Genomic DNA, 57671 nt, shown 5'->3' with positions numbered 1-57671 from the left:
CCTTCCAGCACTTTCGCCATTCCCGAACGGACTGCAGACGAAGGTATTCTTACTGAAATTAAAGAAATGAAGCAGTGGATCGAACGGATCGCCCGGCAATCCGCCGAATCAAGGGAGCTGCCGGATCGGCTGGAGCGCCTGCGGGAGCGGCTGATTGAACAGGAAATGGACACGGCGCTGATCGAGGAATGGATTGGGGAGGTGCTGGAGGCCTGGAATCAAGCCGGAAGGCAGTGGCCACAGGAGAAATTCGATGAGGCGGTCAAAGAGCAGGTGCTCCATTTCCTGTCGACACGAATTGGAGGGGGAATCGCCCCGGATACAAAGCTGCTGTACGTCGCCGGTCCGACCGGTGTGGGGAAGACGACCACTTTGGCGAAGCTTGCTGCGGACCAGCTGTTCCGGCATGGCCGGAAGGTCGGGTTGATCACCTCCGACACATACCGCATCTCTGCGGTTGAACAGCTTCGTACGTATGCGTCCATCCTGAATGTGCCTCTGGAGGTTGTTCAGTCCCCGGGGGATCTGCAGCGGGCATTGTCCCGGCTGGAGAGCTGCGATCTGGTGCTGATGGACACCGCGGGAAGGAACTTCCGCAACGAACTGCTTGTTGCCGAACTTCAAAGTCTGCTCGCGCAGACATTGAAGAGCGAGACGTACTTGGTCCTCAGCCTCACATCGAAGAGCAGGGACATGAAGCTTATTACGGAGCATTTCAGCAAATACCGGCTGGATAAGATCATCATTACGAAGCTGGACGAAACGGGAAGCTTTGGACCCGTCTTTAATTTACTGAACGATTACCCGCTTTCGCTTTCCTATATGACCAACGGCCAGAATGTACCCGACGATTTGCTTCTGCCATCCGAAGAGCTGCTGTGCGGTTTGCTGCTTGGAGCGGGTGAACAATGATGGACCAGGCGCAATCGTTACGACAGCTTGTCGCCGGACAGAACCGGGTGATTAACGAAAGTGGAGAACATTCGGCGCGGATTATTACCGTTTGCAGCGGAAAAGGCGGGGTAGGGAAGTCGAATTTCACTCTCAATTTTGCGCTGTCACTCAAGAGTTTAGGCAAAAAAGTTCTTCTCTTCGACGCCGATATCGGTATGGCCAATTTGGATGTGCTGATGGGCGTTACCCCAACATACAATCTTTACCATTTGTTGGGCAGAGAAGCCGGAATTGAGCAGATTATTCAAATCGGTCCCGAACATCTGCCATTTATCGCGGGGGGATCTGGAATGGAGGAACTGTTCTCGCTGTCGGAGAGCGACCTGAATTACTTCACTTCCCAGATTTCCGCGGTCGCCGACGATATGGACTTTATTCTCTTCGATACCGGCGCGGGTCTGTCCAAGGAAACGATGAAATTCATCGCCTCCGCCGACGATTGCCTTGTTGTCACAACGCCCGAGCCGACGGCGATCACCGACGCCTACGCCCTGATGAAAGTGGTGCACAAAAGTCATCCCCATGTCCCGTTCAAGCTGATCGTCAATCAAGCATTTGACACCAGGGAAGCGGATGCGACTAGCGAGAAAATCCGGATGGCCGCCCAGCGGTTCCTGCAGCTGGATATCCCGTTTCTCGGTTATATCACCAGCGACACGCATGTGGTTCAGGCGGTCAAACGCCAGATCCCGTTCACGATGGCGTATCCGAATAGCGTTGCTGCAAAGGATGTTCGCAGATTAACGCTGCAGTACTTGTCCTCCCAGCGGCCTCCTGCCCCGGCGGGACCTCAAGGAATAAAGGGCTTTATCAGCAAGTGGCTTCGACGTAAATAAGAAATGTTCTGAATTCGAGGACAGAGGTGGAAATGACATGAAGCCATATCGAGTTTTGGTTGTAGATGATTCGGCATTTATGCGCAAAATCATTTCCGATTTAATTGAGAAAGATGACCAATTCCAGGTCGCAGGAACGGCGGTAAACGGCCGGGAAGCGGTCGGCAAGGTAAAAGAGCTAAAGCCCGATCTTGTCACCATGGACGTGGAAATGCCGGAGATGAACGGCCTGGAGGCGTTGAGAAGAATTATGCTTGACCATCCCCTTCCGGTTATTATGCTGTCCGGCATAAATGAAGAAGGGATGAAAGAGACGATATTGGCGCTGGAAGGCGGAGCTTTCGATTTTATCCGCAAACCTTCGATTTCCAGCTCTCACGATATCATCAGCGTCGGGGAAGCGTTAAGGGAGCAAATGAAGGAAGCCATGCTGGAACGCGAACGCCGGGAAGCCCGTTCCGCCTCCGCGCTGCTGGCCGCCGAAGCTCCTCCCGTACCGCGGATTCCCGAATCTCCTCCTCTGCTGCCGCCAGTAAAACCCGCGGACAAGCCTGTAGGAGGCAGTGAGACCAAAGCGGAGAGACTGCCGCGGCAAGTAGCGAAGACGCCCCGCGAGACACACTCGCCGGATATCGGAGCACCGGAAGATCTCCAGAGTGAGAACAAGCCTGTCCGGAGCGGGGACCGGTTCAAGGCCGTTCCGCCAGCAGCGAAGCCGCCGGCGGCCGGACTCAGCAAGGCACTCTTGAAGCCAAAGACGGAGACCCCTGCAGGCAATGTTCCAAGGCCCAAGTCTCCCATCTCAGGTACAGCTCCGGACATTCCTTCTGCAGCTGCCAAGGAACGCAAACCGGATGCAAAGGGGCTGGATAAGCTTGTGGCCGTCGGGTGTTCAACAGGCGGTCCCCGTGCGCTGAAGGCACTGCTGGAGAAGATTCCGGCCGATTTTCCCGCACCGATCGTCATAGTGCAGCATATGCCTCCCAACTTCACCAAGTCGCTAGCCCAGCGGCTAAATACATTCAGCCCGCTGGATGTCATGGAGGCGGAGCAAGGAATGATTCTGAAGAAGGGAGCGGCCTATATCGCGCCGGGAGGCTACCATATGAAAGTGACGGAAGCAGCTGGCGGACAGTTTACCATCAGCCTGACGAAAGAGGAGGCGCGAAACGGGCACCGGCCATCGGTAGATACGTTGTTCGAATCCTTGCTCCCGCTCGATTCCCTGGAGCGTCATGCGGTGATCATGACCGGAATGGGAGGCGATGGCGCCAAGATGATGAAGTCCTTATACGACGCCGGCGTCACGTCAACCTTTGCCGAGAGCGAGGAAACCTGCGTTGTTTACGGAATGCCGCGTTCTGCGGTCGAACTGCAGTGCGTCAGTTATATTTTGCCGCTGCAAGACATAGCTCCAAGACTGGTTCAGGTCGTTAAATAGCGAAAAGCGAACGTGAAGGGTAGGTGTCTAGGCATGGACATGAATCAGTATTTATCCATGTTTATTGATGAGTCGAACGATCATCTGCAGTCTTTGAACGAAAATATGATGGCGCTTGAGGCCAGTCCGGACGATCTCAGCATTGTGCAGGTGATCTTCCGCTCCGCACATACGTTAAAAGGCATGGCTGCGACAATGGGATTTGAAGATCTGGCTTCGCTTACGCACCAAATGGAGAATGTCCTCGATCTGGTGCGCAACGAGAAGCTGGTCATGCAGGAATTTATTTTTGATACGCTGTTCAAGAGTCTCGACGCGCTTGAGGCAATGGTTCAGGACATTACCGCCGGCGGCGAAGGCAAGGCCGACGTTTCTTCCATCGTAGCCTCCCTTCAGGCAATCGTTCGCGGCGAAGTACCCTCCGCCGGAGGTGCTGCACCGTCTGCAGCTGCTCCCCAACAAGCGGAAACGCCCGCACTGCTCGATGAATTCCAATTCTCCGTTCTGGAGCAATCGATCCAGGAAGGGAATCAGGTGCTGTTTATTGAAGTTACGCTCCGCAAGGACAGTCAGCTTCGCGCCGTACGGGCTTATATGGTTTTTGAATTGCTTGAGCGTAACGGCGAAGTCGTGAAGACCTTCCCGTCAGTTCAGGATATCGAGCAGGAAAAATTTGAATACAGTTTTTCGCTTTATTACATAACCCAGAAAACGGCTGAAGAAATGCAATCCCTGATCATGGGTGTGTCCGAGATCGAGAGCGTAACGTCGCTCGCGCTGGATATGGAATCGCTGAGCCAGCTTGGACAAGCGGCAGTCGCCGCTACGGCCGAGGCAGCACCTCCCGAGATCAAGCAGGAGGACGCTCCGGCTCCGGAAACCCAAGCGAAACCGGCAGCCGCGCCGAAGGAAGAAGCCAAGAAGGCTCCCGCCAAAAGCGGCGGCGCTCCTTCCCGGACGATCCGTGTTGACATCGACCGGCTGGATGTTCTGATGAATCTGCTCAGTGAGCTCCTGATCGACCGCGTAAGGCTGGAGCAGCTCGCTTCCGACATCCAGAGCACCGAGCTGACCGAGACGGTCGAGCATATGAGCCGCGTCAGTGGGGACCTGCAGAATATCGTCATGAAGCTGCGCATGGTGCCGGTGGATACGGTGTTCAACCGCTTCCCGCGCATGATCCGGGATTTGGCCAAGTCACTCGACAAAAAAGTGGATCTCATTATTACAGGCGCTGAGACGGAGCTTGACCGGACCGTCGTCGATGAAATCGGCGATCCCCTTGTTCACCTGCTTCGCAATGCATTGGACCATGGAATCGAACCGGTGTCCGACCGGATTGCGGCCGGCAAATCGGAGACTGGCACCATCCATCTGCGGGCATTCCACAGCGGCAATCATGTCTTCATTGAAATCCAGGACGACGGCGCCGGTATTTCCCGCGAGAAAGTGCTAAAATCCGCTATCAAGAAGGGAATTGTTACTCCGGAGCAGGCGGAGGCAATGAGCGACAACGAAGCCCATCAACTGCTGTTCGCGGCAGGCTTCAGTACAGCCGAGGTCATTTCCGATATTTCGGGTCGCGGGGTCGGACTTGATGTCGTCAAAGCAAAGATCACTTCGCTCGGAGGCAATGTCACCATTTATTCCACTCCCGGCAAAGGGACGAATTTCTCAGTGCAGCTTCCGCTTACTCTGTCCATTATCGCGGCGATGCTGATCCGGCTCGGTTCGGAGAAGTATGCGATTCCGCTGTCTTCCATTGTGGAGACGGGGATAGTGAAACGTTCCCAGATCCGTTCCGTCCACGGGGCCAAGATGGTGGAATTCCGTGGTTCGCATATTCCGGTCGTTTCTCTTGGCGCCATTTTCGATGTGCAAGGGTACGACGAGAGCGAGGAAGAAGAAACGGAAATCGTTGTTATCCGCAAGGGGGACAAGCTAGCAGCGCTCACTGTGCAGGATTTTATCGGCCAGAACGAAATTGTCATCAAGAACCTGGGCAAATACCTGCCGGAAATCCAGGGGATTTCGGGCGGCACAATCCTTGGCGACGGTCAAGTCGCTTTAATTATCGATCCCAACGCATTTATCAAATAAGAGAGACCATACAGGGAGGTTTATTCCATGGCTGAAGATATTAAGGTAATTGTCTTTAAATTGGGCACCGAGGAGTACGGCATTGAAGTGGATAAAGTCCAAACGATCGAGCGCCTGATGCCCATTACGCGGGTGCCGAAGACGTACGCTTTTATCAAAGGCGTTATCAATCTGCGCGGAGTGGTCATTCCCGTTATCGATCTTCGCGGAAGATTCGGTCTGGAAGAAGCTGAGCATACCGATCAGACCCGCGTTATTATCGTGGTCGTTAACGAGATGGAAGTCGGCTTTATCGTGGATTCGGCCAATGATGTTATCGATTTGAACAGAGACATCATCGATACTCCTCCCGAAGTGGTAGGCGGGATCAAAGCCAAGTATCTGGATGGGGTGGCCAAAATCGGAGAGGACCGTCTGCTGATTATGCTCAATTTGTCAGAGGTCCTCAATAAAAGTGAAATCGTGCAGCTGGAAAGCTTAGAGGGCTAACATCGTGGAACTGTTCAAGCACCAGAAAGATTTCAAAATGGATGTGCTCAAGGAAGTCGGAAACATCGGAGCCGGGAACGCCGCCACCGCGTTATCCCAGCTGCTGAACAAACCGATCGATATGGCCGTTCCCAAAGTTCAACTGCTCGGATTCGAGGAGATTGCGGAAAAAGTGGGCGGCACCGAAGAGCTTGTCTACGCGGTGTTTCTGCGGGTAGAAGGCGAAGCGCCGGGGAATCTCTTTTTCATCCTGACGCCGGATGCGGCCAGAAGCTTGCTCGGGCGCGTTGCGGGCATATCCGAGGTTTCGGGTGACGAACTAAGCGAGCTTGAAATGTCCGCACTGAATGAGATCGGTAATATTTTGGCGGGCTCCTATCTTTCGTCTTTGGCCGATTTCACCTCATTATCCATGTATCCGACAGTTCCTGCATTGGCCATGGATATGGCTGGTGCGATATTAAGCTACGGTCTGCTGCAGTTCGGGCAAATGGGTGATGACGCGCTGCTCATCGATACCACCTTCCTGGAAGGAAAGGATGAGATCGAAGGCCAGTTCTTTTTAATTCCCGATCCGGAGTCATTTCCCAAGATATTTAAATCCCTTGGAGTGCCGTTTGATGATGTGTGAGGAACAGAGCTTAATCAAAGTAGGAATGGCCGACCTGAATGTGGGAAGTCAGAACAATGTGATCCGAACGACGGGTCTGGGGTCATGCGTCGGCCTTACGCTGTACGATCCCGGCAAAAAGCTTGCGGGTATGGCTCATGTCATGCTGCCTTCCTCGGAAATCGCCCGTGAGGGGAAACTCAATATCGCCAAATTCGCGGATACGGCCATTCCCGAGCTTTTGTCCCGCCTGCTGGAACTTGGTGCTGCTCGCAGCCGATTAATCGCGAAGATGGCCGGCGGCTCCCAGATGTTCGCTTTTGCCGGCGGAAATGACACGATGAGAATCGGTCCGCGGAATGTGGAATCCTGCAAGCTGGCTCTGGAGAAGCTGAGCATCCCGCTGGTTGCCGAAGATACGGGCGGCAGTTACGGGCGTACAATCGAGATCGCTTGCAGCACCGGATTGCTGAACATCCGCAGTGTGCAAAAAGGCGTTAAGGAATTATAATTATGATCGGAACGATTTGGATGAACTTGATTCTCGGGTTGGTCGGCTTTGTCTTCACCTTTTTGTTTTCATTGCGGAACAACCTGCCGTCAACGAGCCTGTTTCGCGGATTGACCGGATTTATTCTCTGGTTTGTGCTTGCCTTTGCCCTGAGATGGGTATTGGGTTTTATTGTTAAACAAACCGCAAATCCGGACAAGTCTTCCGGTGCTCCGGGGGATACCAACGAGACGTTGGGCGCCAAGGTGGATCTTTCAACTCCGGACGAAGATGAGGAATTGAAGGATTTACTCAAGCCTAGTCCAGGGCAAGGGAACCAAGGAAATGGAGAATTCAAGCCTCTTCAGCCTCCCCAATTGGTCTCCAAGAAAGATCCTGAAGAATTGGCCAAAGCCGTTCGTCACCTAAAAAAAGAATAAGCGAGTGAAGTGGGAAATGATTTGTGGAATTCGATGAACCCGGCCCGAATACTCGCCGATTACACTTTGGGAGGGGTGAAAGCCGTTGAACGAGCATAAAGCTTCTCATTTGGAACATCAAGACCTTTGGGAACAGTGGAAGGAACAGGGAGATCCGGAGGCCAAAAAAAGGCTGATCGAAAAATATCTGCCGATCGTCGATTATGTCTCCGGCCGTCTGGCCGTGGGTTTGCCCAAAAATGTTTCGAAGGAAGATTTGGCGAGCAGTGGGGTTATGGGCCTAATCGATGCCGTTGAGAAGTTTGATTATAAACGGGGATTGCAATTTCAAACCTACGCCTCCTGGCGGGTCCGCGGCGCAATTCTTGATTCTCTCCGCCAAGGTGACTGGGTGCCACGTTCGGTCCGTGAAAAGGCGAAAAAGATTGAGGATGCCTATCAGCATCTGGAACAAAAGTATTTAAGATCTGTAAGCGACGAGGAAATGAGCAAATATTTAGACATAACCGAGCGGGAGTTCCAGGGCATGCTGCAGGATGTGGCCGTAATGACGCTGTGTTCATTGGAGGATCCGATTCGGGAAGAAGATTCAGAGACCCGAATGTCAATGCTGGTAGATGACAAAGCCAAGAACCCGGACCGTAAAGTGAATGAGTTCTATTTGCGTGAAACGCTTACCAAGGGCATAGAAAAATTGACTGTGAAAGAACGGACCGTCGTGTCCCTGTTATATTATGAAGACCTATCTTTGAGCGAAATTGCTGAGGTAATGTCGTTGTCCCCTTCCCGCATATCGCAGCTTCATTCCAAGGCGATCCTGAGGCTGCGGGGGACGCTTGAGAAGAATCGGGATCTACTGATGCAAAATGATTAGCCGGAAGTGGCGTTAGGAGGGGGATAATGGTCGTCCAATCTGCACTGAGCGATTACATGAGTATCAGCTTCTCGGAGAATAAGGAAGTCGCTTACCTTGAGTTTTTTCGGCGGGAGGAAGGATTTTCTTGTTCAGTCGACGAGTTAGCCGGGTTTTTACAAAAAAATAATGTCCGCTATGGCGTACAATGGGATGTTGTTACCCGTATCGCCAATAATCCGGAGCAGTACAACCACCTTTCGGGGAAGGTTGCCGTCGCTTCAGGAATAGCACCTGTAGACGGTCTGGACGGGCGCGTTGAATTAAGTGTTAAGATGGACTACGACGAGCGCCGCCCACTCGAAAAAGACGACGGAAAGGTCGATTTCAAGGAATTGGTGCGGTTAAGCAATGTGCGCAAGGGCGAACTGATCGCTACATTGGTCCCCCCCGAGGCGGGACAGCCCGGCATAGCCGTCACCGGTGATCCGATCCCCTGCAAGATGGGAAAAGCCGCCTTCTTCAAAGTCGGCAAGAACGTCGTGTTGGATCAAGAGCAAACCTCGATGTATGCCGCGATTGACGGATTAGTATCCCTGACGGACAAAGGGAAAATCAACGTTTTTCCTGTATATGAAGTGAACGGCGATGTGGATTACAACACCGGCAACATTGATTTTGTCGGCACGGTCGTTATCCGCGGCAATGTGCTGACCGGATTTTCCGTGAAATCCTCCGGTGATATCCGGGTGATTGGCGGTGTGGAAGGCGCGGAGCTGATCGCCGGAGGCTCCATTGAAATTACCGGAGGCATTATCGGCTATAACAAGGGGCTAGTCAGCGCTGGAGCCAATGTGAAGGTATCCTTTATACAGGACGGAAACGTCACGGCTGCCGAGAATGTCATTGTTTTGCAGAGTATTATGCATTCCAATGTCCGCGCCGGCAGGAACGTAGAATGCAACGGACCGAAGGGATTGATTGTTGGCGGAACAGTGCAGGCCGGGGAAAAGGTCGTCGCCCGAACGATCGGGAATACAATGTCTACGGCGACGGCAATTGAGGTTGGGGTGCTGCCCGAGCTTAGAAACGAGCTCAACGACCTGCGGCAGGGACTACGTCATTCCTCAGAGACCGCCGATAAGACGGCGAAGGCGCTTCATTTGCTGGATCAGCTCGCAGGCAGCGGCGTCCTGTCCCCGGACAAGGTTGCCCTGCGCATCAAGCTTAACGCAACGAAGCAGTCTCAGCAAAGAGAGGAAGCTCAAATCAAGGAGCGCATGCTTGAGATTGAAAAGATGCTCGAGGATACAGACAAGGCGAGGGTCACGGTTGTCAAAACCATTTACGGCGGTTCCAAAGTTGTGATCGGCAGATATACAAAATTTATAAAAGATACAGCGGAACGGATCACCTACTGCTATTCCGAAGGCGAGATAGCCGCTGTGCCAAACGTTTGAACAAGCCGATTGGCTTTCCCGCCGGACGATGCCCCCTTGCCAGAAGGAGATTGCCGTGAGCCTGAAGCCAGTAGAACTGCAAATTGCACTGCCCCGAACAACCGAAGCCGGCAAGCTGCAGCAAGAACTACAGCACCGCCCTGCACAACAGCAGCAAGAATTGGCCGGTCAGAATATCAAGGATACGCGTGAGCAGGCTCAGCGCAGCGCGGAGGTGGACGAGACGTCAGAATCTGCCGTAAGGGAAGACGGGCGTCGTGGGGGGTCCTCCGGCAGCGGCCTGTCGCAGGAACGGAAGAACAGCCAAGAGCGTAAAGCGGAGCACCCGTTTAAGGGACACCGTTTGGATGTAACGCTTTAGAATATTTTAGAATGAAATAAAGGAGACCGGATACGTGCAACCATGGGCGTACATTGTACTGCTTGGCGGAATAGCTCTCGGCTATGCGTTGTTTCTCCCGGCGCGCGCCCGCAGAATCGACGGCGCAGGAGAGAGGCAAGGCCTGAAAGAGGTAGAGGCGGCGCTCGAACTATATATGGCGGATGTCGAACGGGAGAACCGCGAACTGCTGGAGCTGCTTGGGTCGATCAAGGCCCAGTCCCAGAGCAATCAGGCTGCCCTTCAGGAACAGCTTGCCGAATTGAAGGGCCAGCTTGACGCGCTTCAGCACAGAACCTCTCAGCTTGAGAGCCGTGTTGCGGCAAATGAAAACGGGCTGCTCCAGATGGCTATTTCAGGCGGCGCTGCGGGTAGCGCGAAAGGGGCGGACAGCCCGGGAGAAGGGAATGACAAGCCGGCGGATGAGATCAAAGCCAAACCGGTCAGCACGATCAAGCTTCGCTATCCGCAGTTGTTTGAACTGGACAGCCAGGGGAAATCCATTGATATCATTGCCAAAAAAACCGGAATGCAGCGGGGAGAAATTCAATTGATTCTGCAGCTCGCCAAACAGGAGGAATCGGTGTGATCAAGAATCGTTCCTTTATGATCGGGCTTGGATTCGGGCTAGCGGGCGGCGCGCTTCTCCTCCAGCTTATGATTTCGGCGGGAATGGCTACGCCTACAAAGGCGCAGATCGTCAGGGAAGCCTCCAAGCTGAACCTGAAAGTTACCGGGGCGGATGACAAGCTGCTAACCGAAAAGGAGTGGAAGAAGCTGTCGGAGCAAAATGAAGCGGGAACCTCCGAAGGAGGCGCCTCGGCTTCAAGCTCTCAGACGCCAACCAACCCGTCCGCTTCGCCGCCAGCCAAGGCGGCATCCCCTTCGGCGCCTTCTACGCCATTGCAGCCTGGCGCCACGGGGGTACAGAAGCCGTCCGATTCCGCTGCGGCTGTACCGCCGTCCTCGCCTTCCGCAGCCAAACCGGTTAGCTCCGGTATTGTACTGCGGATTCCGAGCGGGATTACCCTTACCGAAGTCGCGGATCTATTGGCCGGATCGGGTGTAATCAAGGATATGGACCTCTTTATTATTGAAGCGAAGAGCCGTAGAGTTCAGACCAAGATTCAATCCGGGCTATACCGCTTTACCCCCGGTCAAAGCAACGATGCGATTATTGGCCAACTGATTACGGTGAGAGACTAAACGCATCCCGCCTCATTTTTAACGGGGGAAGTTTCTTTATATAACCGCCGGTTCGTACTGCACGCAAAATAACGCGTTTTATGACAAAAATCGTACGTCAGACGTTGCATCACATGTAGTCTTATGATATATTAAATGACGGTGTTAAAACACACGCTGGTTGATTACAGCAAGCGGTGCTTTCTTCTGAAGAAAGTCTTGCTGCAAGATGACTCCGGCGGAGGGACACACAATAAAACCAAACCTAGGAGGTGTGTGAAGATGGCAGTAATCTCCATGAAGCAGCTTCTCGAAGCTGGGGTACACTTCGGTCACCAGACTCGTCGTTGGAACCCGAAAATGGATCGTTATATCTTCACTGAAAGAAACGGAATCTACATCATCGACCTGCAAAAGACGGTCAAGAAAGTTGAAGAAGCTTACAACTTTGTAAAGAGCGTAGCAGGCGACAACGGTACGATCCTGTTCGTTGGTACAAAAAAACAAGCTCAAGACTCTGTAAAAGAAGAAGCTGAACGTTCGGGTATGTTCTACATCAACCAACGTTGGCTCGGCGGCACGCTGACGAACTTCCAAACGATTCAAAAGCGTATTGACCGTCTGAAAAAACTGGAAGCTTGGGAAGAGGACGGCACATTCACCGTTCTGCCTAAGAAAGAAGTTATCATTCTCCGCAAAGAGAAAGATCGTCTTGAAAAGTTCCTGGGCGGCATCAAGAACATGAAGGGTCTGCCAAGCGCGCTGTTCATCATCGATCCTCGCAAAGAGCGCATCGCTGTTGCCGAAGCACGCAAATTGGGCATCCCAATCGTTGCTATCGTCGACACGAACTGCGATCCGGACGAAATCGACTACGTAATTCCGGGCAATGACGACGCTATTCGCGCCGTTAAGCTGCTGACTGGTAAAATGGCTGACGCCGTAGTTGAAGCTCACCAAGGCGAAGACACTACGTCCGCTTAAGTTTCTCCGATTGCATATCGAATATGAAATTAAATGAAAAGGGTGGTTGGCAGGTGGATAACCTCTCACTGCCCTTTTTTTAGCAAATGAAGAGATTGTAAGTTTACGGGGTCCCCGCAAAGAACCTGACTATTGTTCCAAAGCCATGGCTGCTCTTTGTGGGGCGTTTTAAATTAAAGGGTTATTCATATTATTTGGAGGGATTAAACAATGGCAGTAGATGCAAAATCCGTAAAAGAGCTTCGTGAAAGAACCGGCGCCGGTATGCTGGATTGCAAAAAAGCACTGGAAGAAGCAGGCGGCGACCTGAACAAAGCGATTGAAATTCTCCGTGAAAAAGGCCTTTCCGCTGCAGCCAACAAAGCTGGACGCGCAGCAACCGAAGGTGTTGTTGAGTCCTACATTCATGCCGGCGGCCGCATCGGCGTTCTCGTAGAAATCAACTGCGAAACCGACTTCGTCGGCAAAACTGACCAATTCAAAGATTTCGCGCGCGATATCGCAATGCAAATCGCTGCTGCCGCTCCTCGTTTCGTGCGCCGCGAAGAAGTTCCTGCGGAAGAAATCGAGAAGGAAAAGGAAATTCTGAGAGCGCAGGCGCTGAACGAAGGCAAGCCTGAGAAGATCGTTGATAAAATGGTCGAAGGCCGTATCAACAAGTACTACGAAGAGCATGTACTGCTCGAGCAAGCCTTCATCAAAGACCCCGACAAAACGATTTCGAATCTGCTCAACGAAAAAATCAGCACCATCGGCGAGAACATCTCCATCCGCCGTTTTGTCCGTTACGAGCTGGGCGAAGGACTTGAGAAAAAAGTCGACAACTTCGTTGAAGAAGTAATGGCACAAGTGAAGCAATAATCGGCGTTCGCGGTCAGGGCCGCAGAACTCTAATATAAGTATGGGATTTTCAAGAGCGGAACACGTTACACGGTGTTCCGTCTTTTGCAAGCGGAAGAAGCCGGGAAGAGCTCCATAAGGGAGCCTAGTCCGGCATCCGGCCGCATAGCTACACCGATTTATCCTTGCCGTGCATCGGCGCGATAGCAAGATCAACCTGGGGCCCGTAAAGGCACCATTGCAAAGTGAGGTATACAATTTGGAACAGCCGGTATTTAAAAGGGTAGTCCTGAAGGTCAGCGGCGAATCACTGGCGGGACAAAACGGTTACGGGATCGATGCGGATACGATCAGCTCTATTGCCGAGCAGATCAAGGAAGTTGTCGAGCTTGGCGTCCAAGTCGCCATCGTATGCGGCGGAGGCAACATCTGGCGCGGCATCGCGGGCAGCGCAAGCGGCATCGACCGTGCGACAGCGGATTATATGGGTATGCTGGCAACGGTCATGAACTCGTTGGCCTTGCAGGACTCGCTGGAGCAAATCGGCGTGCCGACGCGGGTGCAGACGTCGATTTCGATGCAGCAGATCGCAGAGCCGTACATCCGCCGTCGGGCCATCCGCCATCTGGAAAAAGGGCGGGTCGTTATTTTCGCGGCAGGCACGGGCAATCCGTTCTTCTCCACGGATACGACCGCAGCGCTGCGTGCAGCTGAAATCGAAGCGGAAGTTATCCTGATGGCGAAGAACAAAGTCGATGGCGTCTACTCCGCCGATCCGTTCAAAGACAGCACGGCTGAGAAATATGAACAGCTCACCTATCTGGATGTGCTGAACAAAAATCTCGGCGTTATGGATTCCACCGCTTCCTCTCTCTGCATGGATAACAATATACCGCTTATTGTGTTTGCCATTACGGAACAGGGCAATATCAAACGCGTCGTTCTGGGCGAACGCATCGGAACGATTGTTAAAGGGAGTGTAGATTAATGCCGCAATCGGTTAAGAAGAATGCCGAGGAGCGCATGGAGAAAGCCATTTTGGCGCTCAAACGCGATTTGGCGACGCTGCGTGCGGGACGTGCAACCCCTGCGCTGCTCGACCGGGTTCAAGTGGAATATTACGGAGCGCCGACTCCGGTCAATCAGCTTGCCAACATCAACACCCCGGATTCCCGTACACTGCTTATCCAGCCGTGGGATAAATCCTCGCTTGCCGATATCGAGCGGGCGATTATGAAATCTGATCTCGGGCTTACGCCGGCTAATGACGGCAGCACGATTCGCCTCTCCATTCCTGCGCTTACGGAAGAACGCCGCAGCGAGCTGGTGAAGCTTACGAAAAAATTCGGCGAAGAAGCCAAGGTGGCGATCCGCAACATCCGCCGCGACGCCAACGACGAGATCAAGAAGCTGGAGAAAAACGGCATTTCGGAAGACGAATCCCGCGGACATCAAGAGAACATCCAGAAGACCACGGACAAATTCGTTGCCGAAGTCGACAAAGTTCTTTTGGCCAAAGAAAAAGAGATCATGGAAGTATAAAGATAGCGCAGAGATCAAGGCCCCTCCTCCTATGGTGGGGTTTGTCTCTTTCTCGCAGGAAACATGGAGGAAACGTTAATGATCAAACGGGTTCAATCTTGGCTGGGCCGGGAAGAGCGGCAGCAGCCGGTCGACATTTCACCGGACAATATTCCCCGGCATGTGGCAATCATTATGGACGGCAACGGCCGGTGGGCCAAACGGCTTGGACTGCCGCGCATTGTCGGCCATCAGAATGGCATGAAGGCGGTCAAGCGGGCTGCGATTGCCGCCGACGAGCTGGGTATTGAATTCTTGACGATGTACGCCTTCTCGACGGAAAACTGGTCGCGGCCCAAAGAGGAAGTCGACTTTCTGATGCGTTTGCCGCAAGAGTTTTTGGCCATCGAGCTGGACGAACTGATTGAGAAGAACGTCCGTGTGCGAGTGATGGGAGACAGCGAGGCGCTGCCTTCGCATACCCGCAAAGCGATGGAAGAAGCGGTGTTCCGCACCAAGGATAATACCGGTCTTATTCTGAATTTTGCGCTGAACTACGGAGCACGCAAGGAAATTGAGGACTGCATGCGCAGTTTGGGAAGGGATATCGCAGAGGGGCGTTTGACGCCGGAAGAAATTACGTCGGAATTGATTGACAGCCGGCTGCTCTCCGGAGGCCTTCCCGACCCGGATCTGCTTATCCGGACGAGCGGTGAAATGCGTCTCAGCAACTTTATGCTCTGGCAGCTGGCCTACAGCGAATTTTGGTTTACCGATATTTACTGGCCGGATTTCGGCAAGGAGCATCTGCTTCAGGCCGTGGCTGAGTACCAGCGGCGAACCCGCCGCTACGGCGGGCTTAAGTAGCCGATAGGAGTTGAGAACGCTTGAAGCAGCGACTGATAACCGGGGTGACAGCCGGAGCTATATTTTTGGGCCTATGCCTGCTTGGCGGCTGGTGGTTTCATCTTCTGCTGATTGTTATGGCGTTGATCGGCTACTATGAATTCGCCAAAATGATCGGCAGTTCACCCTTGGGAGGAAGTACGATTGCAGGTTATGGCGCTGTGCTTTGCTTTATGATGCCATGGGATCTGTTGGAAATCTCCGCGCCTTGGTCATGGAAGCAAGGAGTATGGCTCCTGATGCTGCTGTTCCTTTTCATTACAGTCTTTACTAAGAATAAAGTGGATATTCGCATAACCGCGCTGCTGTTCATAGGCGCTTTATACATAGGAACCGGATTTTCCTATATGGCGGTTTCCCGTTTCTCGCCGGACGGCCACGGGCTGTTCTGGACCTTTCTACTCCTTTGCTCCATTTGGGGGAGCGATGCAGGGGCCTACTTTGTCGGCCGGGCATGGGGAAAGACGAAGCTCTGGCCGGCCATCAGTCCCAATAAGACCGTCGAAGGCGCGCTGGGCGGTGTGATTATTGCAATTGTAATCGCTATGGTTTTTGCTTTGATAGCGCCGGATTTGCTGACTTTAGGACGGGCTGGGATAATCGGTCTCGCCAGCGCGGTAGTCGGGCAGCTTGGAGATCTTGTCCAATCGGCTTATAAAAGGGTATACGGCATCAAGGATTCGGGATCGCTGCTCCCCGGTCACGGAGGCATTCTTGACCGGTGTGACAGCTGGATTATCGTGTTCCCGTTCGTACATATATTGATGCTGATCCCCTATCACTAATCAGGAAGGCAGGTATATGTCGCTTGAAAAAGATCAGCATTCTCGGCTCGACCGGCTCAATCGGAACGCAGACGCTCGACGTTGTTGCGATGCATCCGGACAGCTTTGAAATTGACGGCCTCGCCGCGGGCGGCAACACGGCGCTTCTGCTGGAGCAGGTCCGCCGTTTCAAACCGCGGCGGGTATCGGTGGCAAGCCAAGAGCTTGCCGATGACATCCGTCCGCAGCTTCCCGCAGGAGTTGAGCTGTACAGCGGGGAAGAAGGCCTTGTGCAGATCGCGGCCGGCGGAGATGCCGATTATTTAGTGACCGCAGTGATGGGGAGCGTCGGTCTTCGCTCAACGCTTGCCGCTATCGAGGCGGGCAGGGACATCGGACTGGCCAACAAAGAAACGCTGGTGACGGCAGGGCATCTTGTCACAGAGCTGGCCCGCCGCAAAGGGGTCAATCTGCTGCCGATCGACAGCGAGCATTCGGCCATCTTTCAATGCCTGAACGGAGAGAACGTAGAAGACATCGCTTCCATTACCTTGACCGCTTCGGGCGGCTCTTTTCGGGATTTGACTAGGGAGCAGCTTCAAGGCGTAACAGTCGAAGATGCACTGCGTCATCCCAATTGGGCGATGGGAGCGAAGATAACGATCGATTCCGCAACAATGGTCAATAAAGGGCTGGAAGTGATTGAAGCTCATTGGCTGTTTGGTTTGCCCTACGAGCAAATTAACGTGCTGCTTCACCCCGAGAGCATTATTCACTCATTTGTAGAGTTTAGAGACAGCAGTATTATCGCCCAGCTCGGCAACCCTGACATGCGTGTGCCGATTCAATATGCGTTAACCTATCCCCGGCGCCTGGAATCGCCGGCGCAAAGATTGTCGCTGGCGCAGGCGGGCCGGCTGACGTTCCGCGAAATGGACTTTGCGCGCTATCCGGCGTTGAAGCTTGCCATTGAATGCGGGAAGGCCGGGGGAACGGCAACGACCGCCTTCAATGCGGCGAACGAAGTCGCCGTTGCCCGTTTTTTGCGGCGGGATATCCCATTTGTGCGCATTGAAGAGATTTTGGAGAAAGTTCTCGAGCGTCATACTCCAGAGAGCCATCCAGACCTGGAGCAGATTGAGGAATGCGACCGGGCGGCGCGCGAGCTCGCGCAGACCCTGTAAGCTGCGTAATAACAATGGCATAAGCCGCCAATACTCCGAAAAATTGGTTTGGAGGGCTGATTCTCTTGTGCCGGATCGGAGAATAATGATAAATTAAGAGGACATACTTCGGTCTTACACCTAAAGGGGGCTGCCAAACTTGGAAATGGTTCAAGTCGTTTTTTTGACGGTGCTCATGTTCTTCGTGCTGGTTACGGTTCATGAATGGGGGCATTATTATTTTGCCAAACGCGCCGGCATTCTGGTAAGAGAGTTCGCCATCGGTTTCGGTCCGAAACTGTTTTCTTATAAACGCAATGAAACCCAGTTTACGCTTCGCCTGCTTCCGTTCGGAGGATACGCGCGGATGGCCGGGGAAGATCCCGAAGTGATCGAAATTACGGCCGGGCAGACCATAGCGGTGCGGCTTGACAGCGGCAATGTCATCAAGAATATTTACCTCGACCAGCTGGATACCCGCAGAAACGTCATTCGCGGAGAGTCGCAGTATGCGGATCTTGAGAACGATCTTCAAATTAAGCTGGATGTGGATGGGGAAGTTACAACTTATTCGGTTCATCCTCAAGCGATGATAATCAAAGGCAGCCAGCAAATCCAGATCGCCCCCAAGAATCGGCAGTTCGGAAGCAAAACCGTTGGACAGCGTGCGCTTGCGATTGTAGCTGGCCCTGTCATGAACTTTTTACTGGCCTTTATTCTGTTCGGCGTGTTCATTCAGATGGCCGGTATTCCGGTAGAGAACCCGACCTATGTGCTGATCGGCGATGTCTCAGAGGGCATGCCTGCGAAAGAGGCGGGGCTTCAGAAAGGCGATATCGTCTATTCCATTAATGGCGAGAAAATAGGAGCGGATTACAAGAAGATGATCAGTCTGACTTCTGCATCCGAAGGCAAGCCGATGGAATGGACCATTAAACGCGGCGATCAGCTGATCAATGTCACGATGACGCCCCGGGGTATGGAAGGGCAGGAGGGCGGCAAAGTCGGGATTTCGCCGGAGCTTCCGACCCGTCATGCAACGATAGGGGAAACGCTCAGTCTATCGGGCAAAATGATGGTCAACACAACCGAACAGATTTTCATCGGCTTCAAGCAAATTATTAACCAGTTCAATATGGACGATCTCAGCGGGCCTGTCGGTACCTTCAAGCTCACTGGCCAGATTGCCCAGCAGGGTATCGTGTACCTGACCCATTGGACGGCCATACTCAGCCTGTATCTTGGCATTTTTAATCTACTGCCAATTCCGGCGCTTGACGGAAGCCGACTTGTGTTTCTCGGCGTGGAGGCGCTGCGGGGCAAACCGGTTGATCCCAGCCGGGAGGGAATGGTCCATTTCGTGGGCTTTGCGATGCTGTTTCTGCTGATGATCGCCGTTACCTATAACGATATTTTACGCTTGATCAGCGGCTAATTTTGTTTGGGCCCTGTGCGGCAGAGCGCCGCCGCTTCGAGGCCTATTAATGGGAGGAACTCCATTTTATGTCAAAAGATAAGCAGTTTGTTACAGAAATTACGCCGCAGGGCGAAGATTTCTCGCGTTGGTATATTGATGTTATCAAGAAAGCCGATCTGATGGATTACTCCCCGGTGCGCGGCTGTATCGTGTTCAAGCCGGACGGCTATGAAATCTGGGAGCATATCCAGGAAGAGATGAACCGGCGTTTCAAAGAAACGGGACATCGTAATGCCTATTTCCCGCTGTTCATCCCGGAAAGCTTCTTTCAGAAGGAGAAAGAGCATGTCGAAGGCTTCAATCCGGAACTGCCATGGGTAACGGAAGCCGGCGGTGAGAAGCTGGAAGAGCGTCTGGCGATTCGGCCGACCTCCGAAACAATGATTGGACACATGTATTCCAAATGGATTCAGTCGTACCGGGATCTGCCGGTTCTGATCAACCAGTGGGCGAATGTCGTTCGTTGGGAAAAGCGGACGCTTCCTTTCCTGCGCACAAGCGAATTTTTGTGGCAGGAAGGGCATACAGCGCATGAGAATGAGACCGAAGCGCGCGAGGAAACCATGCAGATGCTTGAAGTTTATCGGGATTTCGTCGAAGGCTATCTGGCAATTCCGGTTATTACCGGCCAGAAGACGCCTTCCGAGCGTTTTGCCGGAGCTGTGGATACGTATTCGATCGAGGCAATGATGAAGGATGGACGCGCCGTTCAGGCGGGAACCTCCCACTATCTGGGCACCAAGTTTGCCGTTGCCTTCGACATTCAGTATCTCAGCCGCGACAACAATCTGGAATATGTGCATACAACATCATGGGGGACAAGCACACGCATGATCGGTTCGATGATTATGGTTCACGGCGACGATCGCGGTCTCGCACTGCCTCCTAAAGTCGCGCCGACTCAGGTCATCATGATTCCTATCGGTCCTCCGAAGACGCGGGAAGCCGTTATTGCACGGACGGACGAGCTGTTCAAGGACCTGAAAACGGCAGGCATCCGCGTGCGGGTTGACGACCGCTCCGATGTAACGCCAGGCTGGAAATTCAACGAGTACGAAATGCGCGGCGTTCCGGTCAGACTGGAGCTTGGACCTCGCGATATGGAGAACGGCGTCTGCGTGCTGGTCTCTCGAATCAGCGGCGAGAAGAAAATCGTTCAGCAGGATCGCCTGGTGGAAGAAGTACAAGCTATGCTGGAGCAGGTTCATAATGAAATGTTCGAGCGGGCGCTCAAATTCCGTGAGGAGCATTTCTATTCCGTAGAAACGCTGGACGAAATGAAGGCGGCCATGGAAGAGAAACGAGGGTTTGCGCTGGCTGGCTGGTGCGGCGACGATGCCTGCGAAGCACAGGTGAAGGAAGAGACTGGGGCAACGAGCCGGAACATTCCTTTTGAACCGGGTGAAACGAAGACGAAGTGTATTTGCTGCGGCGAGCCGGCACAGCATACGGTCGTGTTTGCCAAAGCGTACTAGAAGGACGCAGGATTTTTCAAAATATAGGATAAAACGAATGCAAGCTTTCGGCGATTAGGAGACGGCGGGCGAACAAGCCCGGGCGCTTTTGAACATATAGTCAGGTTAAGCCTCGCGCTTTAGCCATGTCTATATGCCTGCGAGAGACGGACATCCGTCTTTAGAGGACGGCCCCGCCGTTTCCGCTTCCCGGAAGCTTGTTTGTTTGAAAGAGGCAGAGCGATCAAATGACAGCAAAGACCTCGCTTTATCGGGGAATACAAAGGTGGGGAGAAGCATGGCATTCAGCGAGGAGAAAAGAAAACGGTTCGAGCTGCTGATGAAGCAGGGGGAGATTCCGCCGGCTTTGATCGATCCCTATTTTTTGGACGGATATATTGACCGGGTGGAGATCAGCCGCGGCAACCGCGACTGGCGGATTGTCGTTGCGAAGCAGAGTCTGGTTCCGGCACAGGCGTACCGGACGTTCTGCCTGAGAATGCGGGAGCGGCTGCAGCATATCGCCAAGGTCAGCTTTTTGTTCCTGTATGAGGATTCGGTTAGCCGAAGCGATATTTTTCATGAGTATTGGGGACTGTTTCTGGAATGGGTCCACCGGGAGATTCCTTCCGTCAACGGCTGGCTGACGCGTTCGGGGCAAGAGCTTCAGGGCGACACGCTGCTGCTGAACATGAGCGATCAGATGTCACTGGATTTGGCCCGAAAAAAAGGCATCGATGGGGCGATCACCCGTTTTTACGATACGTATTTCGGTATTCCCCTGCGCGTTAAAGTGCAGATTGCGGAAAAAGTAAACCATGCGGAGGCTTTCGAGGAATTCCAGCAGAAGCTCCAGCAGGAGCAGCGGGAAATTATCGAGCAGATGATGACGGCTATTGAGTCCGAATCAGTCTCTGATGATAACGGTGGAGAAGAAACGGTTCCGCTTCAGGTCGGCTATGACATCAAGGATCAGCCCGTGCCGATTGTGGAGATCCAGGATGAAGAGAAGAAGATTACGATTCAAGGTACGATCTTCGGCCTTGATAGCAAGGAGCTGCGCAACGGAAGCACGCTGTTCACGTTCAGTCTGACCGACTTTACGGATTCGCTCCAAATGAAGATGTTTGCCAAGACGAAGGACGATCTGAAAGTGATGGGCCAGCTCGCGAACGGTAAATGGGTAAAAGCGCGCGGACGCGTGGAGTACGACCGTTTCATGCAGACCCCGGAACTGATGATGATTCCATCGGATCTGTCCGAGGTGTCGGCTCCGCCGGCTCGCAAGGATAATGCGCCGCAGAAGCGGGTGGAGTTTCATCTTCACAGCACTATGAGCACGATGGACGCGGTTACACCGGTCGGCGATTATATCAAGACCGCGGCCAAGTGGGGACATCCGGCGATTGCCGTTACCGACCATGGCGGGGTGCAATGCTATCCCGATGCGGCCAAGGCGGCGAAGAAGAACGGCATCAAAATGCTCTACGGCGTGGAAGCGAATGTGGTGAACGATGCGGTGAATGTCGTGGAGAATCCGCAGCCGCTGGAGCTTAAGACCGCGACGTATGTCGTATTTGACATCGAGACCACCGGCCTGTCCATTACCCGGAATAATATTACCGAACTTGCAGCCGTTAAAATGCATGGCGGGCAGGAAATCGACCGGTACTCCACTTTTGTCAACCCGCATGAAAAAATCCCTTACCATATCCAGCAGCTGACCAACATCACGGACGAAATGGTGAAGGATGCGCCTGATCTGGAGCCTGTGCTGCATGATTTCGTGAAGTTTGTCCAGGATTCCGTGCTTGTGGCGCATAATGCCCGGTTTGATATGGGATTTATCCAGGCTTCGCTTGTCAAGCTGGGGCTGCCGCCACTTCCCAATCCTTCGCTAGATACGCTGGAACTGGCACGGCTGCTGCATCCGGGCATGAAGAATCACCGGCTCAACACGCTGGCCGACAAATATAAAGTCTTACTGGAAAGCCATCACCGTGCGGTTGACGATACCGTGGCGCTGGGCGGAATTCTGAACGGACTTCTGGCGGATGCCGAGAAGCTGAAGGGGCTGACGATGCTGGACCGTCTGAACGACGAGGTCGGCAAGAATCTGTCCAACACCCGTCCGTTCCACTGCTGCATTTACGCGCTGAACATGACCGGGAAAAAGAATCTATACAAGCTCATTTCCATGTCTCACACCGACCATTTCATGCGTGTGCCCTGCATTCCGAAGTCAAAGCTGGAGGAGCTGAGGGACGGATTGCTTGTCATCTCGGGCTGCGAGCGGGGCGAATTCTTCGAAACGGTGCTGAACAAAACGGATGAGGAAGCGATAGAAGTCGCCCAGTTCTACGATGTGCTGGAAATCCAGCCGCTGACGATGTACATGCATTTAGTCGACAAAGGCTTCGTGGCCAGCCCTGAAGAGCTGCGCGGCGTCGTGCGGCGAATCTGCGAAATCGGGGAGAAGCTGAATAAGCCGGTCATCGCGACAGGCAACGTGCATTATCTGGAACCCCGGGACAAGCTATTTCGCGATATTACGATCCACGGCATTACGGGCTTCAGTCCGCTGAAGGATCAGCGCAAGCCGGACGCTCATTTCCGGACGACGGAGGAGATGCTGCAGGAATTTGATTTTCTGGGCGAGGAAAAAGCGATGGAGGTCGTTGTGACCAATACGGTGGAGCTGGCGGAACGTTTTGAGCCGCTTGAGCTGTTCCCGGACAAGCTGTTCACGCCGATTATCGACGGGGCGGACGAGGAAATCCGTGAAACCTGCTACCGGACGGCAAGGTCCATTTATGGAGAGGATTTGCCTGAGGTGGTTGTGGCCCGCCTTGAAAAAGAACTGGAGCCAATCATCAAGTACGGCTTCTCCGCCAACTACCTGATTTCCGAGCGGTTGGTTAAAAAATCGAACCAGGACGGGTACCTCGTCGGCTCCCGGGGTTCGGTCGGCTCCTCAGTCGTTGCAACCTTCCTCGGCATTTCCGAGGTTAACCCGCTCCCGGCGCATTACATTTGCCGCAATTCGGAGTGCCGCCACAGCGAGTGGTTCCTTGACGGCAGCGTGCCGAGCGGATTTGACCTGCCAGACAAGACTTGTCCGAATTGCGGCGAGATGCTGAAGGGTGAAGGGCAGGATATTCCGTTTGAGACGTTCCTCGGCTTCAAGGGCGACAAGGTTCCCGATATCGATCTTAACTTTTCCGGGGAATACCAGCCGCATGCGCATAATTATACGAAGGTGCTGTTCGGTGAAAAAAGCGTCTTCCGGGCGGGCACCATCGGTACCGTCGCGGAGAAGACGGCCTTCGGCTTCGCCAAGAAGTACGAAGAAGATCACCACAAACGCTGGCGCGGTGCCGAGCTTGGCCGCCTGGCGGCAGGATGTACAGGCGTCAAGCGGAACACGGGTCAGCATCCCGGCGGCATCGTCGTCGTGCCGGATTACATCGAGGTGGAAGACATTACGCCGGTGCAGTTTCCGGCCGATGACGTCAATTCGGAGTGGAAGACGACTCACTTTGACTATCACGCCTTTGACGCGAACCTTCTCAAGCTCGATATTCTGGGTCATGACGATCCGACGATGATGCGGATGCTGCAGGATTTGACTGGAGTTGATCCAACGACGATTCCAATGAACGATCCGAAGGTCATGAGCATGTTCAATTCCACTGAATCGCTTGGGGTAACGCCGGAGCAGATCCGGACGCCGGTCGCCACTTATGGGGTTCCGGAAATGGGAACGAAGTTCGTGCGCCAAATGCTGATCGAATCGAAGCCGACAAGCTTTGCCGACTTGCTGCAGATTTCAGGGCTGTCCCACGGAACGGGGGTATGGCTCGGCAACGCCCAGGAACTCATCAAGAATAATACATGCAATATCAAGACGGTAATCGGCTGCCGTGACGATATTATGCTGTATCTGATTTACAAAGCCGGTATGGACGCCGGACTTGCGTTCAAGATCACCGAAAGCGTGCGGAAAGGCAAGGGTCTGAGCCCGGAATGGATTGAGGAAATGAAGAAATGCAAGGTCCCGGCCTGGTATATCGATTCCTGTCTCAAGATCCAGTACATGTTCCCGAAGGCACACGCCGCGGCATACGTTATCTCCGCCGTGCGGACCGCCTACTTCAAGCTGTATCATCCCATCCATTACTATGCGACGTATTTCTCGGTCCGTGCGGAAGACTTTGACATTGAGCTGTGCTGCCAGGGCTACGACGCCATCCTGAAGCAGATCATTGAGATCGAGGCCAAGGGTTTTCAGGCGCTGCCGAAGGAAAAAGCAATGCTGCCGATTCTCGAAATGGCACTCGAAATGACGGCCAGAGGCTTCACGTTCAAGAGCATTGATCTGTACCGCTCCGACGCCACCAGATTTACCGTCGATGGAGACAGTCTGATTCCGCCGTTCTCCGCAATGGCGGGCATTGGCGAGAATGCAGCGAAGAACATCGCGGCGGCCAAAGACGGCGGAGAGTTTCTGTCCATCGAGGATTTCCAGCAGAAATCCAAGGCGAGCAAGACGATCGTCGAGCTGCTTACCGGACTCGGCTGCTTCCGGGGCCTTCCGGAGAGCAATCAGCTATCGTTGTTCTAAAGACTTGAGATGTTCCGCTGCCGGAAAGTGAGATCATTTCGGAGGTCGGTGCCTGTGCGGAGAGTCCGAGCATTTCTGTTTCACATGAGCCTGCGGACCAAGCTGACGCTTTCTTTTATCGCGGTAACCGTCTTGTCGCTGACCGTCATGGCTGTAGGATATACCTTCAAAAGCTCCGATGTCATTCTGAAGAATGCCAGTGAAACTTCGCTGGGGCTTGTGCGGATGGGCAATCAATCGCTCGACAGCAACCTGGCCAGGGTAGAGCAGAGCGCCATTAACATGCATCTGGACGAGGATCTGTTTCAATTTTTCAATACGGAAAACTTACGGCAAAGGGACATCACCGATGACTCGGACCGCAAAATAACGCGGATATTGCAAAAATATTTTCCAAGCTCGGAGGATATGTTTTCGGTTAATCTGGTGACCCGGGAGTACACCTTTGGAGAAACGCCTTCCTTTTGGATTCCGAAGAAGGATTACTCTCTCTCCAGCATTTATAAGATAGGGACCGGATCTTACAGCAGCATAACCTGGATACCCACCTATAATTTGCTGGAGCAGTTTTTTTCAACCGTCCCGTCGGAGAGAGACCAATATGTCTTCACGGGGACACGGTTAATGAATTTTGCGATGGTCCGTAACAACATTCTGATCCAGATGAAGAAGAGCGTGGAGAGGCCGATCTTGGTTGTGAACTTTCAGGAATCTATGTTTAGGCATGCACTTGAGGAAAGCCTGAACGTAGAAGGCTCCTATTACCATATGTTCACTCCGGAAGGGGTTGTCCTGTCCAGCTCGAAGCTGGCCGGTGATTCGGCCGAGATTAGCCGGGAGTGGATTGCCAGCGCCATCAGCAAGAAGAGCGGTACGGAGTACATCACACTTGGCGGGCAGAAGCTGGTCGTCTGCTTCGACACCATGAAGACTACGGGCTGGCTGACGGCGGTGTTTATTCCGTATAAAAATTTGAAGCGGACACTGCCCGATATGCTCGTATACTCGCTGTACTCTATGATGATTATCACCCTGATCTCGGTGGCGATCGCGGCGCTGCTGTCCGGCCGAATTACCATGCCGCTCATCAAGCTGCTGCGGGGCATCAACCGGAGCGGAGACGGCCACTTTAATACCTATATCGAATCGGCGGGAACCAAGGAGCTTAACATTATCATTCACAAGTTCAACCAGATGAATGAAAGCATCTACACGCTGATTGAAGAAAACTACAAAGCAAAGATGAAAGAATTGGAGGCAGAGCTTAAAGCTCTCAATTTCCAGTTCAATCCGCATTTTTTATATAATACCCTGAATATCATCAACTACCTGGCGATTGAAAATAAGCAGTCTCTGATCAGCAAAATGCTGGTTGAGTTGTCGGAAATGCTGGAATATACGGCCAAAAGGCCGGGGAAGGTTATTTTCTCCGAGGATCTGAACTATCTGAAGAATTACGTGTTTATCATGAGCCGCCGTTTTGAGGGTAAATTCGCGGTGACTTATGAAATGGACCCGAAGCAGGAAGGCCACTGGGTGCCCAAGTTTTTTCTGCAGCCGTTTATTGAGAACGCCCTGATTCACGCGCTTGAGGATATGGAGCAGGGGGGACAGATTCATGTGACGGGGCAGATTGACGATACCGGCAGAACATTTACCGTGACCGACAACGGGAAAGGGATGTCCTCCGAGACGATAGCCCGTGTGCTGGAAATCCGTGAGGATTCGGGCGCTGCGGCTTCCATCGGAATCCAGAATGTCAACCATCGAATCAAGCTGCTGTATGGTCCGGCCTTTGGCGTGGACATTCGCTCGGAGTTAAATGTGGGGACGACGGTCATATTACGGCTTCCTCTGGATATGGCAGAGTCCGGCTCGAGGCACTCGGAGTAGTGTCCCAAGCCGGATTTTGTTTGTTTTCATCACGTCACAAATGCTTTCAGTAGAAAAGTCCACCATTCGCCTATTTTTAGAGTAGGAGGAGCATGTATTTCCTTTTATTATGAAAGCGTAATCAAAAACTTCATTTGATAGGACGGTGTCATATGAAAAAGGGGATTCTACTATCACTCTTGGCCGTATCATTACTTGCAGGATGCTCCAGCGGCGGGATCCAAAACGCCAATTCAAGCAGCGGCGGACAGGGAGAAGGCTCGGTGGTTGAGCTCACCATCTGGCGTCCGCAGGCCAGCGAGGTCGAGGACAATGTGTACGTGAAGCGGATAGAAGAGTTTAATCAGGCCAATAAAGGGAAGATCCAAGTCAAGATGGAGGTCATAACCCGAGGCAACTCTTTTGCCTATGAAGATAAAATCAATGCCGCCGTCGCTTCCCACACCCTGCCGGATGTACTAGCCATGGACGGACCTAACATCGCCAACTATGCGGCCTCAGAGATTATTATCCCGCTTGACGAATATTTCTCCAAGGAGGATCTGGACGATTTCGTCCCTTCGATCCTTCAGCAAGGCTCGTACCAGGGCAAATTTTATGCGCCGGGCTTGAACGAGTCCTCCGTCGTCCTTTTTTATAACAAAAAGATTATGGCCGAGCACGGAATAACGCCTCCGGACAAAATCGAAAATGCCTGGACCTGGGACGACTGGTACGACGTGATGAAGAAAACGTCCAAGGACGGCGTGTTCGGAACGAACATGATCAACGATAAAGGGGAATGGATGACCTACGCTTTCGAGCAGCTATGGATTTCCGGCGGCACGGACATTGTCAATAAGGAAGGGACTACAGCCGAAGGATTTGTTAACAGCCCGCAGGGTGTAGAGGCGGCCAAGTTCCTGCAAAAGCTGGCGAATGAGAAGCTGTTCAATATTGATCCGAAGCCGACCGAGTTTGAGGAAGGAAAAGCGGCTACCAAGCTTGGAGGTCCATGGAACATTCCTGGTTTCAAAAACTATCCGGATCTGGATTGGGGCATCACTTATTTCCCTAAAAAACCGGGAGGTACTCAAACTGCTCCTTCCGGCAGCTGGGCAGTAGGGGTATCAGCCGACTCGAAGCATCCGAAGGAAGCGGCGGAGGTCGTAAAATGGCTTACGAACAAAGACAGCTCGACCCAATTGGCGCAGGCGATCAGCATGCCGGCCAGCCGCAAATCGGCGTTTGAGAGCTTGACGGAATATGACGAGCTTCCGCTTCGCATTATCAAGGAGCAGGTTACAGGCGTGTCGCATGCCAGACCGGTTACTCCGGCGTATCCGGTGCTGACGCAGAAATTTGCCGAGGCGTTGACAGATATTATGGTCGGTGCGGATGTCAAGAAGTCCCTGGACAACGTGGCGTCCACTTATGATGAAGAATACAAGCGTAATTTTGCCGAATAGCAGGCAGTGAAATTTGATCCTCGGCAAGGGCGCCTAAGCAGCGTCTTTGCCGCAAGCTTTTTATCAGCTGAGCGAAAGGAAGAATGGAACATGCAAACGGCAATCAATGCGCACAAGCGCGAGCAACTATCAACCTTTAACCGGCAGAGAAGACGGGAAACTCTGGTGGGCTATTCATTTGTCACTCCGGCGGTTCTGCTGCTGATCTTTTTTCTGGTGCTGCCTTTTCTCCTTGCCGTGGCCTTCGGATTTACGAAGTTCAATCTGCTGCGTCCGGATAAAATTCATTTTACCGGCTTGGACAATTACAAGCTTCTCTTTACCGACGGCTTGTTTTATAAATCGCTCTGGAACACTTTGTATTTCACGGTGATCGTCGTGCCGGTTCAATCGGCTGTAGCTTTGATGCTGGCTCTGCTCGTCAACAACAGCCTCAAGCTGCGGAACTTGTTCCGCATTGCCTACTTCAGTCCGGTCGTCACCTCCATGACCGTTATCGCGATTCTCTGGATTTCTCTCTATAACCCGAATGAGGGCTTGATTAACTCGGCGCTTCATTTCTTCGGTATTTCGAACCAGCCTTTCCTGCGCAGCTCCTCACAGGCGATGAATTCGATTATCTTCATGTCGGTATGGCAGGCCGCCGGCTACCAAATGATGATTTTTCTGGCTGGTCTTCAGGGCATCTCCAAAGATTTATACGAAGCCTCCTCGATCGACGGGGCGAACAAGCTTCAGCAGCTCCGCTACATTACCATCCCGAGCCTGTACAATGTGACGGTCTTTGTGCTGACGATAACAACGATTCAGGCTGTGAAGCTGTTCGTCCAGCCCTATATTATGACAAACGGGGGTCCGGAGAACTCGACCCGAACGCTGGCTCTGCTGATCTACCAGCAAGGCTTCCAGTTCCGAAATGCGGGATACGCTTCCGCCATTTCCGTCATCTTCTTCCTGATTGTCGTCTTGATCTCATTTTCGATGAAAAAATTACTCAGAGATAAATAACGGAGGGGGGATGAGGACATGAGAAATACCCGGACTAAGGTGCTGCTGTACGTTCTTAACATCATCATGTCGCTGCTGTTCATTATCCCGCTGCTGTGGATGGTGGTTTCCTCGCTCAAGCCGGAGAACCAGATTTTTGCCGATCTGAGCTCGCTGAAATCCTTGCTGCCGCTGCATATCACCTTGGACAATTACAGAATGGCGTTTGAGCGGATTCCCATGATGAAGTATCTGTTCAACAGCCTTTTTTACGTATCTGTCATTTGCATTAGCGGCCTTGGCGTAAATTCGATTTGCGGTTATGCGCTGGCCAAGCTGCGGTTCAGGGGCAGTGAATTCATGCTTGCATGCATTATCGCTTTGATGATCGTTCCGTTCGAGAGCATTCTGATGCCGTTGTACCTGGTGGTTAACGCACTGCATTGGGTCAATACCTGGTTCGCCCTCATCGTTCCGTTTATTGCGAACTGCTTTAGCATTTTTATGTTCCGCCAGTTTTTTATGGACATTCCGAATGAAATATTGGAATCCGCCTCCATCGACGGATCGGGTCCGCTGAAGACCTTTGCATCGATCGTGGTTCCGCTCTCGGGGCCGGTATTTGCAACCGTGTTCATCCTTGACTTTATCACGCATTGGGGAGATTTCATGTGGCCGATCCTAGTGACGACGGGCGAATCGCTGCGCAATATCCAGCTTGGCATTCAGACCTTCTTCACGCTGCCTCCGATTTTTTACGGGCAAATTATGGCGACGCTGACCTTCACGACCGTTCCAATCATTGCACTGTTCCTGCTGCTGCAAAAATATTATGTACAAGGAATTACCAGTGCTGGAATCAAAGGTTGACCGGTAAGAGCCGCAATGGAGGGCAAGCCGTGCTACAATAGTAATGTATAACTCCCGATCTGATCTTCCCTGGGCTAAAACTAAATTCCATACAGTAGGTGAACGCGGCCATGAACAGAATTATGGTTGTCGATGATGAAGCGATTCAGAGAAGGGTGCTCGGCAAAATGATCCGGGAATACCTCCCTGGATGCGAGGTTGTCGAGGCCAGCAACGGAAAGACCGCGCTGGATATTGTCCAAACTGGTGCTTTTGATGTCATTATTACGGATATCAAAATGCCAATCATGGACGGCTTCGATTTCATTGAGCATATGAAGAAGCTTTCTACTACTACCCGAATCATCATTTTGAGCAGCTACCGTTATTTTGAATATGCCCAGCGGGCTCTTCGATTAGGCGCATTCGATTATGTGCTCAAGCCGGTGAAGGAGGAGAGCATCGGATTACTGTTAGAAAAGTTAAGGGAAAGTATAGAAGAAGAAAAAAGAATCTCGCCCGAAGAGATCAGCAGGGAGCAGTATCACATTAGCATGAATGCGTACTACGGACATTTGCTGGGAGAATGGATACAGAACGGCGTTTCCGCCGCTAAATTTGAGGAGCTTGAGCAGCAGTATTCGCTGGAGCCCAGCGGAGCGGTCATCATAACGCGTATTGAGGACAATACTCCCGGCGAACTGTACCCTGAAGGGCTGGATGATATCCGGGGGGCCATGCCGGGAATGCTCGCGAGCATGCTGAGTTCCGCGAACCGGGTCGTGTCCTTTTTTGCTTCGAATCTCAAACTGACCATGATTTCGGTTATGACGGCGAAGCGTCCTGACGAGGTCATCACCGGGGCCGTGCTCGCGGCTCTGGAGGAATACGGGCAGCGGCTGTCAGGCAAATATCAGCTGTCGTTTGCCATAGGCGTAAGCAATGTGAGCGCCGATCTCTTCCGCGAAGCCTCCGTCTGCTACAAAGAAGCGTTGGACGCAGCCGACTCCCGCTATTTTTTGGGCGGGGACCGGGTCGTTACTCATGGCGCCGTTTCAGGCAGGATTGCTCCCTTGCATTACGACTTCCATAAGGATGAGGACCTGTTCAAAGAATACATCAGAACGGACAAAGCTGATTTACTGCTCAAGCAAACGGATGACTTGTTCCGCCGGTTTCTGGAGAACGGGCTGCCCTATCGGGAGCAATGGCTTAAATCCATCATTCAGCTAGTGCTGCATATCGCTCCGGTGATCAAGGGATTTGTCAGTGATGAGGCCTACACGTCGGTTTTGCGGGAATCCGAGGGCAGCCTTACTGACTGTGCCAGCTTCAAGGAGTGCCAGGAGCAGTTTCTGGAAATCCTGAGAGGGTTCATGAAGATGATGCATAGCAGCCGCGGAAGGAAACATGCCGAGGTCATTGAAAAGTGCGTCAATTATATAGAAGAACATTATACCGGGGATATCTCGCTTGAGCATGCGGCGAGCCTATTGTATTTCAGCCCCAACTACTTAAGTATGATTTTCAAAAGCCATCTTGGAGTTTCCTTTACGAAATATTTGTCGGAGGTCCGGCTGGAGAAGGCGGTACAGCTGCTAGGGGACAGTGACATGAAGGTATATGAAATTGCCGGGAAAGTCGGATTTAAGGATGAAAAATATTTTCACCGTGTGTTTAAAGCGAAATATGGCCTTACTCCCGATGAGTACCGTAAAAAGAATGCCTTGCCGTTATCGCCGTTCTAAAGCGGCCTCAAGGCAGTCAAGTGCCCGCACTTGTCAGTATTCCCATGCTATGGTATAATTTTTTTTGGTAATAATGAGATAAGTCCGTTGTGTAAAGAGTGGGGAAACCCACTCTTTATCTTTGGTATACAGCAAAAAGACAAGTTCGTGGAGGTTAGTTTTATTTGAGCACATCCAAAATTAAAGGTACGGTAGAAGAGATGCTGAAACCCTACCTGGACAACAATGGATTCGAACTGGTTGACGTGGAATACGTGAAGGAAGGCTCCAATTTCTTTTTGCGAGTATTCGTTGACAAAGAAGGCGGAATCGACATCGATGATTGCGGCAATGTCAGTGAGTTCTTAAGCGCCAAGCTGGATGAGAACGATCCGATTCCCGGCGCCTATTTTTTGGAGGTGTCTTCTCCGGGAGCGGAACGGCCGCTCAAAAAAGCCGAAGAGGTAGCCAAAGCGGTCGGCAAGGACGTATTCGTCACGACTTACGAGCCGATTGACGGGCTGAAGGAATTCGAAGGCCGGTTGGTCTCATTTGAGAACGGGGAAATGCTCATCGCCGTCGGTAAAAAGCAGCATGTCGTTCCATATGCCAAAGTAGCCAGCGCGAGGTTGGCCATTATTTTTTAAGTTTTTGAAAGGGGGACCGGATTTTTCATGAGTATGGATTTTATTGAAGCTATGAATGAACTGGAGAGAGAGAAAGGCATCAGCAAGGATGTGCTGTTCGAGGCCATCGAGGCGGCGCTGATCTCCAGCTATAAACGAAATTTCAATGCGGCGCAAAATGTTCGGGTCGACATGAACCGCAGCACGGGAGTAATCAAGGTGTTCGCCCGCAAGCTGATCGTGGAAGAAGTGCTCGATTCGCGCACAGAGATTTCGCTGCCTGCGGCACGGGAGATTAACCCGCATTTTCAACTGGACGATGTCGCCGAGCTTGAAGTTACACCCAGAGATTTCGGACGTATTGCCGCCCAGACGGCCAAGCAGGTTGTTACCCAGCGTATTCGGGAAGCTGAGCGGGGGCTCATATACAACGCGTTTATCGACAAGGAAGAAGATATCGTTACCGGGATCGTGCAGCGGCAGGACCTTCGCAACGTGTACATCGACCTGGGAAAAATCGAGGCTGTGCTTCCGCTTAACGAGCTGATGCCGGGTGAAAAATTCAAGCATGGCGAGCGCATCAAAGCCTACATTACCAAGGTGGAAAATACAACCAAGGGGCCGCAAATTTTGCTCTCCCGCAGCCATCCAGGCCTGCTCAAACGGCTGTTCGAGCTTGAGGTGCCGGAAATTTTCGACGGCGTCGTCGAGATCCGTTCCGTTGCCCGGGAAGCGGGCTTCCGTTCCAAAATCGCGGTATATTCCCGCAATCCGGAAGTTGACCCCGTCGGTTCCTGCGTAGGCCCGAGAGGCATGCGCGTGCAGACAATCGTCACTGAGCTGCGCGGCGAGAAAATCGACATCGTACGTTATTCCGAATCAGTGGAAGAGTATGTGGCCAATGCGCTCAGTCCTTCCAAGGTGATTGAGGTTCAAGTGTTCGAAGCGGAAAAAATGGCGCGTGTCATCGTTCCCGACTATCAGTTATCGCTGGCCATCGGCATCAAAGGGCAGAACGCCCGCCTGGCGGCGAAGCTGACCGGATGGAAGATCGATATCAAGAGCGAAAGCCAGGCGGAGCAGGAATTCGGCAGACCTAAAACGTCCAGCGACGAAATGCATCAGGATTCCGTCTCCATAGATTAATAACGAGGGGCGGTCGGCTAACGATGAAACAGAAAAAAGTGCCGCTGCGCAAATGCGTCGCCAGTCAGGAAATGATGCCCAAGAAAGAGCTTATCCGTATTGTAAGAACGCCCGCGGGCGAGGTCGTGATCGATCTTACCGGGAAGAAGTCGGGACGCGGAGCGTACATTTGCGGAAAGCTGGAATGCTTCAAGCTGGCTCAGAAGACCAAGGCCCTGGACCGGGCGCTGAAGGTACCGGTGAGCCAGGAAATTTACGAGCAGCTCGCCAGGGACTTCATATCCGTCGAAGAGCAGTTCCTGGCGGCAAAGGAAGCTTCGGACGATGAATAAGGCCCTTTCAAATCTGGGCCTGGCCATGCGTGCGGGCAAAGTGGTGACCGGCGAAGAAATTGTGCTGAAAGCGGTCCGTTCAGCAGAGGCGAAGCTGGTTCTTTTGGCGGGGGACGCTTCGGACAATACGCAGAAGAAATTCCGCGACAAATGCGGAACTTACAATATCCCGCTCGTAGTCGAATTCAACCGTGACATCCTGGGCGCTTCCATTGGCAAAGATAGTCGCGTCGTTCTTGCCGTTACGGACAAGGGATTCGCAGAAATGATCTCCAAGCAACTGGGGGATAATGTCGGAGGTGGTATTATTGACTAAACAAGACAGCAAAGATAAACTGCGGGTTTACGAATACGCCAAATCGCTTAACATGAGCAGCAAAGAGATTATCACGATTCTGAAACGTCTGAATGTTCCGGTGAATAATCATATGAGCGTTATGGAAAATGACGCCGTATCGAAGGTGGAACAGTTCTTTAAGGATATCAAGTCAAATGCCGCGGCCAAACGGGAAAGCGGGGGCGGAAGCCGCCCGAACCAGACCGCAACGGCAACGATCGAGGCGCAAAGCTCAAATAAAAATCAAACGGAAAAGCAGGTAGGTATGAACAAACCAAACAACAACTCATCGACAATGTCGTCAAGACCACAAAGCGGGCAGGATTCCCGCAGAAATCAATCCGGCTCTGTGCAGCAGCGTCCTCAGGGCCAAGGCGGAGCGCAGCGTCAAGGAGGACGTCCGCAGGGCCAAGGCGGAGCTCGTCCAGGCGAATCCCGTCCGCAAGGTCAGGGAGGAGCACCTCGTCAGGGTGATTCCCGTCCACAAGGCCAAGGCGGAGCTTCCCGTCCACAGGGCCAAGGCGGTCCGTCCCGTCCAGGTGATTCCCGTCCGCAAGGACAAGGCGGTGGAGGCCAGCGTCAAGGCGGATTCGGCGGCGGAAACCGTCCGCAAAGCCAAGGTGGAGCGCCTCGTCCGCAAAGCCAAGGCGGTACGCCGCGTCCACAAGGACAAGGCAGCGGGGATTCCTTCCGCGGAGACCGGAATTCCAAGAATCGTCAGGGCGGAAACAACAAACGGTTCGAGGATGGAAAAGGCGGCAATTTCCGTAACAACGGACGCGGCGGCAAGAACCAGCGCGGTGGCAGAAACCAGCAGCCGGTTGAGCGTCGCGAGAAGATCGACAATACGCCGAAGAAAATTATCGTCCGCGGCAACATGACCGTCGGAGAAACGGCAAAGCTGCTTCATAAAGACGCTTCGGAAGTCATTAAGAAGCTGATTCTGATGGGCGTTATGGCTACGATCAACCAGGAGCTGGATATCGAAACCATCCAACTGCTTGCCGGTGAATTCGGCGTTGAAGTTGAAGTGAAGATTCCGGTCGAGGAAGACCGTTTCGAAACCGTCGAAGAGAATGACGCTCCGGAAGATCTGCGGGCGCGTCCTCCTGTCGTGACCATCATGGGTCACGTCGACCACGGTAAGACGACGCTGCTTGATGCCATTCGTTCCACGAACGTAACCGGCGGCGAAGCAGGCGGCATCACGCAGCATATCGGCGCTTACCAGGTTGAAATCAACCAAAAGAAGATTACGTTCCTCGATACCCCGGGCCACGAAGCGTTTACGGCCATGCGTGCCCGTGGAGCTCAGGTTACCGATATTACGATTATCGTTGTAGCGGCGGACGACGGCGTCATGCCGCAGACGGTTGAGGCCATTAATCATGCGAAGGCAGCAGGTCTGCCGATCATCGTGGCCGTCAACAAGATCGACAAGCCGGGCGCAGACCCGGACAGAGTGAAGCAGGAGCTGACCAATTATGAGCTCGTCCCCGAAGAGTGGGGCGGCGATACCATTTTCGTCAATGTTTCGGCTAAACAGCGCATCGGTCTCGAAGATCTGCTTGAGATGATTCTGCTTGTCGCGGAAGTTAACGAATACAAGGCGAACCCGGATAAACGGGCGCGCGGTACCGTAATCGAAGCCGAGCTGGACAAGAGCCGCGGACCGGTAGCACGCATTCTCGTTCAGAACGGAACGCTGAAGGTGGGAGACGCCTTCGTGGCGGGCAACTGCTTCGGACGCGTACGGGTTATGGTGAACGACAAGGGACGCCGTCTGAAGGAAGCCGGACCGTCCACGCCGATCGAGATCACCGGTTTGACGGAAGTTCCGCAAGCGGGCGATCCGTTCATAGTGTTCGAGGACGAACGGAAAGCGCGGCAAATCGCCGAGAAGCGGGCGGTTACCCAGCGCCAATCTGAGCTGAACACGAACACCCGCGTAACGCTGGACGATCTGTTCAAGCACATCAAAGAAGGCGAGATCAAGGACCTCAACGTGATTATCAAGGCTGACGTTCAAGGTTCAGTTGAAGCGTTGAAAGGCTCCCTGTCCAAGATTGAAGTGGAAGGTGTGCGCGTTAAGATCATCCACAGCGGTGCCGGCGCAATCACGGAATCCGACATCACGCTGGCAGCAGCTTCCAATGCGATTGTCATCGGCTTTAACGTACGTCCGGATGCACAGACGAAGGCTGCCGCCGAGCAGGAGAAGGTCGATGTGCGTCTGCATAACATCATCTACAACGTGATCGAAGAGATCGAACAGGCCATGAAGGGAATGCTCGATCCGGTATTCAAGGAGAACGTTATTGGCCACGCCGAAGTTCGCAGCGTGTTCAAGATCAGCAAAGTGGGTGCGGTCGCCGGCTGTATGGTCACTGACGGCAAGATTGCGCGCAATGCGCAGACCCGCCTGATCCGCGACGGCATCGTCGTGTTCGAAGGCAAGATCGACTCCCTGAAACGCTTTAAAGACGACGCCAAGGAAGTAGCGCAAGGGTATGAGTGCGGTATTACTTTGGAGAACTACAATGATCTCAAGGAAGGCGACATCATCGAAGCGTTTATCATGGAATCCGTGGAGCGCTGACCCAAAGAGGTGAATGAATATGTCTAAAATTAGAGCCGGACGCGTAGGCGAACAGATCAAGAAAGAACTCAGCCGTCTGATTCAGGGCGAGCTGAAAGACCCTCGGGTCGGGTTCGTTACGGTCACCGGGGTCGATGTTACCAATGACCTTTCACAGGCCAAGGTATACCTCAGCGTCTTCGGTGATGACGAGCAGAAGAACGCCTCGCTTAAGGCGATCGAGAAAGCCAACGGCTTTCTCCGTTCGGAGCTTGGCAAGGCGATCCGTCTTCGGCATACGCCGGAACTGATCTTCAAGTTTGACGAATCCGTCGCCTATGGCAGCCGGATTGAGAAGCTGCTTGGCGAAATCGGCAAGCAGGACGAAAGTCAGGAATAAGCACAAGGAGACGGCGAATGCAGAGCTATGAACAAAGTCTCCGGCAGACACAACAGTTTCTGCTGGACCACGACGATTATCTTGTAGTGTCGCATATTCAGCCGGACGGAGATGCAGTCAGCTCGACCCTAGCGGTGGGCTGGCTTCTCTCATGTCTGGGCAAGAAATACACGATGCTGAATGAAGGGCCGATTCCGACCCGAATGAAATATCTGTGGAAGGCCGAAGAGATAGCCGATATGTCGGTCAACCCTCCAGAACGTACATTCAGCCATGTAATATGCGTCGACTGCGCCGATTTTCAGCGCGTCGGCCAGACGCAGCGGTATTTTGATCCGAACGCGTTGATTGTAAATATCGATCATCATCCGACGAACAACGGCTACGGCACGGTACAACTGATCAAGCCGGACGCAGCGGCCACGGCCGAGATTTTATTTGATCTCCTGAAGCAGTTCGACATCCATTGGGACGCCGATATCGCAACGGCCATTTATACCGGCCTGTTGACCGATACCGGCGGCTTCCGGTATGCCAATACTTCGCCCAAAGTCATGGAGATTGCATCGGAACTGTTATCGCTTGGAGTAAATGGACCGGAGCTGGCAGAGACGCTGCTGGAGGAAATGACACTGCCTCAGCTGAAAATCCTTAGCAGAGCCCTTGAGGGACTCCAATTGACGCCGGAAGGCGACATCGCCTGGGTCTCTATCACGCCTCAGGATATGGTTGACTGCGGCGCTGCCAACGAGGATTTGGAAGGGATCGTTAATTATCCCCGGAATATTCAGGGCGTTGAGGTCGGTATTCTGTTCAAGGTCATTCATGACCAGGCGGTAAAGGCCAGTTTCCGTTCTGCAGGTAAAGTGGATGTAGCCGCCCTGGCCCAAATTTTCGGAGGCGGGGGGCATACCCGCGCAGCCGGAGCCAAGCTGGATTTGCCTTTGGACCAAGCGGTATCGCTTGTTCTTAAGGAGGTCAAGCGGGTACTATGAGCGAGCTCGAAGGTGTTCTTGCGGTGTACAAGCCAGCCGGCTTTACCTCCCATGATGTCGTTGCCAAAGCGCGGCGCCTGCTCGGCATGAAAAGAATCGGACATGCCGGCACGCTGGATCCCCAGGTAACCGGCGTTCTGCCGCTTTGCCTTGGCCGGGCCACGCGCATTGTCGAGTATATTCAGGAACTGCCCAAGGAATATATCGCTACGCTCCGTCTGGGCATGTCCAGCGACACGGAAGACCTGACCGGGACAGTAACGGAGACGGCGGATGAAATACGGGTGACCGAAGAAGAGGTAAGGCGGACGCTGGAATCTTTCAAAGGGATCATTTCACAGACGCCTCCAATGTATTCCGCCGTCAAGGTTGGCGGCAAGCGTCTATACGAGTTGGCCCGCGAGGGCAAAACGGTAGAGCGTAAAAGCCGGGAGGTTGAGATCTACGAGATTGAGATGTTGGGTATGGTCTGGAACGGCCGGTTTCCGGATATCATTTTCCGTGTCCTCTGCTCCAAAGGAACATATATCCGCACGCTCTGCGTCGACATCGGACATGCGCTGTCGCTGCCGGGAGTAATGGTCAAGCTTGAACGCACGATGTCGGCGGGAATCCGGACGGATCGCTGCCTGTCGTTTGAAGAAATCGGCGAGCGTAAGGCGAACGGGACTCTTCAGGAATTCCTTATTCCGGCTGACGAGGCCATCAGCCATTTTCCCGCCCATACCGTGGCGGATGAGAAAAAGGCGGCCGCCCTGCAGGGACAGCGCCTGGCCACCCGGTTCGTTTCGCCCGATGTCCAGGTTAACAGTCCAATTCGTCTATATGACCTGCAAGGAAGTTTTCTCGGCATTTATGAGCGGGAAGAAGGCGGCTTGATCACTCCTGTTAAAGTGTTTGCCCAGGTGTAATGGAAATTATGAGAGAATTCTTCGACGGTACCCTGCAAAGGGCACCAATCGGTGTTTTTCTTAATTAAGTGAAGTGCAGGTGAGATACAGCGTGAGAACCGTAACGTTAACCTATCCGATGAAGCCGGAGACTGCAGCCGAGTGGGATCAGCCCCAGATTGCGGCCTTGGGTCAATTCGACGGCCTGCACAGAGGGCATGTCAGCGTCATCTCCTCCGCTGTGGCTAAGGCCCGCGAAGAAGGCTTGCCGGCAGCGGTCATCACTTTCTATCCCCACCCAAAGGATGTTATGGGGAAAGGGGATTATGAAGGCTATTTGACTCCCCCCCGAGACAAGCGCGAGCTGCTTGCCGGGCTTGGCGTCGATGTATTATTCGTCATCGAATTCAATGAGGAACTCTCTCGGGTAAGCCCGCGGGACTTTGTGGAGCGCATGCTTCTGCCCTTGAACATTTCAGCGGCCGTCGTCGGGTTTGACTTCCGCTTCGGCTATATGGGCGAAGGGGACGCCGATATGCTGCGCCTGCTTGGCAATGGAACCATGCGGGTAGAGACCGTACCGCCGTTCCTGCTGAATGGCGTCAAGGTGAGCAGCTCCGGCATCCGAAAGAGCCTGCAGAACGGTGAAGTTGAGCTGGTGAACTTTTGGTTCGGCCGGCGCTATCACTTGCGGGGAACGGTGGTTCACGGCGAGAAGCGCGGCCGCACCATCGGGTTTCCGACCGCGAATCTGGAGCTGGAGGACCGGTATGTCATACCGGCGAGAGGCGTGTATGCCGTTCGCGCTTTCCATAACGGAAAGGCGTTGCCCGGAGTGATGAATGTGGGCGTGAAGCCGACCTTTCACGAAGGAGTTACCACTCCGACGTTTGAGATTCATATGCTGGATTTTTCCGGCAATATATACGGGGAAGAATTGAAAGTGGAACTGGTCTCTTTTATCCGGCCGGAGCGCAGGTTCGATTCCGTGGAATCGCTGATTTCCCAAATTCGGGAGGATGCCAAGACAGCCGACAAGATTTTGCAGGAATCTTGACCTCTTTGATTTGATCCCTCTTTATCCGCATTTATCGATTATAATGAAGCTTTACCGGATCTTTCCGGTGCCGACGTTTACTTTTGCCTTTTATAGTGCTATACTGATTAACGTTGCTGGATTTCCGGCAGCCGTAACCTTGGCTTGGTCATTCGATTGTCACCGACGGTGACGAGGCCACTGGCGATTATTATGAAGGAGGTGAACAGGATGGCATTGACTCAAGAACGCAAGCAACAACTGATCGACGAGCACAAAACTCATGAATCCGATACCGGATCTCCAGAGGTGCAAATTGCTATCCTCACGGAGAATATCGTTAATCTGACCGACCACTTGCGTACGCACAAGAAGGATCATCATTCCCGCCGCGGATTGCTGAAGATGGTAGGTCAACGCCGTAAACTGCTCGCGTATTTGAAGAACAAAGACGTGCAGCGTTACAGTGCTTTGATCGAGAAACTGGGATTGCGTCGTTAATAATTCATAAGTTTACCCTTAAAGCAGCCTGGTTGTTTACCGTATGTGCTTCCAAGAAGCGTCAACGGGACAGCTGGGTTGCTTTTTGAAAATTAGGGAAAAATTTAGCAGCCAACCGGACCCTGTACATATAACCGACGGCTTTTTTTCCCAAGAGAACGGCCAAGCCGGTACTTGATTCACATTAAATTGAAGATATAGAGGTCCCCGCAAAGAACCTGAGCCAACTCAAAATCCCAGGTCTTCACTTTGTGGGGTTATCTTGTATTGCATAGAGAACGCGCGTATAGCCCCATCATAGGATACGCCGTTTTATTTTGAGTAGATCAGATTGAACCTGCAATAAGGTTGAGCGGGTCTGCTGCCATCCAAGGAGGGACTTTATGTCAAAACATGTAGAAATGCAGCTCGGGGGCAGAACCCTGGTGCTGGAAACAGGCCGCCTCGCCAAGCAGGCGAACGCAGCCGTTATGGTCCGCTACGGTGATACGTCGGTGCTCTGTACGGTGACGGCTTCAAGCGAGCCGAAGGATTTGGACTTTTTTCCGCTCACCGTAAACTATGAGGAACGTTTGTACGCGGTCGGTAAAATTCCAGGAGGCTTCATAAAGCGCGAAGGCAGACCGAGCGAAAAAGCGATTTTGTCCAGCCGTCTGACCGACCGTCCGATTCGTCCGCTGTTCCCGGAAGGCTTCCGTAATGACGTGCAGGTGCTGAACCTCGTAATGAGCGTCGATCAGGATTGCTCGCCAGAAATCGCAGCTATGATCGGAACGTCGGCGGCGCTGAGCATTTCCGATGTGCCGTTCAACGGTCCAATTGGCGGTGTCGTTGTCGGCCGAATTAATGGCCAGTTTGTCGTTAACCCGACGATCGCCCAACAGGAAGAGAGCGACATCTATCTCGTCGTGGCCGGTACGAAAGACGCCATCATGATGGTGGAAGCGGAAGCGAATGAAGTGCCGGAAGAAGTTATGCTGGAAGCGATCATGTTCGGGCATGAAGAGATCCGCGCCATTGTAGCGAAGATTGAAGAACTGGTGCAGATTGCCGGCAAGGAAAAAATGACCGTGAAGCTGCACGCCGTTAACGTGGATGTGAATACCGAAGTACGCGCTTATGCGCAGGAGCGGCTGGTTGAAGCGGTTAAGATTGCCGAGAAGCATGCCCGCCAGGATGCGATCGACGCAGTCAATAACGATACGGTGGAACACTTCACGGAAAAATATATCGAAACGCCGGAGCTGATTGGCGACGTGAAGGAAGTGCTGCACGATATCGTCAAGGAAGAAGTCCGTCGTCTGATTACGCACGACAAGGTTCGTCCGGATGGCCGGAAGCTGAACGAGATTCGTCCGATTGACTGCGATACGTCGCTGCTTCCGCGCACGCACGGCTCGGGACTGTTCACACGCGGCCAGACGCAGGCTCTCAGCGTATGTACGCTCGGCGCGCTCGGCGATGTGCAGATTCTCGACGGCATCGATTTGACCGAAACGAAACGGTTCATGCACCACTATAACTTCCCGCCGTTCAGCGTAGGGGAAGCCCGTCCGCTTAGAGCGCCGGGACGCCGTGAAATCGGTCATGGAGCGCTTGGTGAACGCGCATTGTCCAAGGTAATTCCTAGCGAAACTGAATTCCCGTACACGATCCGCCTCGTATCCGAGGTGCTGGAATCGAACGGTTCGACTTCCCAGGCGAGCATTTGCGCAAGTACCCTGGCGATGATGGATGCGGGCGTTCCGATTAAAGCCCCGGTTGCCGGTGTGGCAATGGGTCTGATTAAAGACGGCGAGCATGTATCCATCCTGACTGACATTCAGGGCATGGAAGACCATCTCGGCGATATGGACTTCAAAGTGGCCGGTACTGCTGAAGGCGTAACTGCCATTCAAATGGATATCAAGATCGACGGCATCGACCGCAAAATCCTGGAGGAAGCGCTTGAACAGGCTAAAGAAGGCCGGCTGTTTATTTTGAGCAAAATGATGGAGGCTATTTCCAAACCGAGAGAGAGCCTTTCCCCTTATGCGCCGAAGATTATCATCATGCAGATCAATCCGGACAAAATCCGCGATGTTATCGGCGCAGGCGGCAAAATCATCAACAAGATCATCGAAGAGACCGGCGTGAAGATCGACATCGAGCAGGACGGCCGCGTATTCATCGCTTCTTCGAATGAAGAGATGATCAAGAAAGCGCGTTCCATCATCGAAGGCATCGTGCGCGAGGTTGAAGTCGGCGAAATTTATGTCGGCACCGTCAAGCGGATTGAGAAATTCGGAGCTTTCGTGGAAATTTTGCCGGGCAAGGATGGTTTGGTGCATATTTCGCAGCTGTCGACTGACCGAGTAGGCAAAGTAGAAGACGTGGTTGCCATCGGTGATACCATCACCGTTAAAGTGACCGAAATCGACCAGCAGGGCCGCGTTAACCTGTCGCGCAAGGCCGTTTTGACCGCGGAAGCCAAAGCGTAAAAGGCCGAGATCCTGACACGTACCGATTCTTATGGATACAAATTTGAAAAGAGGCAGAAGCTTGAATTCTGGCTCTTTTTTTGAGCTGTAACTCCACAGATGTGGAGTTATTTTGAAATATAAGACTTTATAAGCTCGCGCCTATCGTTCGGTCTTATATTTCTACGAGAAACGGATGCCCTCCTCCCGCGAGGATGGCGCAGCCGTTTCTTCTTGCTTAGAGCGGTTTTCTTTCTCATACGCTTGCTCCAAGTGCCAAGGTCATCGCATTCCCTGAGGAGCCCGAAGGCATATTGCAGCGACTTGTCTCATAGGCTGGGACAAAGCGCTGTAAATAGGAATGAGGAGAAGCGCATAGGAGGAAGCCGTGATGAGACTGGAAAAAGCGGCGGTCGTGCTGGCCTGCATGGCTGTAGTGATCGGAATCGGCAGCAGCGCCGGGCCGGTAAAAAATATGCTTCAGCAGCTGCGCACCTCCGGAGGCATGGCCGTTCTGAAGCCGATCGGAGAGCAGCATAGCGAGCTGAGAAGCGTCATTGAAGCGAAAGCGGCCGAAATCAGCAGCCCGCCGGTAGACGCAAGAGTAGACCGGGTATGGAAGGCGATTCCCGGTTATAACGGGCTTAAGGTCGACGTGGAAGCGACTTACAAGGGAGCGCTGCTCCTCCCGGCTGGCAGTGAGATCAAGTATATTTACAGACAGACCCCGCCTGCCGTCTCGCTGGACGATCTCGGAGCGCAGCCCATCTACCGGGGCAATCCCGCCAAGCCGATGGTCTCACTCATGATCAACGTCGCTTGGGGGAACGAATTTATTGTGCCGATGCTGAACATTTTGGACGAGGAGCATGTGAAGGCGACATTTTTCCTGGACGGCAGCTGGCTGAGCAAGAACCGCGAGCTTGCGGTGGAGATTCAAAAGCGCGGACATGAGATCGAGAACCACGCCTATTCGCATCCGAATATGAGCACACTTAGCCGGGCCAGAGCGTTGATGGAGATCGACAAAACCAAGAAGCTGCTGAAATCAAGTCTTGGGGTCGATAACCGCTGGTTTGCGCCGCCGTCGGGAGATTTTGACCAAGAGACCGTGAAGATCGCCCGTGAGCTCGGGCTGAAGACGGTGCTGTGGACGGTGGATACGGTCGACTGGCGCAATCCTTCACCAGAGTCGGTCGTTGCCAAAATTACCGCAAAGGCGGAACCGGGCACGCTCGTGCTTATGCACCCCACGTCCTCGTCGTCGAGAGCGCTGCGCGGAATGATCCGCGGCATCAAAGCTAAAGGTCTGGTACTCGGAACCGTCAGCCAGACGCTGTCGCCGGAACGCGTGCTGCCAAGCAGTGTTGAGTGAAGCTCCCGTTTCTGATAGGATATAAGTCGCCCAGTTAAATCGGAAGGCAAACGAAAGGCTATGGGCAGGAGGACTTTTTACGTGGAGAAAATGGTATTATCAAACGGGTTGCGGGTAGTCATGGAGAAAATCCCGACAGGCCGGTCTGTTTCCTTCGGAATCTGGGTCAAGACTGGCTCCAGGAACGAGACGCCGGAAAACAACGGGATTTCCCATTTTATTGAACATATGCTGTTCAAGGGTACTGACCGGTACGATGCAAAAGCGATCGCGGAGCGGTTCGATTCCATCGGAGGGAATGTCAATGCATTCACCTCGAAAGAATACACCTGTTATTACGCCAAAGTGCTGGATGAGCATCTGCCGATTGCGGTCGATGTGCTGGCCGATATGTTTTTCCGTTCGAAGATGGATGCGGAGGAATTGGCCAAAGAAAAGAACGTCATTCTCGAGGAAATATCGATGTATGAAGATACGCCGGACGATCTCGTGCATGACCTGATGTCGATGGCGGCCTACGGCAGCCACCCGCTCGCCTATTCCATTCTGGGGCTTAAGGAACGGCTGGAAGCCATGACCCCGGATGATCTCAGGGCCTATATGAAGAAACAATATACGGTTGAAAACACGGTGATCAGTATAGCCGGGAATTTCGACGACAGCGTGGGAGATTTGCTGGAACGGTATTTTGGATCGTTCGCCGTTCATGGAGACACAGGCCCGGTGAGCCCACCCGATTTTCATGGGGATTTATTGTTCCGACGCAAAAAAACGGAGCAGAATCACATCTGCCTGTCTCTGCCCGGCTGTGCGAATGATGATCCGCTGCAGTATGCGATGGCCTTGATCAATAACGCCGTCGGCGGCGGGATGAGCTCCCGCCTGTTCCAGGAAATCCGCGAAAAACGAGGACTGGCCTACTCCGTATATTCCTATCACAGCGCGCAAGCGGACAGCGGTTTGTTCACCGTCTATGCCGGAACAGCTCCTAAGCAAACCAAAGACGTTATGGAGCTAACCAAGGAAATGCTCTATGAGCTGGCCGTTAAGGGAATGGACGAAGAGGAGCTCCGGAAAGGCAAGGAGCAGCTCAAGGGCGGTCTAATCCTTAGCCTTGAGAGTACAAGCAGCCGGATGAACCGTCTTGGAAAAAACGAGCTGATGCTTGGCCGGCACGATACGCTCGACGAAGTGATTGCCAGAATTCAAAAAGTCACGCTGGATGATGTAAATCAGGTGCTTGACCGGATGTTCGCCGCGCCGCTTGCGGCCGCGATGGTCGGGTCTTCCGATAAAGTGATTGCCAATGTTAGGAGAGATGATCTTGTCTTACTTCGTACAAATTCTCAAGCTTCCGGGCAATGAGAATGTTAATCTGCCCCGCAAAATGTCCGAGCAGGCCTCGGGCTACGATCTGTTCGCCGCTGTCGAAGGCGATTTGACGCTTGCGCCCGGCGCACGGGCGCTGGTTCCCACGGGAATCGCGCTTGCCATGCCGGACGGTCTGGAGGCGCAGATTCGTCCACGCAGCGGACTGGCGCTGAAGCACGGCATCACCTGCCTGAACACGCCGGGCACGATCGACGCCGATTACCGGGGTGAGATCAAGGTGCTGCTCATCAATCTGGGGCAGGAGCCTTTTACCATCGCCCGCAATGAGCGGATTGCCCAGATGGTCTTCCAGGCTGTTCCGTCTGTAACGATGGTGGAAGTGGAAGAGCTGACAGACACCGAGCGGGGAGCCGGTGGCTTCGGCCATACTGGCAAATAAATACATCACTTGCTTCAAGCTGGAGAGCTTGCGTTCTCGTCCGATTGTACGGACGGCGCAGGCTCTTTTTTCATAAATAGCACCCCAATCATCAGCCTGTGGAGGTTGCTTTCACCCATCCGCTTCTGCCCGCATAAGATGCTCTATAGTCGACAGTGTAATGTTGAAAGGAGCGTCATCCCTATGCTGACTGGCGTCAGGATCGTGTTCCTGGGCGGGGACGCAAGACAAATTGAAGTGATTCGAAAATGTGTGGAAATGGATGCGACGGTGAGCGCTGCCGGCTTTGATAAATGGGATTCCCCCTGCGAAGGGGTCAGTCTTGGGGGGATGTCCGCCGAGCTTCTGGACGGTGCGGACATTCTGGTGCTGCCAACCGTCGGCTGCGACGACGAAGGCCATATCAGCGCGAAGTACACGGAGGAGCCGCTGCAGCTTCTCACGGAGCATATCGAAGCGCTGCCCTCGCACTGCACCGTTTATACGGGCATGGCCAAGGAATATTTGAAGAGGCTGTGCGCGCAGCGCGGACTTGAGCTGGTAGAGCTGCTGGACCGCGATGACGTTGCCATTTACAACTCGATTCCTACGGCCGAAGGCGCGCTCGTGATGGCCATTCAGAATACCGATTTCACCATTCACGGCTCCAAAGCGATGGTGCTCGGAATGGGCAGAACCGGGTTTACGATGGCCAAGAGTCTTCAAGGTCTTGGAGCAAATGTTACGATGGGCGTCCGGAAGCAGGATCATTATGCCCGGGCGGAGGTTATGGGCTGGAGTCCGTTTATGACGGATCAGCTGCTGGAGCATGTCAAGGACGTCGATTATATCTTCAATACGATACCGAGCCTGATCCTCACCGCCAAGGTGATCTCACACATGCCCCGGCATACCTGTATTGTCGATTTGGCGTCTGCGCCCGGAGGAGTGGACTTTCGTTACGCGGAAAAACGGGGCATCAAAGCGATGCTGGCGCCTGGGCTTCCTGGAATCGTCGCCCCCAAAAGCGCGGGCATGATTATGGCGGGCGCGCTGCTGCAGTCGATTTCGGAACGGATTTTGGTGAAGGGGGATAAATAATGAACTGGAAAGGAATTACGGTAGGCTATGCGATTACCGGTTCCCACTGCACCTTTGCGGAGGTGATGCCTCAGATCAAGCGTTTTGTCGAAGGCGGGGCAAATGTCGTGCCGATCGTATCAGCGTCGGTTCTTGGCACGGACACCCGGTTCGGCACTTCGGAAAATTGGCTAAAACAGTTGAAAGAAATAACGGGGAATGATATCATTTCTACAATTGTTGAAGCGGAACCGCTGGGTCCATCGAAGCGGCTGGATGTGCTGACGATTGCACCCTGCACAGGCAATACCACAAGCAAGCTGGCCAACGCGATGACCGACGGACCGGTCCTGATGGCGGCTAAATCTCAAATGCGCAACGGCCGGCCTCTCGTTCTCGCTATATCGACCAATGACGGCCTCGGTCTGAACGCGGCGAATATTGCAAAGCTCCTGGTAACCAAGAATATTTATTTCGTTCCCTTCGGACAGGATAACCCTGTGCAGAAGCCGAATTCGTTGGTTGCCCGGATGGAACTCATCCCCGAAGCCTGCTATGCGGCGCTTCAAGGCTCCCAGCTGCAGCCGATGATTATCGAACGGTTTCATTCAGCATAAGCTTATAGACGCAGCAGAAAAACGACAACAATTGTATGAAGCTTCGGAACATGAATAGGTTAAACCGCTGCCGTCCTCCGCTTGAGGGCGGTACAATCGTGTTTATTCCTTTATTTTTGAACGAAGTACCGGCAGCGCCCGGGATTCTTCTTGAATAATAGTGCAGCCTGTCGTTAACTAATGGAGGAATTAGGAATGGGCATTTTGATACAAAAGTTCGGCGGCACCTCGCTCTCCACTCCGCAGGCCAGAGAACATGTCATTCGCCATGTCAAACGGGAGCTTGAACACGGATATAGCCTGGTGATCGTAGTCTCGGCCATGGGCCGCAAAGGAGAGCCATATGCGACGGATACGCTGCTGGACTGGGTCTCCCAGAATGGCGACGCTCTCCCCGATCGCGAAAAGGATTTACTGCTGTGCTGCGGTGAAATCATTTCGGCAACCACCCTTTGCAGCTTGCTGGAAGGAGAGGGCATTCCTTCGACCGTCCTTACTGGAGCCCAGGCCGGTTTCCTGACAGACAACGGCTACGGCAACGCCCGGATTCTGGATGTCCGGCCCGAACGGATCTTGCGTGAGCTGCGCGCCCAGAAGGTAGTCATTGTCACCGGCTTTCAGGGCCAGACGGAAGATGGGGATTTCACGACGCTGGGGCGGGGTGGGAGCGATACTTCGGCTACGGCGCTCGGTGCGGCATTGCGGGCGGATATGGTCGACATCTATACTGATGTCAACGGCATTCTGACTGCCGATCCCCGGATCGTTGAGGATGCGAAACCACTGACCTATGTCAGCTATACCGAAATTTGCAACATGGCTTATCAGGGTGCCAAGGTTATTCACCCCCGGGCTGTTGAAATCGCCATGCAGGCGCAGATTCCGGTTCGCGTCCGCTCCACTTTCTCGGACAATGAAGGGACGCTCGTCACGCATCCGGAAGGCTTTCAGGACGTGCAGGCCGGAATCGTCGACCGTTACGTAACCGGTATCGCCTATGTGAGCAACATAACGCAGATTTCGGTGGACTGCCCGGATGGCAATGGAACCGGAGTCCAACTGCAAATATTCAAGAGTATGGCTGATGCCGGCATCAGCGTAGACTTTATTAATGTTACGCCAACCAGCGCCGTTTATACCGTGTTCGACAGTCATTCAGAGAAAGCGATCGCGGCGCTTCAAGAAATCGGACTTCGTCCGAAAAGCCTTTCCGGCTGCGTCAAGGTATCCGTAATCGGTGGCGGTATTAACGGCGTTCCGGGGATCATGGCCCGTATCGTGGAGGCCCTCAGCGTGCACAACATCCAAATCCTGCAATCCGCTGACTCCAACACGACGATCTGGGTACTGGTCAAGAAGGAAGATATGGTGCAATCGCTTCGCGCGCTGCATTCCAAGTTTGAATTACACCGTTAACAGGAGGAATTCAGGTGGATTTTGGAAGACTAATAACAGCTATGGTAACTCCTTACGACAAGGAGGGGGAGATCGACTGGGACGCCGCATCGCGTTTGGTCGACTACCTGATAGAAGAGCAGAAGTCGGAGGGGCTCGTCGTCTGTGGAACAACGGGAGAATCGCCTACACTGAGCGATGAAGAGAAGCTGCAAATGTTTTCCTTTGTCTTGGAAAAAGCTGCAGGGCGCTGTAAGGTTATTGCCGGAACAGGCTCCTATAACACAAAGCACACGATCGAGCTCACGCAAAAAGCGGAGAAAATCGGCGTCGACGGCGCGCTTTTGGTCGTTCCTTACTATAACAAGCCGAATCAGGAGGGGCTGTACCGCCATTTCTCGGCGATTGCGGCAGAGACCAGCCTTCCGCTTATTTTGTACAATGTTCCGAGCCGAACGGGAATCTGTATGAGCGCAGATACGACGATCAGGCTCTCGAAAATCCCGAATATTGTAGCGACGAAGGAGTGTGCGTCGCTGGATCATGTCGCCTTGATCGCGGCCGGATGTCCGGATGATTTCCTTGTCTACTCCGGAGACGATTCTTCGGCGCTTCCGGCTTTGGCTGTTGGCGGACACGGAATTATCAGCGTGGCAAGCCATCTCGAAGGGGCAAGAATGGCCGAGATGATTTCAGCTTACCTTTCAGGGGACGTGCAGCACGCCGGAAAGGTTCATCGTGAGCTGTTCCCGATTTTTAAAGGATTGTTTGAATGTCCGCAGCCGCTGCCGAATCCGTCCGCCGTCAAATACGCGCTGGAGCTTCGTGGAATCAACGTCGGCTCGGTCCGCCTGCCTTTGACCCCCCCGAACGAGGCGGAAGCGGAATTTATCAGAAAGTTGGTATTGTAGAAATTGAATCAACCCGTTCGGCTGGAGTGAACCGGTTCTCGTAATGAGGGCCGGTTTTTTGTATGTTTTTTTGGACAGTCTGAAATAATGCCCCGCTTTAGCGGAAACAATACGGGTATCTAATTCCCGCGACTTGTCTTTTGACAAAAATATCATGTATAATGTTGTTAAGTGACTGGGTGCGGTTAAAATTGAATATGCGGCAATTTCTTCCGTCATGTCTAACACTAAAGGTCTGTCCGAAACCAAAGGATTATTTTTCCAGACCTGGACGTGCTTTGTCGATAAAGGCGCTGTGAGGGTCGCGGCTGAATGCTTGACGGCATAGGTTCGATTACAGAAATGTGCCGACCGCGGGCGGAAGCTCTTATTAGGCTTTTATTTTTTGCGCCTTTACGCCCTTTTTCTTCTTTACGGGGGATTTTTTGCTTTTGGTTTACGTTCAATGCCGCTAATGAATTGAAGTTCTTGATTCAAATAACATATGACGTCCAACATTAATAGGAGGGTTAGATTCATTTGTCCAAAAAAAACAACAATGATAAACTGATGATTTTCGCATTGGGCGGAGTCGGGGAAATCGGGAAGAACATGTACGTGGTACAATACGGCAGCGACATTGTCGTCGTGGACTCGGGACTGAAGTTCCCTGAAGAGGATATGCTCGGTATTGATATCGTTATTCCGGATATTTCCTATTTGACGGAGAATCGCGACAAGGTAAGAGGCATTGTGCTTACGCACGGCCACGAGGACCATATCGGCGGATTGCCTTATGTCCTCAAGCATTTGAACGTTCCGGTGTACGGAACGAAGCTGACGCTCGGTCTGGTGGAGAACAAGCTGAAGGAAGCGAACCTGCTCGGCGAAACGAAGCGCATTCTGATCAACGAAGATTCGGAGATCAAGCTAGGCAGCTCGCTGGTCGTAACTTTCTTCAGAACGAATCACAGCATTCCCGATTCTGTCGGCGTGTGTGTAGAGACTCCGGAAGGCAACGTGGTTCATACGGGCGACTTCAAGTTTGACCATACCCCAGTCAATGGTCAATTTGCGAATTTGCACCGGATGGCCGAAATCGGACAGCGGGGAGTGCTTGCGCTCTTGTCCGACAGCACCAACGCCGAGAAACCGGGCTTTACTCCATCGGAGAAAAATGTCGGGATTGTGCTCGAAGATATTTTCCGCAAAGCCGAACAGCGCGTAGTGGTGGCGACATTCGCCTCCAACGTGCACCGTATTCAACAGGTCGTCAATGCTGCAGAGCAGACCGGCCGCAAAATTACCGTAATCGGCCGAAGCATGGTTAACGTTGTATCGATCGCTTCCGAGCTTGGCTACCTGAACATGCCCGACGGCATGCTGATCGAACCGGAAGAAATGAACCGGATGGCGGCCAACCGGGTTGTCGTGCTCTGCACGGGCAGCCAAGGCGAACCGATGTCGGCGCTCACCCGCATGGCGCGCTCCAGCCACCGCAAAGTGGACATTCTGCCCGGCGACACCGTTATCATCGCGGCAACTCCGGTCCCTGGCAATGAGAAGTATATCGGCCGCACAATTGACGAACTGTTCCGCCTGGGAGCGGACGTTATTTACAGCGGTTCGAATTCCGGCGTGCACGTATCGGGACACGGCAGCCAGGAAGAGCTGAAGCTGATGCTCAACCTGATGAAGCCGAAATTCTTCATTCCGATTCACGGCGAATACCGCATGCAACGCAGACACGCTCTGCTGGCGCAGTCCGTTGGCGTTGACCCGGACAACATCTTCATCACGGAGCTTGGCGAAGTGGTTGAGATTCAAGGCGGCCAGGCCCGCAAAGCCGGCAAGGTCACTTCCGGCAATGTGCTGATCGACGGCCTGGGTGTCGGCGATGTAGGCAATATCGTTCTTCGCGATCGCAAGCTGCTGTCGCAGGACGGCATTCTCGTTGTCGTCGTCACGCTGAGCAAGCAGAACGGCGCCATCGTCTCGGGACCTGACATCATTTCGCGCGGCTTCGTGTATGTTCGCGAATCGGAAGGTCTGCTTGACGAAGCCAACCGGATTGTCTCCAGCACCCTGCAGCGCCTGATGAGCGAGAAGGTCAATGAATGGGCTTCGCTCAAGACAAGCGTCAAGGATGCACTTGGACGTTTCCTGTATGAGCAAACCCGCCGCAGACCGATGATCCTGCCGATCATCATGGAAGTCTAAGTTTATTTTCCATTTAAGCTGAACTCGATAAAGCCCCTCTTTCACCGGAAATATTGGACGGTTTCCGGCAGAGAGGGGCTTTTTCGTATTTATGCGGCAGCGGCTCCAGGCTTTCATGAGAGACTGCATAATGGCGGGGGCCGTTTAGTCATACTAACCGGGAGATTCATTACCATAAGCCTGCCAAAGAGCTAAGAGAGCAGGCGAAAAAGGGAGCGCTGAGCATGGAGAGCTTTGAACCTGTCAAGATAACAAACTTTAACGAAGAGCAGGCTCCTGCGGGAGAGGAGCCGGGCCACGAACAGACCCAGCAGGCTGCGGGTACGGTCGGCATGGTGAAAGAGTTCGGACAAACGGCTGCTCCGGTGGTCGAGCCGGAAATTTTTTGCATAACGATTATCGGACAGATTGAAGGGCATATCGTCATGCCCCCTCACAACAAAACAACCAAATATGAACACATTATCCCTCAATTGGTCGCTGCCGAGCAGAGCAAGACGGTTAAGGGTGTGCTTATTATTTTGAATACGGTGGGCGGAGATGTGGAAGCGGGGCTCGCCATTGCCGAAATGATCGCGTCTCTGTCGAAGCCGACCGTAACGGTTGTCGTCGGAGGAGGCCACAGCATCGGTGTGCCCATCGCCGTTTCGTCCAGCTATTCGATCATAGCGGAAAGCGCAACGATGACGATCCATCCGATTCGGATGAACGGCCTTGTGATCGGTGTGCCGCAGACATTTGAGTACATGGAGAAAATGCAGGAGCGCGTTGTCCGGTTCGTAACGTCCCATTCCCGGATATCCGTCGATTGCTTCAAGGATTTGATGTTCAAGACAGGCGAGCTTAACCGGGACATCGGAACGGCGGTCGGGGGCAGCGATGCCGTTAAGTTCGGCCTGATGGACGAAGTGGGCGGAATTGGAACCGCCATGGCGAAATTAAACGAGCTGATCGCGCTTAAAGGCGCGCCTGCTGATACGGGAGGGTTGACCCAATGATCTTGTACTCCGTTATATCCGCGGATCAGGTATGGGAAGGGGCAATACAGGCGCCTCCTTCCATGCTTGAAGTCACTGTACAGGGCATTCTAATGCAGGTGGAACCGCTGAGCGAAGGAAGAGCCCGAATCGTAAGACTGCTGAACTGTCCGCTTGGCCGCTATCTGGAACCCGGTCTTGCGCCGGGTCAAATCATTTCATTTCCGTCCGGGGGCTGAGGATAATCGTTCGTAGAAAGAGCCGCATTTTCCGACAAAAGAGAACATAGGTACGCCACGCCATTATATGGTATAATACTGTTTCGGAGGTGACTGGCGTGGCGAAACGGAAAAGACGGAAAAAAAAGAAGGCGCTGCTGGGCAGCGTTTTAAAATATGAAATCTACGGCATTCTCCTGATTACCTTCTCGGTTATTGCATTATCCGGCGAGGCGGCAGTAGGACGCTCGTTATCGAGTTTGGCCGGTTACCTGCTTGGCCGGTTCTATTTCGTTTTGCCTCTAGTCGGCATTTATTACGGATTAATGGTGATGATTTACCGGAAGTGGCCTTCGAACTGGAACAGCCGACACAGCGGCGTACTGCTGCTGGTGCTTTCGATGTGCCTGATGAGCAGCATCTCCGCCATGGAGCAGAAGCTTGGACCGCTGTCCATGCTCGATCCCGGCAATGTGCTGTCCCAGACCCGGAAGGATCTCGCCGGCGCTTTGTTACCCTCCGCAAACGGTACCAGCGTATACATGCTGGGCAAAGATATCAGCGGCGGTTATGTCGGCGGTCTGGAATTCGCATTTTTGCTGTGGCTGTTCGGAACGCTTGGTGCCAAGCTGCTCATGATCGTCATGCTGGCGATCAGCTTTATGCTGGTGACGAACCTCTCCTACATCGAGCTGTTCGGCTTGCTTAGAAACCGGGCCGTCAAGCTTGCTGAGGGCATCCGCCTCCGCGCTGCAAGCCGCCCGCAGGCGATGCCGGTATCGAACCGGAGCGGAGACAGGGCGAAGCTCCGTTCACAATCCTCACAAGATGACGATGACGAAGATGATGAGGAAGAAACCTCTCTCCCTAATCGAAAGAAGCCGCAATTCTTCGATAAGCTGATCAAACGAAAATCTCCGGGTTCCGGATCGGAAGCTTCTATGGCGACTGACGAAGAACACGGGAAGAAGCCGGATTGGGACAATGTTCCGATTATTTCGGGCGTGAACTCTCGTTCGGATTGGTCCGATTCGGGTGAGGACAACGATTTTGATTTCGACAGTGAAGAGCTGGAGCCTGCAACTCCCATCATTCGCGATTTCTTCGAGCATATCCGCTCGGAAGGCTTAAGCGACGAGGATCGGGAGGAGTGGGGAGAGTTCTCGCCGGCTGCGCGCAGCAGCATGAAGCCGGCCCCCGCCTCCGGTATTACGAGTGAGACGGAGGATGGAGTCCCTGCTGAGAATACCGGCATAGCGCCGACGGAAGCTGCTTCAGGCGGCTTGAACGAGACGGGCGAAGAATTGCCCGTAGTCGAGGCGCCTAAGCCTGTACCGCCGCCTAAGCCGTACAAGCTTCCGCCTTTCCGTCTGCTGTCCAAGCCTAACAACGGGGGCAAAGCCGGGGATCAGAATGATTACATGCAGACGGCCCGCAAGCTGGAGGCTACTCTGGAAAGCTTCGGCGTTCGGGCGAAGGTGCTGGAGGTTGTCCGGGGCCCGGCGGTTACCCGGTACGAGATTCAGCCCGATATCGGCGTGAAGGTCAGCCGGATCGTCAATTTGACCGACGATATCGCTTTGGCGCTGGCCGCCAAGGATATCCGGATGGAAGCGCCGATCCCCGGCAAATCGGCGATCGGCATCGAGGTGCCGAATCCGGAAGTATCGCTGGTTACGATGAGAGAAGTCATGGAAACGCAAATTTTCCAGGAAGCCGACGCCAGGCTGACCATTGCCTTCGGCAGGGATATTTCCGGGCAGACCATCATCGGCAACCTTGCCAAGATGCCCCATTTGCTTGTTGCCGGAGCGACCGGATCGGGCAAATCGGTCTGCATTAACGGCATTATTACAAGCATTCTGTACAAGGCCAAGCCGGACGAGGTCAAATTCTTAATGGTTGACCCCAAGATGGTTGAGCTTAATGTGTACAACGGCATTCCCCATTTAATGGCTCCCGTAGTAACAGACCCGAAACGCGCCAGCCTGGCGCTTAAGAAGATCGTGGTTGAGATGGAGAAACGGTACGAGCTGTTCTCCAAATCCGGGACGCGGAATGTTGAAGGCTATAACCAGCTTATGAAGGATAATCCGGCGGCTGTCCTGCCGTATATCGTCGTTATTGTGGACGAGCTTGCCGACCTGATGATGGTTGCCGCAGGCGATGTGGAGGACGCCATTTGCCGTCTGGCGCAGATGGCACGGGCGGCCGGTATCCATTTGATTATCGCCACTCAGCGCCCTTCGGTAGACGTCATTACCGGCGTCATCAAGGCGAATATTCCTTCGCGGATCGCCTTTGGCGTATCGTCTCAGGTGGATTCGCGGACGATTCTGGACATGGCGGGAGCAGAGAAGCTGCTGGGCCGCGGCGATATGCTCTTTATGCCGATGGGCTCATCGAAGCCGATTCGTGTTCAGGGGGCTTTCATGAGCGATGCCGAGGTGGAAGCGATCGTCCACTACGTCAGCAGCCAAGGAGAAGCGGAGTATGACGAGTCCATCGTCCCTGAAGTGGATGATACGGCGGCGGAAGCTGAGGAGCCGCAGGACGAGCTGTACGAGCAGGCGGTGCAGATCGTGCTGGAGGCCAAGCAGGCGTCGGTATCGCTGCTCCAGCGCCGGATGCGCGTCGGGTACACCCGCGCCGCAAGGCTGATCGACTCAATGGAAGCCAGAGGCGTGATCGGACCATATGAGGGCAGCAAGCCGCGTGAGGTGCTGATTTCGCTGGAGCAGTACCAGCAGAACCGGATCAGTTCATAGTAGCTATGGAGAAGCGTTCCTTTTGATTCCAGAAGGAGCGCTTTTTATTTGACTTGTAGCTTTGGTCCATCCTTTCTTTTCGTTCCTGAAGGTGCATAGGATTCCCTCACGGTCGTCATAATAACGTTAGCCATCCATGCAGAACTTACAAGAGAAAGGTAGAGCGAAGCCAAATGAAGAATCAGAAGCTATGGATCATTGCCGTACTATCCCTTACGCTTGCGTCCGTCCCGCTGATCGAACATTTCTCGGGGGGGAAATCGTCAGCACCACAGCCGCAGAATTCTGCAGCAAGTTCTTCGTCCGATACCGGGGCCTATGACGAGGCGCTGCCCGCTTTTGGCACCACGCCCTTGAAATACGGCGCTTCGGGGCCGGATGTGTACGAGCTGCAGGGGCGATTGAAGCACCTGGGCTATTTTTCGGACAAAATAGATAGTCAATTCGGCTACGATACCTTGAATGCCGTCAAATGGTTTCAGTGGAAGTTCGGAATGAAGGCGGACGGTGTTGTCGGGGCCAAGACGAAGCTCAAGCTTTACAACGCGACCAAGAACTGGCGTCCTACGGAACCTTCCGCCGGAGTAAAAACCGCTAAAACTACAAACAAAGGCAAGGCTAAAGCGGAGCTGGCATCCGGGAATACGATGGGTCTGTCGGAGAATGATCTCAAGATTATGGCGAACGCCGTTTACGGGGAATCCCGGGGCGAGCCGTTTGAAGGCCAGGTGGCCGTCGCAGCCGTCATTTTGAACCGGACGAAATCGCCGAGCTTTCCGAACACGCCTTCCGGCGTAATTTTCCAGCCAGGAGCATTTACCGCTGTTGCCGACGGACAAATTTATCTGACGCCGAATGTGCAGGCGCGCAAAGCGGTTCAGCAGGCGCTGAACGGCTGGGACCCGACGGGCGGCTGTCTGTATTACTTCAATCCGAAGACGGCTACCTCCAAATGGATTTGGACGCGTCCGCAGGTGAAGACGATCGGCGAGCATATATTTTGCATGTAAAATCTGATCTGCTGACCGCCACTGAAACAGGTTCTTTGGCGGCAGTTCCATGGGAGCAATCGGAAGACTTGTCTTCCGGTTGCTTCCTTCGTTTGGAATGGTTTAGAATAAATATTACTTCATAAACTTGGTAAAACAGCTTTTTATCCGAGCCGTAAAGGAGTTTTGGCCTTGACAAATCACGTATTTCAGCATGG

The 57671-nt window shown here is 53.2% G+C and carries 52 protein-coding genes (2 of these 52 running past the window's edge); all 52 read left to right on the top strand.

From position 1 onward, the window contains the following. On the top strand, window positions 1-912 hold the 3' portion of the coding sequence (gene flhF, locus PSAB_RS14755) for a flagellar biosynthesis GTPase FlhF (protein WP_025335355.1). 456 nt of this gene lie to the left of the window's left edge; the window shows 912 of its 1368 coding nt (coding positions 457-1368); the start codon falls outside the window, past its left edge; its stop codon occupies window positions 910-912. Further along, window positions 909-1790 carry a MinD/ParA family protein gene (locus tag PSAB_RS14750; protein ID WP_025335354.1) on the top strand — a complete coding sequence of 294 codons (882 nt, stop codon included), beginning with the start codon at window positions 909-911 and terminating at the stop codon, window positions 1788-1790. Before flhF ends, PSAB_RS14750 begins: the two co-directional genes overlap by 4 nt. A gap of 37 nt (window positions 1791-1827) precedes the next feature. Further along, entirely contained in the window at window positions 1828-3231 is a 1404-nt protein-coding gene (locus tag PSAB_RS14745) for a protein-glutamate methylesterase/protein-glutamine glutaminase (protein ID WP_025335353.1), read from the top strand. A 33-nt stretch (window positions 3232-3264) separates the two neighbouring features. Continuing rightward, on the top strand, window positions 3265-5331 hold the full coding sequence (locus PSAB_RS14740) for a chemotaxis protein CheA (RefSeq protein ID WP_025335352.1): 2067 nt from the start codon (window positions 3265-3267) through the stop codon (window positions 5329-5331). 27 nt (window positions 5332-5358) lie between these two features. Continuing rightward, window positions 5359-5820: a chemotaxis protein CheW gene (locus tag PSAB_RS14735; protein WP_025335351.1), complete on the top strand. Its 462-nt coding sequence runs from the start codon at window positions 5359-5361 to the stop codon at window positions 5818-5820. A 37-nt stretch (window positions 5821-5857) separates the two neighbouring features. Next, complete coding sequence (locus tag PSAB_RS14730) at window positions 5858-6451, top strand: chemotaxis protein CheC (protein ID WP_420835633.1); 594 nt, start codon at window positions 5858-5860, stop codon at window positions 6449-6451. Further along, entirely contained in the window at window positions 6444-6941 is a 498-nt protein-coding gene (locus PSAB_RS14725) for a chemotaxis protein CheD (protein WP_025335349.1), read from the top strand. The genes PSAB_RS14730 and PSAB_RS14725 overlap by 8 nt, the downstream gene beginning before the upstream one ends. 2 nt (window positions 6942-6943) lie before the next feature. Further along, a complete protein-coding gene (locus tag PSAB_RS14720; RefSeq protein WP_038595930.1) occupies window positions 6944-7360 on the top strand; it encodes a hypothetical protein in 417 nt (138 codons plus the stop codon). Between the two features lie 85 nt (window positions 7361-7445). Further along, the gene (locus PSAB_RS14715) at window positions 7446-8234 is read left to right on the top strand and encodes a FliA/WhiG family RNA polymerase sigma factor (RefSeq protein ID WP_025335347.1); all 789 of its coding nucleotides are present in this window, start codon (window positions 7446-7448) and stop codon (window positions 8232-8234) included. A gap of 26 nt (window positions 8235-8260) precedes the next feature. After that, entirely contained in the window at window positions 8261-9673 is a 1413-nt protein-coding gene (locus PSAB_RS14710; protein ID WP_025335346.1) for a DUF342 domain-containing protein, read from the top strand. 55 nt (window positions 9674-9728) lie between these two features. Then, a complete protein-coding gene (locus PSAB_RS14705; protein ID WP_025335345.1) occupies window positions 9729-10034 on the top strand; it encodes a hypothetical protein in 306 nt (101 codons plus the stop codon). Window positions 10035-10068: 34 nt separating this feature from the next. Further along, on the top strand, window positions 10069-10641 hold the full coding sequence (locus PSAB_RS14700) for a hypothetical protein (RefSeq protein WP_025335344.1): 573 nt from the start codon (window positions 10069-10071) through the stop codon (window positions 10639-10641). After that, window positions 10638-11258, top strand: a complete 621-nt coding sequence (locus PSAB_RS14695; protein ID WP_025335343.1) for a hypothetical protein — start codon at window positions 10638-10640, stop codon at window positions 11256-11258. The genes PSAB_RS14700 and PSAB_RS14695 overlap by 4 nt, the downstream gene beginning before the upstream one ends. Before the next feature lie 261 nt (window positions 11259-11519). Next, on the top strand, window positions 11520-12221 hold the full coding sequence (rpsB, locus tag PSAB_RS14690; RefSeq protein ID WP_025335342.1) for a 30S ribosomal protein S2: 702 nt from the start codon (window positions 11520-11522) through the stop codon (window positions 12219-12221). Window positions 12222-12431: 210 nt separating this feature from the next. Beyond that, complete coding sequence (gene tsf / locus PSAB_RS14685) at window positions 12432-13082, top strand: translation elongation factor Ts (protein ID WP_025335341.1); 651 nt, start codon at window positions 12432-12434, stop codon at window positions 13080-13082. Window positions 13083-13320: 238 nt separating this feature from the next. Next, entirely contained in the window at window positions 13321-14049 is a 729-nt protein-coding gene (pyrH, locus tag PSAB_RS14680) for a UMP kinase (RefSeq protein WP_025335340.1), read from the top strand. After that, complete coding sequence (gene frr / locus PSAB_RS14675; RefSeq protein WP_025335339.1) at window positions 14049-14603, top strand: ribosome recycling factor; 555 nt, start codon at window positions 14049-14051, stop codon at window positions 14601-14603. Before pyrH ends, frr begins: the two co-directional genes overlap by 1 nt. Window positions 14604-14681: 78 nt before the next feature. Continuing rightward, window positions 14682-15449 carry an isoprenyl transferase gene (locus PSAB_RS14670; protein ID WP_025335338.1) on the top strand — a complete coding sequence of 256 codons (768 nt, stop codon included), beginning with the start codon at window positions 14682-14684 and terminating at the stop codon, window positions 15447-15449. A gap of 20 nt (window positions 15450-15469) precedes the next feature. Continuing rightward, complete coding sequence (locus PSAB_RS14665) at window positions 15470-16273, top strand: phosphatidate cytidylyltransferase (RefSeq protein WP_025335337.1); 804 nt, start codon at window positions 15470-15472, stop codon at window positions 16271-16273. Between the two features lie 23 nt (window positions 16274-16296). Continuing rightward, window positions 16297-17436: a 1-deoxy-D-xylulose-5-phosphate reductoisomerase gene (locus PSAB_RS14660; RefSeq protein ID WP_025335336.1), complete on the top strand. Its 1140-nt coding sequence runs from the start codon at window positions 16297-16299 to the stop codon at window positions 17434-17436. Window positions 17437-17575: 139 nt separating this feature from the next. Then, window positions 17576-18850, top strand: a complete 1275-nt coding sequence (gene rseP / locus PSAB_RS14655) for an RIP metalloprotease RseP (RefSeq protein ID WP_025335335.1) — start codon at window positions 17576-17578, stop codon at window positions 18848-18850. A gap of 68 nt (window positions 18851-18918) precedes the next feature. Next, a complete protein-coding gene (proS, locus tag PSAB_RS14650; RefSeq protein WP_025335334.1) occupies window positions 18919-20367 on the top strand; it encodes a proline--tRNA ligase in 1449 nt (482 codons plus the stop codon). A 277-nt stretch (window positions 20368-20644) separates the two neighbouring features. After that, the gene (locus PSAB_RS14645) at window positions 20645-24970 is read left to right on the top strand and encodes a PolC-type DNA polymerase III (RefSeq protein ID WP_025335333.1); all 4326 of its coding nucleotides are present in this window, start codon (window positions 20645-20647) and stop codon (window positions 24968-24970) included. A 54-nt stretch (window positions 24971-25024) separates the two neighbouring features. Next, entirely contained in the window at window positions 25025-26863 is a 1839-nt protein-coding gene (locus PSAB_RS14640; protein ID WP_025335332.1) for a sensor histidine kinase, read from the top strand. A 152-nt stretch (window positions 26864-27015) separates the two neighbouring features. After that, window positions 27016-28311, top strand: a complete 1296-nt coding sequence (locus tag PSAB_RS14635; RefSeq protein ID WP_025335331.1) for an ABC transporter substrate-binding protein — start codon at window positions 27016-27018, stop codon at window positions 28309-28311. 90 nt (window positions 28312-28401) lie between these two features. Then, window positions 28402-29319, top strand: a complete 918-nt coding sequence (locus tag PSAB_RS14630; protein ID WP_025335330.1) for a carbohydrate ABC transporter permease — start codon at window positions 28402-28404, stop codon at window positions 29317-29319. A gap of 18 nt (window positions 29320-29337) precedes the next feature. After that, on the top strand, window positions 29338-30168 hold the full coding sequence (locus PSAB_RS14625; protein WP_025335329.1) for a carbohydrate ABC transporter permease: 831 nt from the start codon (window positions 29338-29340) through the stop codon (window positions 30166-30168). 110 nt (window positions 30169-30278) lie between these two features. Continuing rightward, window positions 30279-31895, top strand: coding sequence for a response regulator transcription factor (locus PSAB_RS14620; protein ID WP_025335328.1), 1617 nt, complete (start codon window positions 30279-30281; stop codon window positions 31893-31895). A gap of 164 nt (window positions 31896-32059) precedes the next feature. Further along, window positions 32060-32521 (top strand): ribosome maturation factor RimP, encoded by a 462-nt coding sequence (gene rimP, locus PSAB_RS14615; RefSeq protein ID WP_025335327.1) that lies wholly within the window; start codon window positions 32060-32062, stop codon window positions 32519-32521. 27 nt (window positions 32522-32548) lie between these two features. After that, the gene (gene nusA, locus PSAB_RS14610) at window positions 32549-33646 is read left to right on the top strand and encodes a transcription termination factor NusA (protein WP_025335326.1); all 1098 of its coding nucleotides are present in this window, start codon (window positions 32549-32551) and stop codon (window positions 33644-33646) included. A gap of 23 nt (window positions 33647-33669) precedes the next feature. Beyond that, window positions 33670-33978 (top strand): RNase P modulator RnpM, encoded by a 309-nt coding sequence (gene rnpM, locus PSAB_RS14605; protein WP_025335325.1) that lies wholly within the window; start codon window positions 33670-33672, stop codon window positions 33976-33978. Then, complete coding sequence (locus PSAB_RS14600; protein WP_025335324.1) at window positions 33971-34294, top strand: YlxQ family RNA-binding protein; 324 nt, start codon at window positions 33971-33973, stop codon at window positions 34292-34294. Before rnpM ends, PSAB_RS14600 begins: the two co-directional genes overlap by 8 nt. Next, window positions 34287-36914, top strand: coding sequence for a translation initiation factor IF-2 (gene infB / locus PSAB_RS14595; RefSeq protein ID WP_025335323.1), 2628 nt, complete (start codon window positions 34287-34289; stop codon window positions 36912-36914). Before PSAB_RS14600 ends, infB begins: the two co-directional genes overlap by 8 nt. A gap of 19 nt (window positions 36915-36933) precedes the next feature. Continuing rightward, window positions 36934-37293: a 30S ribosome-binding factor RbfA gene (gene rbfA / locus PSAB_RS14590; protein ID WP_025335322.1), complete on the top strand. Its 360-nt coding sequence runs from the start codon at window positions 36934-36936 to the stop codon at window positions 37291-37293. 17 nt (window positions 37294-37310) lie between these two features. Continuing rightward, complete coding sequence (locus tag PSAB_RS14585) at window positions 37311-38288, top strand: DHH family phosphoesterase (RefSeq protein ID WP_025335321.1); 978 nt, start codon at window positions 37311-37313, stop codon at window positions 38286-38288. Next, window positions 38285-39199 carry a tRNA pseudouridine(55) synthase TruB gene (truB, locus tag PSAB_RS14580; RefSeq protein WP_025335320.1) on the top strand — a complete coding sequence of 305 codons (915 nt, stop codon included), beginning with the start codon at window positions 38285-38287 and terminating at the stop codon, window positions 39197-39199. The genes PSAB_RS14585 and truB overlap by 4 nt, the downstream gene beginning before the upstream one ends. A 91-nt stretch (window positions 39200-39290) precedes the next feature. Continuing rightward, window positions 39291-40235: a bifunctional riboflavin kinase/FAD synthetase gene (locus PSAB_RS14575; protein ID WP_025335319.1), complete on the top strand. Its 945-nt coding sequence runs from the start codon at window positions 39291-39293 to the stop codon at window positions 40233-40235. 210 nt (window positions 40236-40445) lie between these two features. Then, window positions 40446-40715 (top strand): 30S ribosomal protein S15, encoded by a 270-nt coding sequence (gene rpsO / locus PSAB_RS14570; protein WP_025335318.1) that lies wholly within the window; start codon window positions 40446-40448, stop codon window positions 40713-40715. Between the two features lie 383 nt (window positions 40716-41098). Further along, on the top strand, window positions 41099-43195 hold the full coding sequence (gene pnp, locus PSAB_RS14565) for a polyribonucleotide nucleotidyltransferase (protein ID WP_038595920.1): 2097 nt from the start codon (window positions 41099-41101) through the stop codon (window positions 43193-43195). Window positions 43196-43565: 370 nt separating this feature from the next. Next, window positions 43566-44549 carry a polysaccharide deacetylase family protein gene (locus tag PSAB_RS14560; protein WP_038595917.1) on the top strand — a complete coding sequence of 328 codons (984 nt, stop codon included), beginning with the start codon at window positions 43566-43568 and terminating at the stop codon, window positions 44547-44549. A gap of 81 nt (window positions 44550-44630) precedes the next feature. Further along, window positions 44631-45914, top strand: a complete 1284-nt coding sequence (locus PSAB_RS14555) for a M16 family metallopeptidase (protein WP_025335316.1) — start codon at window positions 44631-44633, stop codon at window positions 45912-45914. Beyond that, the gene (gene dut, locus PSAB_RS14550) at window positions 45868-46320 is read left to right on the top strand and encodes a dUTP diphosphatase (protein ID WP_038595914.1); all 453 of its coding nucleotides are present in this window, start codon (window positions 45868-45870) and stop codon (window positions 46318-46320) included. Before PSAB_RS14555 ends, dut begins: the two co-directional genes overlap by 47 nt. 183 nt (window positions 46321-46503) lie before the next feature. Then, window positions 46504-47400, top strand: coding sequence for a dipicolinate synthase subunit DpsA (gene dpsA, locus PSAB_RS14545; RefSeq protein WP_025335314.1), 897 nt, complete (start codon window positions 46504-46506; stop codon window positions 47398-47400). Beyond that, a complete protein-coding gene (locus PSAB_RS14540) occupies window positions 47400-47996 on the top strand; it encodes a dipicolinate synthase subunit B (protein WP_025335313.1) in 597 nt (198 codons plus the stop codon). The genes dpsA and PSAB_RS14540 overlap by 1 nt, the downstream gene beginning before the upstream one ends. Before the next feature lie 195 nt (window positions 47997-48191). Further along, window positions 48192-49412, top strand: a complete 1221-nt coding sequence (dapG, locus tag PSAB_RS14535; RefSeq protein WP_025335312.1) for an aspartate kinase — start codon at window positions 48192-48194, stop codon at window positions 49410-49412. 14 nt (window positions 49413-49426) lie between these two features. After that, window positions 49427-50302 carry a 4-hydroxy-tetrahydrodipicolinate synthase gene (gene dapA, locus PSAB_RS14530; protein WP_025335311.1) on the top strand — a complete coding sequence of 292 codons (876 nt, stop codon included), beginning with the start codon at window positions 49427-49429 and terminating at the stop codon, window positions 50300-50302. A 519-nt stretch (window positions 50303-50821) separates the two neighbouring features. Further along, the gene (locus PSAB_RS14525; RefSeq protein WP_025335310.1) at window positions 50822-52501 is read left to right on the top strand and encodes a ribonuclease J; all 1680 of its coding nucleotides are present in this window, start codon (window positions 50822-50824) and stop codon (window positions 52499-52501) included. A 224-nt stretch (window positions 52502-52725) separates the two neighbouring features. Next, window positions 52726-53499 (top strand): ClpP family protease, encoded by a 774-nt coding sequence (locus tag PSAB_RS14520; protein ID WP_025335309.1) that lies wholly within the window; start codon window positions 52726-52728, stop codon window positions 53497-53499. Then, on the top strand, window positions 53496-53717 hold the full coding sequence (locus tag PSAB_RS14515; protein ID WP_025335308.1) for a YlzJ-like family protein: 222 nt from the start codon (window positions 53496-53498) through the stop codon (window positions 53715-53717). The genes PSAB_RS14520 and PSAB_RS14515 overlap by 4 nt, the downstream gene beginning before the upstream one ends. A gap of 98 nt (window positions 53718-53815) precedes the next feature. After that, window positions 53816-56464, top strand: coding sequence for a DNA translocase FtsK (locus PSAB_RS14510; protein WP_025335307.1), 2649 nt, complete (start codon window positions 53816-53818; stop codon window positions 56462-56464). A gap of 173 nt (window positions 56465-56637) precedes the next feature. Beyond that, window positions 56638-57474, top strand: coding sequence for a spore cortex-lytic enzyme (gene sleB, locus PSAB_RS14505; RefSeq protein WP_025335306.1), 837 nt, complete (start codon window positions 56638-56640; stop codon window positions 57472-57474). 171 nt (window positions 57475-57645) lie between these two features. Further along, window positions 57646-57671: the 5' portion of an EF-P 5-aminopentanol modification-associated protein YfmF gene (gene yfmF / locus PSAB_RS14500; protein ID WP_025335305.1), read on the top strand. The gene runs 1258 nt beyond the window's last position; the window shows 26 of its 1284 coding nt (coding positions 1-26); the start codon lies at window positions 57646-57648; its stop codon lies beyond the right edge, outside the window.

It is taken from the genome of Paenibacillus sabinae T27 (assembly GCF_000612505.1).
In the GTDB taxonomy this organism is placed as follows: Bacteria; Bacillota; Bacilli; order Paenibacillales; family Paenibacillaceae; genus Paenibacillus_AQ; species Paenibacillus_AQ sabinae.
Note: the sequence above shows the minus strand (reverse complement) of the source record. Positions and strands in the feature narration are given on the sequence as shown.

What these genes read in the sequence shown, in the direction of transcription:
- PSAB_RS14750 (WP_025335354.1), top strand. Translation starts at nt 909, where the DNA reads ATGATGGACCAGGCGCAATCGTTACGACAGCTTGTCGCCGGACAGAAC.
- PSAB_RS14745 (WP_025335353.1), top strand. Translation starts at nt 1,828, where the DNA reads ATGAAGCCATATCGAGTTTTGGTTGTAGATGATTCGGCATTTATGCGC.
- PSAB_RS14740 (WP_025335352.1), top strand. Translation starts at nt 3,265, where the DNA reads ATGGACATGAATCAGTATTTATCCATGTTTATTGATGAGTCGAACGAT.
- PSAB_RS14735 (WP_025335351.1), top strand. Translation starts at nt 5,359, where the DNA reads ATGGCTGAAGATATTAAGGTAATTGTCTTTAAATTGGGCACCGAGGAG.
- PSAB_RS14730 (WP_420835633.1), top strand. Translation starts at nt 5,858, where the DNA reads ATGGATGTGCTCAAGGAAGTCGGAAACATCGGAGCCGGGAACGCCGCC.
- PSAB_RS14725 (WP_025335349.1), top strand. Translation starts at nt 6,444, where the DNA reads ATGTGTGAGGAACAGAGCTTAATCAAAGTAGGAATGGCCGACCTGAAT.
- PSAB_RS14720 (WP_038595930.1), top strand. Translation starts at nt 6,944, where the DNA reads ATGATCGGAACGATTTGGATGAACTTGATTCTCGGGTTGGTCGGCTTT.
- PSAB_RS14710 (WP_025335346.1), top strand. Translation starts at nt 8,261, where the DNA reads ATGGTCGTCCAATCTGCACTGAGCGATTACATGAGTATCAGCTTCTCG.
- rpsB (WP_025335342.1), top strand. Translation starts at nt 11,520, where the DNA reads ATGGCAGTAATCTCCATGAAGCAGCTTCTCGAAGCTGGGGTACACTTC.
- tsf (WP_025335341.1), top strand. Translation starts at nt 12,432, where the DNA reads ATGGCAGTAGATGCAAAATCCGTAAAAGAGCTTCGTGAAAGAACCGGC.
- frr (WP_025335339.1), top strand. Translation starts at nt 14,049, where the DNA reads ATGCCGCAATCGGTTAAGAAGAATGCCGAGGAGCGCATGGAGAAAGCC.
- PSAB_RS14670 (WP_025335338.1), top strand. Translation starts at nt 14,682, where the DNA reads ATGATCAAACGGGTTCAATCTTGGCTGGGCCGGGAAGAGCGGCAGCAG.
- proS (WP_025335334.1), top strand. Translation starts at nt 18,919, where the DNA reads ATGTCAAAAGATAAGCAGTTTGTTACAGAAATTACGCCGCAGGGCGAA.
- PSAB_RS14645 (WP_025335333.1), top strand. Translation starts at nt 20,645, where the DNA reads ATGGCATTCAGCGAGGAGAAAAGAAAACGGTTCGAGCTGCTGATGAAG.
- PSAB_RS14635 (WP_025335331.1), top strand. Translation starts at nt 27,016, where the DNA reads ATGAAAAAGGGGATTCTACTATCACTCTTGGCCGTATCATTACTTGCA.
- PSAB_RS14630 (WP_025335330.1), top strand. Translation starts at nt 28,402, where the DNA reads ATGCAAACGGCAATCAATGCGCACAAGCGCGAGCAACTATCAACCTTT.
- PSAB_RS14625 (WP_025335329.1), top strand. Translation starts at nt 29,338, where the DNA reads ATGAGAAATACCCGGACTAAGGTGCTGCTGTACGTTCTTAACATCATC.
- PSAB_RS14620 (WP_025335328.1), top strand. Translation starts at nt 30,279, where the DNA reads ATGAACAGAATTATGGTTGTCGATGATGAAGCGATTCAGAGAAGGGTG.
- nusA (WP_025335326.1), top strand. Translation starts at nt 32,549, where the DNA reads ATGAGTATGGATTTTATTGAAGCTATGAATGAACTGGAGAGAGAGAAA.
- rnpM (WP_025335325.1), top strand. Translation starts at nt 33,670, where the DNA reads ATGAAACAGAAAAAAGTGCCGCTGCGCAAATGCGTCGCCAGTCAGGAA.
- PSAB_RS14600 (WP_025335324.1), top strand. Translation starts at nt 33,971, where the DNA reads ATGAATAAGGCCCTTTCAAATCTGGGCCTGGCCATGCGTGCGGGCAAA.
- rbfA (WP_025335322.1), top strand. Translation starts at nt 36,934, where the DNA reads ATGTCTAAAATTAGAGCCGGACGCGTAGGCGAACAGATCAAGAAAGAA.
- PSAB_RS14585 (WP_025335321.1), top strand. Translation starts at nt 37,311, where the DNA reads ATGCAGAGCTATGAACAAAGTCTCCGGCAGACACAACAGTTTCTGCTG.
- truB (WP_025335320.1), top strand. Translation starts at nt 38,285, where the DNA reads ATGAGCGAGCTCGAAGGTGTTCTTGCGGTGTACAAGCCAGCCGGCTTT.
- rpsO (WP_025335318.1), top strand. Translation starts at nt 40,446, where the DNA reads ATGGCATTGACTCAAGAACGCAAGCAACAACTGATCGACGAGCACAAA.
- pnp (WP_038595920.1), top strand. Translation starts at nt 41,099, where the DNA reads ATGTCAAAACATGTAGAAATGCAGCTCGGGGGCAGAACCCTGGTGCTG.
- PSAB_RS14560 (WP_038595917.1), top strand. Translation starts at nt 43,566, where the DNA reads ATGAGACTGGAAAAAGCGGCGGTCGTGCTGGCCTGCATGGCTGTAGTG.
- dut (WP_038595914.1), top strand. Translation starts at nt 45,868, where the DNA reads ATGATCTTGTCTTACTTCGTACAAATTCTCAAGCTTCCGGGCAATGAG.
- dpsA (WP_025335314.1), top strand. Translation starts at nt 46,504, where the DNA reads ATGCTGACTGGCGTCAGGATCGTGTTCCTGGGCGGGGACGCAAGACAA.
- PSAB_RS14540 (WP_025335313.1), top strand. Translation starts at nt 47,400, where the DNA reads ATGAACTGGAAAGGAATTACGGTAGGCTATGCGATTACCGGTTCCCAC.
- dapG (WP_025335312.1), top strand. Translation starts at nt 48,192, where the DNA reads ATGGGCATTTTGATACAAAAGTTCGGCGGCACCTCGCTCTCCACTCCG.
- PSAB_RS14520 (WP_025335309.1), top strand. Translation starts at nt 52,726, where the DNA reads ATGGAGAGCTTTGAACCTGTCAAGATAACAAACTTTAACGAAGAGCAG.
- PSAB_RS14515 (WP_025335308.1), top strand. Translation starts at nt 53,496, where the DNA reads ATGATCTTGTACTCCGTTATATCCGCGGATCAGGTATGGGAAGGGGCA.
- sleB (WP_025335306.1), top strand. Translation starts at nt 56,638, where the DNA reads ATGAAGAATCAGAAGCTATGGATCATTGCCGTACTATCCCTTACGCTT.